The 56,549-nt window shown below is 61.0% G+C and carries 57 protein-coding genes (1 of these 57 only partly in view); 29 read left to right on the plus strand and 28 right to left on the minus strand.

Annotated features, from left to right (window positions below):
- Positions 1–119, minus strand: partial view of an MGMT family protein gene (locus GM415_RS09510; protein WP_158947580.1) — the 5' portion only. It extends 232 nt beyond the left edge of the window; 119 of the gene's 351 nt are visible here — the first part of the coding sequence; it begins with the start codon at positions 117–119; its stop codon lies beyond the left edge, outside the window.
- Between the two features lie 519 nt (positions 120–638).
- On the opposite strand from GM415_RS09510, the gene hmcA reads away from it, so the two are divergent.
- From hmcA to GM415_RS09570, 12 genes are all read left to right on the plus strand, one after another.
- Positions 639–2,270 carry a sulfate respiration complex hexadecaheme cytochrome HmcA gene (gene hmcA, locus GM415_RS09515; RefSeq protein WP_158947582.1) on the plus strand — a complete coding sequence of 544 codons (1,632 nt, stop codon included), beginning with the start codon at positions 639–641 and terminating at the stop codon, positions 2,268–2,270.
- An 18-nt stretch (positions 2,271–2,288) separates the two neighbouring features.
- The gene (hmcB, locus tag GM415_RS09520; RefSeq protein ID WP_158947584.1) at positions 2,289–3,344 is read left to right on the plus strand and encodes a sulfate respiration complex iron-sulfur protein HmcB; all 1,056 of its coding nucleotides are present in this window, start codon (positions 2,289–2,291) and stop codon (positions 3,342–3,344) included.
- Positions 3,345–4,517, plus strand: a complete 1,173-nt coding sequence (hmcC, locus tag GM415_RS09525; protein WP_158947586.1) for a sulfate respiration complex protein HmcC — start codon at positions 3,345–3,347, stop codon at positions 4,515–4,517.
- Between the two features lie 10 nt (positions 4,518–4,527).
- Entirely contained in the window at positions 4,528–4,659 is a 132-nt protein-coding gene (gene hmcD, locus GM415_RS09530) for a sulfate respiration complex protein HmcD (RefSeq protein WP_158947588.1), read from the plus strand.
- A 52-nt stretch (positions 4,660–4,711) separates the two neighbouring features.
- Entirely contained in the window at positions 4,712–5,389 is a 678-nt protein-coding gene (hmcE, locus tag GM415_RS09535; RefSeq protein WP_158947590.1) for a sulfate respiration complex protein HmcE, read from the plus strand.
- A gap of 33 nt (positions 5,390–5,422) precedes the next feature.
- A complete protein-coding gene (gene hmcF / locus GM415_RS09540; protein WP_158947592.1) occupies positions 5,423–6,814 on the plus strand; it encodes a sulfate respiration complex iron-sulfur protein HmcF in 1,392 nt (463 codons plus the stop codon).
- Positions 6,815–6,865: 51 nt separating this feature from the next.
- Complete coding sequence (locus GM415_RS09545; RefSeq protein WP_158947594.1) at positions 6,866–7,753, plus strand: universal stress protein; 888 nt, start codon at positions 6,866–6,868, stop codon at positions 7,751–7,753.
- Between the two features lie 131 nt (positions 7,754–7,884).
- Complete coding sequence (divK, locus tag GM415_RS09550; protein WP_158947596.1) at positions 7,885–8,238, plus strand: DVU0259 family response regulator domain-containing protein; 354 nt, start codon at positions 7,885–7,887, stop codon at positions 8,236–8,238.
- Between the two features lie 147 nt (positions 8,239–8,385).
- A complete protein-coding gene (gene divK / locus GM415_RS09555; RefSeq protein ID WP_158947598.1) occupies positions 8,386–8,742 on the plus strand; it encodes a DVU0259 family response regulator domain-containing protein in 357 nt (118 codons plus the stop codon).
- 89 nt (positions 8,743–8,831) lie between these two features.
- On the plus strand, positions 8,832–10,748 hold the full coding sequence (locus GM415_RS09560; RefSeq protein ID WP_158947600.1) for a response regulator: 1,917 nt from the start codon (positions 8,832–8,834) through the stop codon (positions 10,746–10,748).
- A gap of 130 nt (positions 10,749–10,878) precedes the next feature.
- The gene (locus GM415_RS09565) at positions 10,879–11,319 is read left to right on the plus strand and encodes an RrF2 family transcriptional regulator (protein WP_158947602.1); all 441 of its coding nucleotides are present in this window, start codon (positions 10,879–10,881) and stop codon (positions 11,317–11,319) included.
- 49 nt (positions 11,320–11,368) lie between these two features.
- On the plus strand, positions 11,369–13,633 hold the full coding sequence (locus tag GM415_RS09570; RefSeq protein ID WP_158947604.1) for a PAS domain S-box protein: 2,265 nt from the start codon (positions 11,369–11,371) through the stop codon (positions 13,631–13,633).
- A 30-nt stretch (positions 13,634–13,663) separates the two neighbouring features.
- Here GM415_RS09570 and GM415_RS09575 read toward each other — a convergent pair whose 3' ends face one another.
- A complete protein-coding gene (locus GM415_RS09575; protein ID WP_199244279.1) occupies positions 13,664–14,083 on the minus strand; it encodes a response regulator in 420 nt (139 codons plus the stop codon).
- Positions 14,084–14,582: 499 nt separating this feature from the next.
- Between GM415_RS09575 and GM415_RS09580 the strand changes: the two genes are divergently transcribed.
- From GM415_RS09580 to GM415_RS09615, 8 genes are all read left to right on the plus strand, one after another.
- Positions 14,583–16,295, plus strand: coding sequence for a sensor histidine kinase (locus GM415_RS09580; RefSeq protein WP_158947606.1), 1,713 nt, complete (start codon positions 14,583–14,585; stop codon positions 16,293–16,295).
- Positions 16,288–16,719 (plus strand): response regulator, encoded by a 432-nt coding sequence (locus tag GM415_RS09585; protein WP_158947608.1) that lies wholly within the window; start codon positions 16,288–16,290, stop codon positions 16,717–16,719. The genes GM415_RS09580 and GM415_RS09585 overlap by 8 nt, the downstream gene beginning before the upstream one ends.
- A gap of 19 nt (positions 16,720–16,738) precedes the next feature.
- A complete protein-coding gene (locus tag GM415_RS09590) occupies positions 16,739–17,128 on the plus strand; it encodes a response regulator (RefSeq protein WP_158947610.1) in 390 nt (129 codons plus the stop codon).
- Positions 17,125–17,514: a response regulator gene (locus tag GM415_RS09595; protein ID WP_158947612.1), complete on the plus strand. Its 390-nt coding sequence runs from the start codon at positions 17,125–17,127 to the stop codon at positions 17,512–17,514. The genes GM415_RS09590 and GM415_RS09595 overlap by 4 nt, the downstream gene beginning before the upstream one ends.
- A 44-nt stretch (positions 17,515–17,558) precedes the next feature.
- Positions 17,559–18,836: a sulfite exporter TauE/SafE family protein gene (locus tag GM415_RS09600; RefSeq protein ID WP_158947614.1), complete on the plus strand. Its 1,278-nt coding sequence runs from the start codon at positions 17,559–17,561 to the stop codon at positions 18,834–18,836.
- A 2-nt stretch (positions 18,837–18,838) separates the two neighbouring features.
- Positions 18,839–19,525 (plus strand): hypothetical protein, encoded by a 687-nt coding sequence (locus tag GM415_RS09605; protein WP_158947616.1) that lies wholly within the window; start codon positions 18,839–18,841, stop codon positions 19,523–19,525.
- Between the two features lie 137 nt (positions 19,526–19,662).
- Positions 19,663–21,159: a PAS domain-containing sensor histidine kinase gene (locus GM415_RS09610; RefSeq protein WP_158947618.1), complete on the plus strand. Its 1,497-nt coding sequence runs from the start codon at positions 19,663–19,665 to the stop codon at positions 21,157–21,159.
- A complete protein-coding gene (locus GM415_RS09615; protein WP_158947620.1) occupies positions 21,156–22,502 on the plus strand; it encodes a sigma-54-dependent transcriptional regulator in 1,347 nt (448 codons plus the stop codon). Before GM415_RS09610 ends, GM415_RS09615 begins: the two co-directional genes overlap by 4 nt.
- 9 nt (positions 22,503–22,511) lie before the next feature.
- Here GM415_RS09615 and GM415_RS09620 read toward each other — a convergent pair whose 3' ends face one another.
- The 18 genes from GM415_RS09620 to GM415_RS09705 all read right to left on the minus strand — a co-directional run bounded on the left by GM415_RS09620 (position 22,512) and on the right by GM415_RS09705 (position 39,665).
- A complete protein-coding gene (locus GM415_RS09620; protein WP_158947622.1) occupies positions 22,512–22,766 on the minus strand; it encodes a glutaredoxin family protein in 255 nt (84 codons plus the stop codon).
- Between the two features lie 206 nt (positions 22,767–22,972).
- Positions 22,973–23,233 (minus strand): glutaredoxin family protein, encoded by a 261-nt coding sequence (locus GM415_RS09625; protein WP_158947624.1) that lies wholly within the window; start codon positions 23,231–23,233, stop codon positions 22,973–22,975.
- Positions 23,234–23,243: 10 nt separating this feature from the next.
- The gene (nadB, locus tag GM415_RS09630; RefSeq protein ID WP_158947626.1) at positions 23,244–24,827 is read right to left on the minus strand and encodes an L-aspartate oxidase; all 1,584 of its coding nucleotides are present in this window, start codon (positions 24,825–24,827) and stop codon (positions 23,244–23,246) included.
- A 12-nt stretch (positions 24,828–24,839) separates the two neighbouring features.
- Complete coding sequence (locus GM415_RS09635; protein WP_158947628.1) at positions 24,840–25,703, minus strand: hypothetical protein; 864 nt, start codon at positions 25,701–25,703, stop codon at positions 24,840–24,842.
- Positions 25,704–25,738: 35 nt separating this feature from the next.
- Positions 25,739–26,014 carry a hypothetical protein gene (locus GM415_RS09640; RefSeq protein ID WP_158947630.1) on the minus strand — a complete coding sequence of 92 codons (276 nt, stop codon included), beginning with the start codon at positions 26,012–26,014 and terminating at the stop codon, positions 25,739–25,741.
- A 228-nt stretch (positions 26,015–26,242) separates the two neighbouring features.
- Positions 26,243–26,719 (minus strand): ferritin-like domain-containing protein, encoded by a 477-nt coding sequence (locus tag GM415_RS09645; protein ID WP_158947632.1) that lies wholly within the window; start codon positions 26,717–26,719, stop codon positions 26,243–26,245.
- Between the two features lie 69 nt (positions 26,720–26,788).
- Entirely contained in the window at positions 26,789–27,625 is an 837-nt protein-coding gene (locus GM415_RS09650) for an FAD/NAD(P)-binding protein (protein WP_158947634.1), read from the minus strand.
- Between the two features lie 21 nt (positions 27,626–27,646).
- Positions 27,647–28,699 (minus strand): 4Fe-4S dicluster domain-containing protein, encoded by a 1,053-nt coding sequence (locus GM415_RS09655; RefSeq protein ID WP_158947636.1) that lies wholly within the window; start codon positions 28,697–28,699, stop codon positions 27,647–27,649.
- Complete coding sequence (locus tag GM415_RS09660; protein ID WP_158947638.1) at positions 28,699–29,652, minus strand: 4Fe-4S dicluster domain-containing protein; 954 nt, start codon at positions 29,650–29,652, stop codon at positions 28,699–28,701. Before GM415_RS09660 ends, GM415_RS09655 begins: the two co-directional genes overlap by 1 nt.
- A 21-nt stretch (positions 29,653–29,673) precedes the next feature.
- Positions 29,674–30,135, minus strand: a complete 462-nt coding sequence (locus tag GM415_RS09665) for a hydrogenase iron-sulfur subunit (protein WP_158947640.1) — start codon at positions 30,133–30,135, stop codon at positions 29,674–29,676.
- Positions 30,102–32,081 carry a CoB--CoM heterodisulfide reductase iron-sulfur subunit A family protein gene (locus GM415_RS09670; protein ID WP_158947642.1) on the minus strand — a complete coding sequence of 660 codons (1,980 nt, stop codon included), beginning with the start codon at positions 32,079–32,081 and terminating at the stop codon, positions 30,102–30,104. Before GM415_RS09670 ends, GM415_RS09665 begins: the two co-directional genes overlap by 34 nt.
- 32 nt (positions 32,082–32,113) lie before the next feature.
- The gene (locus GM415_RS09675) at positions 32,114–33,013 is read right to left on the minus strand and encodes a CoB--CoM heterodisulfide reductase iron-sulfur subunit B family protein (RefSeq protein ID WP_158947644.1); all 900 of its coding nucleotides are present in this window, start codon (positions 33,011–33,013) and stop codon (positions 32,114–32,116) included.
- Complete coding sequence (locus GM415_RS09680; RefSeq protein WP_158947646.1) at positions 33,010–33,570, minus strand: 4Fe-4S dicluster domain-containing protein; 561 nt, start codon at positions 33,568–33,570, stop codon at positions 33,010–33,012. Before GM415_RS09680 ends, GM415_RS09675 begins: the two co-directional genes overlap by 4 nt.
- Before the next feature lie 162 nt (positions 33,571–33,732).
- The gene (locus GM415_RS09685; RefSeq protein WP_158947648.1) at positions 33,733–34,914 is read right to left on the minus strand and encodes an iron-containing alcohol dehydrogenase; all 1,182 of its coding nucleotides are present in this window, start codon (positions 34,912–34,914) and stop codon (positions 33,733–33,735) included.
- A gap of 313 nt (positions 34,915–35,227) precedes the next feature.
- Positions 35,228–36,577, minus strand: a complete 1,350-nt coding sequence (locus tag GM415_RS09690) for a sigma-54-dependent transcriptional regulator (protein ID WP_158947650.1) — start codon at positions 36,575–36,577, stop codon at positions 35,228–35,230.
- Between the two features lie 3 nt (positions 36,578–36,580).
- Positions 36,581–37,780, minus strand: a complete 1,200-nt coding sequence (locus GM415_RS09695) for a two-component system sensor histidine kinase NtrB (RefSeq protein WP_158947652.1) — start codon at positions 37,778–37,780, stop codon at positions 36,581–36,583.
- Positions 37,780–38,922, minus strand: a complete 1,143-nt coding sequence (locus tag GM415_RS09700) for an iron-containing alcohol dehydrogenase (RefSeq protein WP_158947654.1) — start codon at positions 38,920–38,922, stop codon at positions 37,780–37,782. The genes GM415_RS09695 and GM415_RS09700 overlap by 1 nt, the downstream gene beginning before the upstream one ends.
- Positions 38,923–39,080: 158 nt before the next feature.
- Positions 39,081–39,665 carry a TetR/AcrR family transcriptional regulator gene (locus GM415_RS09705; protein WP_158947656.1) on the minus strand — a complete coding sequence of 195 codons (585 nt, stop codon included), beginning with the start codon at positions 39,663–39,665 and terminating at the stop codon, positions 39,081–39,083.
- 360 nt (positions 39,666–40,025) lie between these two features.
- Between GM415_RS09705 and GM415_RS09710 the strand changes: the two genes are divergently transcribed.
- From GM415_RS09710 to GM415_RS09740, 7 genes are read left to right on the plus strand one after another with little or no spacing between them, the layout of a single operon-like run.
- On the plus strand, positions 40,026–40,610 hold the full coding sequence (locus GM415_RS09710) for a TetR/AcrR family transcriptional regulator (protein WP_158947658.1): 585 nt from the start codon (positions 40,026–40,028) through the stop codon (positions 40,608–40,610).
- A 14-nt stretch (positions 40,611–40,624) separates the two neighbouring features.
- Positions 40,625–42,751: a SulP family inorganic anion transporter gene (locus GM415_RS09715; protein WP_158947660.1), complete on the plus strand. Its 2,127-nt coding sequence runs from the start codon at positions 40,625–40,627 to the stop codon at positions 42,749–42,751.
- A gap of 20 nt (positions 42,752–42,771) precedes the next feature.
- Positions 42,772–43,989 carry a response regulator gene (locus tag GM415_RS09720; protein ID WP_158947662.1) on the plus strand — a complete coding sequence of 406 codons (1,218 nt, stop codon included), beginning with the start codon at positions 42,772–42,774 and terminating at the stop codon, positions 43,987–43,989.
- Positions 43,990–44,022: 33 nt separating this feature from the next.
- Positions 44,023–45,735 (plus strand): sensor histidine kinase, encoded by a 1,713-nt coding sequence (locus tag GM415_RS09725; protein ID WP_422393753.1) that lies wholly within the window; start codon positions 44,023–44,025, stop codon positions 45,733–45,735.
- 5 nt (positions 45,736–45,740) lie between these two features.
- Positions 45,741–46,091: a response regulator gene (locus GM415_RS09730; RefSeq protein ID WP_158947666.1), complete on the plus strand. Its 351-nt coding sequence runs from the start codon at positions 45,741–45,743 to the stop codon at positions 46,089–46,091.
- A 13-nt stretch (positions 46,092–46,104) separates the two neighbouring features.
- A complete protein-coding gene (locus GM415_RS09735; protein WP_158947668.1) occupies positions 46,105–46,743 on the plus strand; it encodes a sensor histidine kinase in 639 nt (212 codons plus the stop codon).
- 43 nt (positions 46,744–46,786) lie between these two features.
- Positions 46,787–47,215, plus strand: coding sequence for a response regulator (locus GM415_RS09740; protein WP_158947670.1), 429 nt, complete (start codon positions 46,787–46,789; stop codon positions 47,213–47,215).
- Between the two features lie 182 nt (positions 47,216–47,397).
- Here GM415_RS09740 and GM415_RS09745 read toward each other — a convergent pair whose 3' ends face one another.
- From GM415_RS09745 to GM415_RS09775, 7 genes are all read right to left on the minus strand, one after another.
- The gene (locus tag GM415_RS09745) at positions 47,398–48,123 is read right to left on the minus strand and encodes a Rossmann-like domain-containing protein (RefSeq protein WP_158947672.1); all 726 of its coding nucleotides are present in this window, start codon (positions 48,121–48,123) and stop codon (positions 47,398–47,400) included.
- Between the two features lie 23 nt (positions 48,124–48,146).
- A complete protein-coding gene (locus GM415_RS09750; RefSeq protein ID WP_158947674.1) occupies positions 48,147–48,815 on the minus strand; it encodes a molybdate ABC transporter permease subunit in 669 nt (222 codons plus the stop codon).
- A gap of 3 nt (positions 48,816–48,818) precedes the next feature.
- A complete protein-coding gene (gene modA, locus GM415_RS09755) occupies positions 48,819–49,547 on the minus strand; it encodes a molybdate ABC transporter substrate-binding protein (RefSeq protein WP_158947676.1) in 729 nt (242 codons plus the stop codon).
- Between the two features lie 11 nt (positions 49,548–49,558).
- Positions 49,559–50,251: an ATP-binding cassette domain-containing protein gene (locus tag GM415_RS09760; RefSeq protein ID WP_158947678.1), complete on the minus strand. Its 693-nt coding sequence runs from the start codon at positions 50,249–50,251 to the stop codon at positions 49,559–49,561.
- Positions 50,252–50,498: 247 nt separating this feature from the next.
- Entirely contained in the window at positions 50,499–51,236 is a 738-nt protein-coding gene (locus GM415_RS09765; protein WP_158947680.1) for a LutC/YkgG family protein, read from the minus strand.
- Positions 51,229–52,680 (minus strand): LutB/LldF family L-lactate oxidation iron-sulfur protein, encoded by a 1,452-nt coding sequence (locus GM415_RS09770; RefSeq protein ID WP_158947682.1) that lies wholly within the window; start codon positions 52,678–52,680, stop codon positions 51,229–51,231. The genes GM415_RS09765 and GM415_RS09770 overlap by 8 nt, the downstream gene beginning before the upstream one ends.
- 2 nt (positions 52,681–52,682) lie before the next feature.
- A complete protein-coding gene (locus GM415_RS09775) occupies positions 52,683–53,429 on the minus strand; it encodes a (Fe-S)-binding protein (RefSeq protein WP_158947684.1) in 747 nt (248 codons plus the stop codon).
- A gap of 165 nt (positions 53,430–53,594) precedes the next feature.
- Here GM415_RS09775 and GM415_RS09780 point away from each other — a divergent pair, with 165 nt between their 5' ends.
- Both GM415_RS09780 and GM415_RS09785 read left to right on the plus strand, forming a co-directional pair.
- Positions 53,595–54,560 carry an ABC transporter substrate-binding protein gene (locus GM415_RS09780; protein WP_158947686.1) on the plus strand — a complete coding sequence of 322 codons (966 nt, stop codon included), beginning with the start codon at positions 53,595–53,597 and terminating at the stop codon, positions 54,558–54,560.
- 209 nt (positions 54,561–54,769) lie between these two features.
- Entirely contained in the window at positions 54,770–55,819 is a 1,050-nt protein-coding gene (locus GM415_RS09785; RefSeq protein ID WP_158947688.1) for an FUSC family protein, read from the plus strand.
- Positions 55,820–55,856: 37 nt separating this feature from the next.
- Here the strand turns inward: GM415_RS09785 and GM415_RS09790 are convergent, their stop codons facing one another.
- Positions 55,857–56,243, minus strand: coding sequence for an OsmC family protein (locus GM415_RS09790; protein ID WP_158947690.1), 387 nt, complete (start codon positions 56,241–56,243; stop codon positions 55,857–55,859).
- Positions 56,244–56,549: the final 306 nt, after the last annotated feature.

The raw sequence follows: 56,549 nt of genomic DNA on the forward strand, positions 1-56,549 counted from the left end.
ACCTGCCGGGCTGCTCTGGGAGATCCGGCCATGGCCGCCACCGCACCGTAGGTGGTTACCTTGCCCCGGGGGATGGCGTGGATGCGTTCGATGACGCGCCGGGTGAACGGGAGAGTCATGCTCGCATGGTAGCGATATGAGGGAGTGCAGTCCAGTCCCGGGCGCATTCGGGTTGTGTCGTTTCCGTTTCGAAATGAGGCGAGATTTCCCACCGGTTGGGTGGGAATCAGCCTTTTTTTGTTTTTTTTACCCCTCCCCGAGAGTCCTTGCCAACAGTGCGCTCTGCGAGTTTTTGAAAATAGAGATCATTCCTGAAATCGATATTTATACATTAATATCGGCAAATTAAAAAACCTACCAACTTAGTTACAAAAATCACGAAAAGGGTTGACGAAGGGCTTGCTGGTAACATACCGAGCCGGTAGGGTTTAAAACCTACACAACCAGTAGGAATTTAAACCCACCGGTTGCGTAGGATTTTGGAACCGGATTTGTGCGGCGGTTTTCGCGGATGCCTGAGCGACAAGGCAAGGACGCGACGGGGGGTCCCGAGGGAGCCCGTAAACCGGGCCCGGAGGGCAGCGCCGGACAGAACCAGGTTCACAGCCAACAACGCTTTTGAGGAAAGGGATCGACACATGGCAAACGGTAAAAGGGTATTGCGATTCAGTGCCATCCTGATTGCGCTGGCGGGCGTGCTGGTCTTCCATCTGGAAGCCATGGGCATGCTGGACTCCACGGCGGAAGCCGAGGGGCGGCCTGATGTGATCATGATCGACACCATCGCGCGGTTTGGGGAGCTGGAGCAGCCAGCGGCCGTGTTCAAACACGACGTGCACACCAAGGCCCTGAAGGCACAGGGCAAGAGCTGCGAAGCCTGTCACAGCAAGGACGCCAAGGGGAACATGACCCTGACGTTCAAGGGTGTGGAAGGCGACGGAACGTCCGAACTCGGCGCTTCCGACATCAAGAAAATTTATCACGACGGCTGTATCACCTGCCACAATGACACGGCAGAGAAGAATCTCGAGTCCGGTCCCGCAGTGGGCGAGTGCCGCAGCTGTCACCAGGAAAAGCCCGAAACCGGCGTGATGCGCGCCGATGCGGGCATGGACAACGTCCTGCACTACGCCCACTGGAGCTCCAAGGAGATCCCGGCTGACAAGGGCAAGGACACCAATTGCGGCGCCTGCCACAAGAAGTCCGGTGAAGAGGACAGCTGGCGCGTCGCGGCCGAGAAGTCCGGCGAGCCCCTGGACGAGGTCTTCCACTCCAAGTGTGTGACCTGTCACCAGAGCCTGGCCGACAAGAAGGCCGAGAAGACCGGCCCGGTCAAGTGCGCCGGTTGTCACGGCACCGCCGAGATCGCGGACCGCAAGGCCGAAGAGGCCAAGAAGCTGGCTGCCATGGGAGGCGTGCTGCCGCGCCTGCCGAGAAAGCAGCCCGACCTGTTGATGGTTATGCCCAAACTCGAAGAGGGCGCTAAAATAGACGATAAGCCGTCCGGCATGGCTCCGGTTGCCTTCAACCACAAGTTCCACGAGGAAAACGTGGACTCATGCCGTACGTGCCATCACAAATCCGTGCAGGCCTGTTCCAGTTGCCATACCCAGCTGGGTGTTGAGAAGGACGGGGTTGTCAGTCTTGACCAGGCCATGCACGTTGTGATGAGTGACCGCTCCTGTATCGGCTGCCATGCCAAGGAGCAGGAAAAGCCCGAATGCGCCGGGTGTCACTCCCTGCGCACCGCGGACAAGCCCGCTTCCGATGCCTCCTGCAAGACCTGCCACGTCACCCCGCGTGACGCCGAAGGCAACGCTCTGGCCCTGGCCGGTGCGCCCAAGGAGATGAAGGAAGCCGTGGCCGGACAGATCATTGCCGAACGTCCGCAGACCCACGCGGTTCCCGCAGTGGACGCCATCCCCGAGTTCGTGACCATCGGCGCCATCGCCGACAAGTTCCAGGCGAGCAAGATGCCGCACCGGAAGATCGTGCTCAAGATGCTGGACAACATCAAGGACAGCAAGCTGGCCTCCACCTTCCACGCCACTCCCGAGGCCGTGTGCGGTGCCTGCCACCACAACAGCCCGGCGACCCTGACGCCGCCCAAGTGCTCCAGCTGCCACGCCGTGGCCACGGACCTCGTTTCCGGTAAGCCCGGTCTCAAGGCCGCCTACCATGGGCAGTGCATGCGTTGCCATACTGAAATGAAGCTCGAAAAGCCCGCCGCCACCAACTGCGTCGCGTGCCACGAGAAAAAAACCAACTAGCCCAAGGAGATCGACATAATGTTACGCAGAACATTCCTCGGACTGTTGGGCGCCGCAGGCGCGAGTGCCGCGCTTCCCAAGTCGGCCAAGGCCGGAGGACACGAGTTCCAGCCTCACCCGGACACGCATGGGGTGTTGTTTGACGCCACCCGCTGCATCGGCTGCCGCCGTTGCGAGAAGGCGTGCAACGAAGTCAACGACCTGCCCGCTCCCGACAAACCGTTCGACGACCTCTCCGTCCTGGAGCAGGAACGCCGGACCACCGAGAAGGCCTATACGGTCGTCAACAAATACGCGGGCAAAGGCGGCCCGGTCTTTCGCAAGACCCAGTGCAACCACTGCCTGGAACCCGCCTGCGCCTCGGCCTGCTTCGTGCGGGCCTTCAAGAAGCTGCCCAACGGCGCAGTGGTCTACGACGCCTCCGTGTGCGTCGGCTGCCGCTACTGCATGGTCGCCTGTCCCTTCGGGATCCCGGCCTACGAATACGACGAGCCGATCACTCCCCGGGTCATGAAGTGCACCATGTGCGCCCCGCGCCTGGCCGAGGGCAAGCTCCCCGGCTGCGTGGAGATCTGCCCCAAGGAAGCCCTGGTGTACGGTCCGCGCGAAGAGCTGATCAAGGTTGCCCGCGAGCGCATTCGCCGCTTCCCGGAACGCTACCTGGATCACGTCTACGGTGAAAAGGAAATGGGCGGCACCAGCTGGCTGTATATCTCCGGCGAGCCCTTCTCCAACATCGGCCTGCGCGAGGACCTTGGCACCAAGTCGGCTCCCGAGCTGACCGCCGGCGCCCTGGCCGCCGTGCCCATGGTCGTTGGCCTGTGGCCCGTGGTCCTTGGCGGCATCTGGGCAGTGACCCAGCGCAACGCCAAGATCGCCAATCAGGAAAGGGTGATGGCCGTCAAGGATGCCCTGACCAAGGCCGGTTCCGAGGCCGAGAAGAAACTCGCCGACGAGCTCTCCAAGGCCGAGGTGGCCAACAAGCGCCGCATCGAGGTCGAGGTCAAGAAGGCCGTTGAGGAGGCGCTCTCCGCCAAGGACGACGATGCCGAAAACAATGAGGAGGAGTCCTAGATGTCTGTCGACAACGCCGCTCCCAAAAAGTCGTTTTTTACGCCATTCAACCTCATCGCCACGATGATCCTCATAGCGGGTGTCGTCGTCTCGGTGATGCGGTTCACCGGCGGCCTCGGCGCCGTCACCAACCTTGACCAGAACAATCCGTGGGGCATCTGGATCGGTTTCGACCTGCTCTGCGGTGTGGCACTGGCCGCCGGTGGTTACACCACCTCCGCCGCCTGCTACATCTTCGGTCTCAAGAAGTTCCACGCCGGCGTCCGTCCGGCGATCCTGACCGCCTTCCTGGGCTACGCCCTGGTGGTCTTCGCACTCGGCTACGACGTCGGTCGCCCCTGGCGACTGCCGTACCCCATCTTCGTCCAGCAGGGCACCACGTCCCTGCTGTTTGAAGTAGGCCTGTGCGTCATGCTCTACCTGACCGTGCTGTTCATCGAGTTCTCGCCCGCCGCCCTCGAGTGGCTGGGCATGAGAAAGATCCGCAACATCGTGGTCAAGATGACCCTCGCCCTGACCATCTTCGGCGTGGTTCTGTCCACCCTGCACCAGTCCTCCCTGGGCGCGCTGTTCACCATCGCCCCCTCGAAGCTGCATCCGCTCTGGTACTCCCAGTACCTGCCGCTGTTCTTCTTCGTGTCGAGTATCTGCGCGGGCATGTCCATGGTCATCTTTGAGGGTACCCTCTCCCACAAGCCCATGCACCACTTGATGGATGCGGAGTACCTGGACAATCACGACGGCCTTATTCTTGGATTCGGTAAGGCCACTTCCATCGTGTTGTTCGGGTACTTCGCCATCAAGGTCATCGGCCTGGCCTACGACAACAACTGGCACTACCTGACCACCGGCTACGGCGCGTGGTTCATGGTCGAGATGCTCGGTTTCGTGGCCCTGCCGTCCTTCCTGTACGCCATCGGCGTCCGGGACAGGAACATAACGTTGATCAAGTGGGCCGCCGGACTCACCGTCCTCGGCATCGTCGTCAACCGGTTCAACATCTCCATGGTGGCCTTCAACTACCACCTGCCTGCTGCACTGCGGTACTTCCCGAGCTGGGGCGAGATCACCATCTCCCTGTTCGTGGTTACCATCGGCGTTGTCGTGTTCCGGTTCATCACCACCCGGATGCCCATCTTCTTCGAGCATCCCGATTACAAGGACGAACACTAGGAGGTACGTCATGGAATTCTACAGTCTTCAGGAATACTACACCTTCACCAAGGGCGTCGTGTACCTGCTCATGGGCGGAATTCTCGTAGGGGCGACCCTCTACTGGCAGTTCCTCCTCGGCGGCAACAAGAAGGACGACTAGGCTCACGCCGTCGTTTCGCAATCAACGATATGACATTCAAGGAGAAGCGGAAATGTACGATTTCCTGACAGGGCCGATGCTCTGGGCGACGTTTCTCGTCAGCTTCGGCGGCCTGATAGTGCGAGCCATCATGTATGTGAAGGGTCTCAGCTGGCAGCTCGACCGAGTGGCCTACCGCCCCCACATGAGCTATGGCATGCGCGGAGCCGTTCGCTCCATCCTGGCCTTCATCATCCCGTTTAAAGCCCGGCTGTGGCGCACGCGCCCCGGCTTCACCATCATCTTCTTCGCCTTCCACATCGGGCTGCTGGTCACCCCGATCTTCCTGGAGGCGCACAACGTGATGCTGCAAAAGGCATTCGGCGTGTCCCTGCCGACGCTGCCCACCGGCGTGGCCGACGGCCTGGCCTGGGTCTGCCTGGTCGGCGGGCTGTTCATGGTCCTTCGTCGCATCGCCTTCCCGGAGGTGCGCATCATCACCACGGCCTATGACTACCTGCTGCTGGTCATCACCGTGCTGCCGTTCATCACCGGATTGATCGCCCGCTACGAGATGGGCGACTACAACTTCTGGCTGACGGCGCACATCCTGACCGGTGAAATCTGGCTGCTCAGCCTGCCCTTCACCAAGCTCAGCCACGCCATCCTGTTCTTCATGTCCCGCATGCAGCTGGGCATGGACTACGGCATCAAGCGCGGCGGCATGAAGGGCTCCGACATGGCCTGGTAACCGGGCGATACTGCCAAAGAATGGAGAAGCACAATGCCTGAAGGAAAATTCTGCAACAAGACGCCCATCACCACCGAAGAGCAGCTCAAGGCCACTCTCGGGGATAAGGGCGGCAAGCAATACTACGAAGAAATGAACCACCTGGACGTGGATTCTGAGAAGCTCTGGGGAGCCATTCAGAAGACCATGAAGTCCAGGACCAAAACCTGGTTGGAAATCTGCGCTCACTGCGGCCTCTGCGCCGAGTCCTGCTTCCTCTACCAGGTCAACGGACGGGTGCCCGAACAGGTGCCTTCCTACAAGATCCAGTCCACGCTCGGCCAGATGGTCAAGAAGAAGGGCAAGGTCGACAACGAGTTCATGCAGATGTGCATGGAGACCGCCTGGTCCAAGTGCACCTGCTGCAATCGTTGCGGCATGTACTGCCCCCACGGCATCGACATGGGCGTCATGTTCAGCTACCTGCGCGGCCTGCTCTACTCCCAGGGCTTCGTGCCGTGGGAGCTGAAGATCGGCGCGGGCATGCACCGCGTCTACCGCGCCCAGATGGACGTCACCATGGAAGACTGGGTCGAGACCTGCGAGTGGATGGCCGAGGAGACCGAGGAAGAATGGCCCGGTCTGGAAATCCCCGTGGACAAGGAAGACGCTGACATCATGTACACCTGCAACGCCCGTGAGCCCAAGCACTACCCGGAAGATATCGCCGAAGCGGCCATTCTCTTCCACGTGGCGGGCGAGAACTGGACCGTGCCTTCCGAGGGCTGGGAGCAGACCTCCCTGTCCATGTTCGCCGGTGACTGGGAATGCTGCAAGGACAACGTCGTCAACGTCTACAGCGCCATCGAGCGGCTGCGTCCCAAGCGGGCCATCGGCACCGAGTGCGGTCACGCGCACCGCGCCACCGTCATCGAGGGCCCGTACTGGGCCGGACGTGAGGATGGACAGCCCCCGGCACCGTATATCCACTACGTCGAATGGCTGGCCGAGGCCCTGCGCACCGGCAAGCTCAAGATTGACCCGGCCAAGCGGATCAAAGAGCCCGTCACGCTGCAGGACTCCTGCAACTACGTGCGTAACCAGGGCCTCAAGGACGTGACGCGCGAGATCATCAGCTACATCGTCGAGCCCGGCTACTTCGTGGAGATGGCCCCCAACAAGGAGCACAACTACTGCTGCGGCGGTGGTGGCGGCTTCAACGGCATCGGCCTGTACCGCGAGCAGCGCAACGTGGCCCTGCGCAAGAAGAAGCAGCAGATCCTCGATACCGGCTGCAAGCTGGTCATCGCGCCCTGCCACAACTGCTGGGACGCCATCCGGGACCTGGAAGAAGAGTACGAGATCGGTATCCGCTGGTCCTTCCTCAAGCCGCTGGTCATCGGCATGCTCGACGTGCCGGAGCACCTGCTGCCCAAAGACGAGTAACCATGGCCGGCCGCCTTCGGGCGGCTGAGAGTCAAACCTTCGAGGTGAGATATGTTCAAGAAGATTCTTTTGGCAACCAGCGGTGCTCCGTCCACCTTCGGTGCCGCCCGCGTCGCCTTTGACATGGCCAAACGCTACGGGGCCGAAGTCGTGGTTCTCAACGTCATGGGCGTGCCCACCAAGGCCTTTTCCCAGGTCGTCAACGACGTCCGTACCGGAGAAGAGGTCGAGGTCGACGACGAGTACCGGTCCTGGGTCGAGGAGGAGCTCAAGACCACGTTCGAGAAGCAGTTCGAGACCGTGGAATTCTCCAAGCTCGTGCTGACCACCGGCGTTCCGCACCGTGAAATCCTGCGCTGCGCCCGCGACGAGGACGTGGATATGATCGTCATGGGCGCCAGCTCCGGCGATTCCAATGTCTACCGCAAGGGGTATCCCGGCTCCACACTGCAGCGCGTGGCCAAGGCCGCCCGCTGCCCGGTGATGACCGTGCACCGCGAGACCGCGTCCTACTGGGGCGGTTTCAGCAACATCGTCTTCGCCACCGACTTCTCCAAGCAGGCGGCAAGCGCATTCAAGTTCTCGCTGAACGCCGCCAAGGAGCTCGATAGCGACCTGACCATCCTGCACGCCCTGGACATCAGCGGCAAGGTGCTGGATCAGAACGAGATCGAGGACCGGCTTATCGCTGCCCGCGAGCGCATCCGGGGTACCTACGACCTGGGCGACTTCAAGAATTGCGACATCGAGGTTTGGGAAGGTGTTCCCTACGTTGAAATAGTCAAGATGGCACGCGAACGGTCCGCCGACCTCATCGTCATGGCGCACCACATCCGCGAGCTGGACCCGGAAAAGGCGCGGATCGGCTCCACCATGGAGCAGGTCATCCTGCGCGCCGGCTGTCCGGTGATCAGCGTGTCCAAGCCTGACAAGGTATAGAGAGCGATAACGCGTCAACGTGCCCGGTGAGGGCCGGGCACATAATATTAATGCCGCGACCGGCCTTGGCGGGAGCGGTCGCGGCATAGTCAAGAATCACCGTGTGATTCATGTCTACCAGGAGGGTTATTATGTCCAAGAAGATTCTTATCATCGACGACGACAAGGAAATCCGCTCGTATTTGTCCGAACTGCTCGGCGACAACGGGTATGAGACCGTGACCGCCAACGACGGTTCCGAGGCCGTGGAGATCGCCAAGCGGGAAAAGCCGGATCTCGTTACGCTGGACCTGGAGATGCCCAACGAATGGGGCCCCCGGTTCTACCGCAAAATGACCCAGGACGAAGAGCTGAAGCGTACGCCCGTGGTGGTCATCAGCGGCCTCAACGCGATCAAATACGCTATTCCCAAGGCGGTAGCAAGCCTTACGAAGCCTTTCGAACCGGCTCAATTGCTGAAAATTGTCAAGGACACCATTGGATAGCCAATCGGTTTGGGGTTGATTCATACCGGTCCGCGCGCCGCGAGGCGTGCGGGCCAACTTTTCAGACTTGGACAAGCGCGCGGCTTGAGTATACGTTGCACGGGTTGAGGGGGTTCGCCCCCGGCACCGAGAACACAGGTAGGGCAGATGCCGAAGAAAATCATGGTGGTGGATGACGATCCGGATATCGTCGACTACCTCGTCAACGTATTCGAAGATCACGGTTATGAGACCTGCCGCGCGTCGGACGGGATTTCGGCGTACGATGTGGCCCTGGCAGAGAAGCCGGACCTCATCACGCTGGATATCGAGATGCCCCACGAGTGGGGGCCCCGGTTTTACCGCCGGTTGACGAGTGAGGAGGAGTTCTCCGACATCCCGGTGATAGTCATCAGCGGGCTGTCCGGGATTCATCTGGCCATCCGCAGGGCAGTGGCGACCATCAAGAAGCCGTTTGACCCCGCCGATGTGATCCAGATAGTGCGAGAGGCCCTGGGCGAATAGCCCGGGCCGGTGAACCTTGCGATTTGCGGAAGCCGTGCCGCCTACGGGGGCGAGGCCGGCAATCCGCTGAAGGTGCCTTTGGGGGTAAGATGGGGTTCAGCAAGTTGATGCTCGTGGATGACGAGGAGGGTGTCCGGCGTTTTCTGGGGCTCTCTCTCATGGACATGGGATACCAGGTGGAGACTGCCGGTGACGGCGAGTCCGCCCTGGCCCTGTTCGAGACATTTCGTCCGCAGGTCGTATTCACAGACATCAAGATGCCTGTCATGGACGGCATCGAGCTGCTTCGGCGGATCAAGGCCGATTCTCCTGACACCGAAGTGATCATGATCACCGGCCACGGTGACATGGACATGGCCATCGAGTCCCTCAAGCATGGGGCCTCGGACTTCATCACCAAGCCCATCAATAACGACGTGCTGGAAATCTCCCTGGATCGCGCCAGGGAGCGGTTTTCCATGCGCATGCAGCTCCGCGAGTATACCGAAAATCTCGAACGGCTCGTGGAGGAGAAAACCAGCCGCATCATCGAGCTGGAACGCCAGAACGCCGCATGCCAGGTCGTCCAGGGGCTCTCCTCGGCCCTGTCCAGCGCCGCCCAGGAGGTCGAGACCGGTTCCGGCCTGTTCAACGAGCTTCCCTGTCTGGTCTCCATTCACAACCGCTATCTGGAGATCGTGGCCCACAACAAGCTCTTCGAGGAGCGACTGGGCAACCACGTGGGCTCCAACAGCTTTGATATCTATTCCGACCGCAACTCTCCGGGCAACGCCTGCCCGGTGCAGAAGACCTTCGAGACGGGCAAGGGCCAGCGCTCCAAGGAAAATTTCCTCTCCAGGGACGGGGACGAGATCCCGGTCACGGTCTACACCGCTCCCATCCCGGACAAGGATGGCAACATCGAGCTGGTGCTCGACATCTCCGTGGACATGACCGAGCTCAAGCGTCTCGAAGACGAATTGCTCACGGCCCAGTACAAGTACCAGCGTCTCTTCGATGACGCTCCCTGCTACATTACCGTACAGAATCCGGACCTGACCATTGCCGAGGCGAACCGGAAGTTCGTCAGGGACTTTGGCGATGTGGCCGGAAAATTCTGCTTCGACACCTACAAGCACCGCGAGAACCCCTGTCCGGATTGCCTGGTGGCCAAGACCCTCAAGGACGGCGAGCCCCGGCAGCGGGAGACCGTGGTCACCACCCTGACCGGCGAGCAGAAGAACATGCTGGTCCAGTCCGCGCCCATTTACGACGCCTCGGGCCGGGTTATCCAGGCCATGGAGCTGTCGACGGACATCACCGAAATCCGCAAGTTGCAGGATCACCTGACTTCCCTGGGTATCATGCTCGGTTCCATGTCCCACGGCGTCAAGGGCATGCTTACCTCGCTTGATGGAGGCATCTACCGGTTGGAGTCCGGGCTGCGCAAGGGAGACGAGCAGCGCGTGCAGGACGCCACCAAGACGCTGAAGTCCATGATCGGTCGCGTCAAGAAGATGGTCCTGGACATTTTGTACTACGCCAAGTCCCGCGAGCTGGAGACCGAAAGCGTGGACGCCAGCGTCTTCCTGCGGGATACGGCGGAGATCGGTGGGGCCAAGGCGGAGGTGTCGGGCGTGGAGTTCGTCTGCGACGTGCCCGACGGGCTTGGTGACATCCAGGCCGACACCGCGGCCCTCTCCGCGGCGCTGGTCAATTTCCTGGAAAACGGAGTGGATGCCTGCGACGGTCGCGGTGTTGACGGCGGTGGCCGCCTGGAGTTCTCGGCCCGGCGGGAGAACGGCAACCTGGTCATCACGGTCGCGGATAATGGCATGGGCATGGACCAGGAGACGAAGGATAAGATCTTCACCCTGTTCTTCTCCTCCAAGGGCAAGCGAGGCACCGGCATCGGATTGTTCATCTCCAACCAGACCATCGAACGGCACGGCGGGACCATTCGAGTGGATTCGTCGCCGGACACGGGGTCGATTTTCACCATAATTCTGCCTGACCGGCTCAGTTGAGCCTTGGGCCGCGCATCGGCCTCCGGCACCTCCGCTCCCGGCTGATTGTCAGGAGCCGCCCGCTGTGGTATGCCGGTTCCTCACGGGGCGCGGCTTCCGCTCTCCTTTTTCGCTTTTCGAGTACGCCGCAATGAAACTGACCACACGAAGCCGTTACGGAACCCGCCTCCTCCTCGACATCGCCCTGCACAGCCAGGACGGCAGCCCCGTGCCCAGCAAAGACACGGCACGGAGGGAAGGGCTGTCGCTCAAGTACCTGGAGCGGCTCATTCAGATGCTCAAGCAGGCGGGCTACGTCAAGGGTAAGCGCGGCCCCAACGGGGGCAACGTGCTGATCCGCGAGCCTGCGGACATCTCCATCGGTGAAGTGGCCCGGATTCTTGACGGCGAGGAACAGGTTCTGGGGTGTGAGGGGGATGTCACCACCTGCCCGCGTGCCGCCGTCTGTCTCAAACGGTCCATCTGGGACGACGCCAGCATGGCCATGTACAAGATGCTCGACTCCTATTCCCTGGCAGACCTGATGAAGGACGCGTATCTGTGTCCGCATAATCCGCCGCAAGAGGAATAGACGCCCGACCGCGATCGGAAACAACCAAGGCCATGAGGGAGGCTGCACGTTGTTCAAGAGATTTCGAGAAAGCCTGATTGCCAAGATGATCCTGTCCGGGGGAGTGACGCTGCTGCTCTGCGTATTCCTGTGGACGGGATTCAACGTTTTCTACTTCAAGCGTAATGTGGAAGACAACGTCATGTCCGACATCGCCATGTTGTCGGACACGATCATGCTCGGCCTGCACTACGCCATGATGCTCGACTCCGAGAAGGACATCGAGGAGAACATCAACAATATCAGCAAGCAGGAAGACATCCGCAATATCCGCGTCTACAACAAGGAAGGGCGCATCGTTTTTTCCAATATCCCGGAGGAGGTGGGGACCACCATCGACCGGACGGCCCCTTCCTGCCGGAGCTGCCACCAGTACGATCCGCCGCCCGCGACCATGCCCCTGTCCGAACGCAGCCGGATGTTCAAGTCGGGGGGTGAGCGGCTGATGGGCATCATGACGCCCATTCCCAATTCCGAGGGGTGTTCGCCCGGGCCGTGTCACGTGCACAGCAACGACGAGAAGGTCCTGGGCCTGCTGGACGTGAGCCTGAACATGGACAAGAAGAACGCCATGATCGCCACCTTCGAGCAGGTCAACGTGGGCATCTCCGTGGTGGTTTTCGTGGCCACGTTCATCGCCCTGTTCGTCTTCACCTACAAATTTATCTTCCGGCCCATCACGCGCTACATCAAGGCTACGCGGGGCATCAGCGAGGGGTATGCCTTTTCGCCCATCGACGTGGAGCAGGCCGACGAGATCGGGACCCTGGGACAGGCCTTCAACATCATGGGCCAGCGTGTTTCGGAAAAGCACCGCGAGCTGATGGAGCAGCGGGAGGAATTCCGCAACCTGTTCGACAACGTGCCTTGTCTGGTCAGCGTGGTGGACAGGGATTTCCGGGTGGTGCAGCACAACAACGCCTACGAGCGCCACTTCGGCCTGCCCATGGGCAACCGCTGCTGGCAGATCAACAAGGGGCGGCTCGAAAAATGCGAGGCGTGCCCTGTGGAGCGGACTTTCGAGGACGGCCTTTCGCACATGAGCGAGGAGTCCGGCCTGTCCAAGGACGGCAAGCCCATCCACTGGATCGTCTACACCTCGCCCGTGCACGACAAGCACGGCAAGGTGGTGGCGGCCATGGAGATGATGATCGACATCACCTGGCGCAAGGAGCTGGAGAGCCGCCTTGCCCAGTCCGAGCGGCGTTATCACGCCATCTTCGACTCCATTCCCAACGCCATCTTCATCCTGGATCGGGAGTCCCTGGAGATTCTCAACTGCAACGACTCCTCGGAGGGCATCTACGGATGGGCTCCCCAGGAGCTGCGCGGCCGCTCCTTCCTGGAGTTCTTCCGAGAGGAGGAACTCTCCGACTGGAACCATCTTGTCCGCTCCAAGGGCGAGATCGAGCTGTGTACGCACATCACCCGGACCGGCAAGCCGATCTTCGTGTTCATGCGCATCTCGCCAGCCAGCTTCGACGACAGGGAAACCCTGATAGTCACCTGCACGGACGTGACCAAGCGCATGGAGGCCGAGCAGCAGCTCATCCAGGCGAGCAAGATGACCACTCTGGGCGAGATGTCCACGGGCGTGGCTCATGAGCTCAACCAGCCGCTGACCATCCTCAAGGCCATCTCCAATTTGCTCTCTCGCAAGGTTTCCAGGAAAGCCCCGGTGGAGCCGGGGATCATGGAGGAGATGGCCGAGGGCATCTCCACCCATGTGGACCGGGCGAGCAAGATTATCGAGCACATGCGGGAATTCGGGCGCAAGGCGGACCTCAAGACCATGCCGGTGCAGCTGAACGAGGTGCTGGAGCGTGGTTTCGAGTTCTTCAGCCAGCAGCTCAAGGTCCACAACATTGAGGTGGTCTGGGACCTGGATAAGAACCTCCCCATGATCATGGCCGACTCCAACCGGCTGGAGCAGGTGGTGGTCAACCTGTTGCTCAACGCCAGGGACGCCATCGAGGAGAAGTGGAAGGGGCGCGGACTGGACGCGGACAAGCGCATTCATATCCGTTCCTTCCGCAAGGACTCTAGCGTCTTCTTCCGGGTCTGCGACACGGGCGCGGGTATCCCCGACCCCATCCGCGACAGGTTGTTCGAGCCCTTCTTCACCACCAAGAGCGTGGGCAAGGGCACAGGACTGGGCCTGTCCATCTCCTACGGTATCGTGGGCGACTACGGCGGAGACATCAAGGTCGTGGAGTGGGAGGGCGAGGGCGCCTGCTTCGAGATTTCCTTCCCGGTTGCCGAGTGCGGGATGTAACCGGTTTCTCGGTACGTCTGCCGGACTGATTCAGGCGTTGCGGGCAAGGGAGGTGAGTACCGCCTCCCGGATTCGTGCCGCCAGTTCCTCGGCCTCCGTGGGCTTGAACAGGAAGTCGAACGCTCCGGCGCGAATTGCCTTGATGCCGTCCAGAACGCTGCCCTGGCCGGTGAGCATGATCACCGGTACGCCGGGGAAGCGCCTGCGTAGGGCCTTGAGCGTTTGCACGCCGTCCAGTCCGGGCATCAGCACGTCCAGCACCACCACGTCCACCGGAGCCCTCTCCAGAATGCAATAGGCCTCGTAGCCGTCCGTAGCCGTTTCCACAGCCATACCCAGCCTGCCCAGCCGTTTTGCCATGACGGCGGTGAACTCGCTTTCGTCGTCCACCAGCAGGACACGGATGGGGATGGGGCAAAGAGTCATGCCTTCCTGTGTTTCAAGGGGCATGCCAGCAGCACTTCCTGCGTCCGTTATTCTTTGCGAAATTTTATTTCAAAAAAATATTCAGTAATTTCATTTTGATATCTTTTGGTACGCCTGTTGGCTTAAATAAATTGGATACGTGAACTTTCTTTTTCCATTTGATATCGACTGGCGAACCTGCGGCAAGCGGTACGAAACGTACCGCTTGCCGCTCTGTTTTGATTTTATCCGGTACGATCAGGGCTTTTGTGACCTTTTCACCGGGAGTGGGGCGAATGGTGCCATTGATACAAAAAGTACCGGTTTAGTCTGTTTCAGCTACCAAATCGGCCACCGATTCCTTGATGGAGAGCGTGAATGGCCGGGATCTGCATTACGGTTGCTTGAGCTAAATAAGCTTTTATTTCAATAGGTAGAAGTGCTTTTTGCTGCGTCTGACCTGATGTGACGTGGTCGGAGGCTGGCATGTGCCTTGCTCATTGGGAAATGACAGGGCGCAGGACCGCGCCCGAAGGAAAGCACCATGCCCCCGGAAAAGAAAGCATACGACAAACTTACGCGGAACATCGCGCTGTCCGTGATCACGGTGTCCATCGCACCGCTGATCATGGTCGGGGGGCTCATCTTCGACCAGTTCCGGTCCATCTATCATGAAAAGGTCTACGCCCATCTGGCCGAGGTGGTGGACAAGCACGCGGTCAACATTGACGATTTTTTGCGGGAAAAGTTGTATGAAACACAGTATCTGGCCGGAGTTCATACCTACGGGGAACTGGTCGAGCCCGGGGTCATGGAGCGGGTGCTCAGAAGTATGCAGTCGCAGTTCGGCCGCATCTTCGTTGACTTGGGCGTCGTCGACAGTACCGGCCACCAGGTCGCCTATGCAGGGCCTTACGCCCTGTTGGGCGCCGATTATTCCCAAGCCACCTGGTACCTGGACTCCCGCTCCGGGACCGCGTCCATCAGCGACGTGTTCGAGGGGCTCCGGCAGTCGCCCCATTTCATCATCGCCGCGAACAGCGGGGAAGCGGACCACCCGTGGACCCTGCGCGCCACCATCGACTTCCTGGCCTTCAGCAACATGGTCGAGAATATCCGCATGGGTGAGACCGGCTATGCCTACATTCTCAATGAGGACGGCGTGTTCCAGACCCGTCCTCCCCAGAACCGGGTCAAGGACATGGCCCTGGAGCCGGGCAGGATCGTTCGCTTCAAGGGCGCGCCTTCCGGCGTGACCATCAGGGAGTCCAAAGGCGATGACGGGGAGACCTATCTGACCGTCTCCTCACTGCTCAAGAACGGCCAGTGGAAGCTGATCTACCGTCAGGCCGAGTCCGACGCCTTCTCCGATATGGTCCACGCCGAATACGTTACCCTGGCAATCTTTCTGTTGGGCGGCCTGGCCATCGTGGTCATGGCGGTGCTCATCTCCCGCAAGCTGGTGGCCCGCTGGCGCTCCCTGGATCGCGAGTCCGAGCTCATCAACAAGCAGATGGTCGAGACCGGCAAGCTGGCCGCCATCGGCGAGCTGGCGGCAGGCATTGCCCACGAGATCAACAACCCGGTGGCGATCATGATCGAGGAAGCCGGGTGGGCAGGCGATCTGCTGGCGGACGAGGGGCGCGAGCTGCGTTCCGCCGAAGAGATAGACCGCGCCCTGCGCCAGGTGCGCACTCAGGGCAAGCGGTGCAAGGACATCACCCACAAGCTGCTCAGTTTCGCCCGCCAGACCGACTCCCGCGCCAATCCGGTCCACCTCCCGGACCTCATACGCGAGATCGTGGGGCTCTCCGAGCAGCAGGCTCGTTTCGCCCACGTGGATTTTACGCTGGACCTGCCGGAATCCATGCCTCTGGTCAACGGCTCGGCCACCGAGCTGCAACAGGTTTTTCTCAATCTCATCAACAACGCCATGCAGGCCATGGAGCTCTCGGGCGGCGAACTTTCTGTCGCCTGCCGAGAAGAGCACGGCCAGGCCGTGATTGAAGTCCGGGACACCGGTCCCGGAATCCCGGCCGCCAACCTCAGCCGTATTTTCGAGCCTTTCTTCACCACCAAACCGGTGGGCAAGGGCAGCGGCCTGGGGTTGTCCATCTGCTACGGGATCATCCACCGCATGGGTGGTGACATAGACGTCGATAGCGTGGTGGGCTCGGGCACCCGGTTCACAGTCCGGCTGCCTTTCCCGCCCCCCGGACATTTTCAGGAAAGCAAAAAGGAGATTCGTCATGACTGATGCCATCGTGTTGCTCGTGGACGATGAGGAAGGTTTCGTCGAGGCCATGTCCAAGCGGCTGAGCAAGCGGAACATGACCGTCTACAAGGCGTTCGACGGAGACCAGGCCCTGGCCCGGCTCGCCGAACACCGGGACATTCAGGTGGTGATTCTCGACATGAAGATGCCGGGCAAGGACGGCCTGGTGGTGCTTCAGGAGATCAAGGAGGCGGCCCCCATGGTGGAGGTGATCATGCTCACCGGCCACGCCACGGTGCCCACGGCCGTGGAGGGCATCCAGTACGGAGCCTACGACTATCTGATGAAGCCCTGCGATTTCAACACCCTCAACGAGAAGATCCTTGAGGCCGTGGAGCTGTTCAAGCGGCACGATGAAGAGGCTGTAGAAGCCCGTGTCGGCGACATTGCCCAGCGCATGATCTGACCCCGGAGGAAGAGGAATCATGATCGGGAACGGAAAGGACGTCAGGCTGCTGCTGGTGGACGACGAGACCGGTTTTGCCGACGTGGTCTGCAAGCGCATGTCCCATCGGGGCGTGCTTGCCACGTCCGCATCCAGCGGCGAAGAGGCGGTTCGCCTCCTGCGGGAGTGCGAATTCGACGTGGCCGTGGTGGACCTCAAGCTCGAAGGCATGAGCGGGATCGAGATCCTTAAGGTCTTCAAGCTGATGGTCCCGGCCATGCCGGTGGTCATGCTTACCGGCCACGGCAGCGGCGATGCCCGACAGGCGTGCCTTGAGCTAGGAGCGGCCTGCTATCTTTCCAAGCCCGTGGATTTCGAACGGCTCCTGGTCAAGATTCTCTGGCTCGGGAAGGGAGGGAAGGCCGCATGAGCGAAGTACGAGTTCTGCTGGTGGACGACGAACCCCGGTTTTCCGCGCCCCTGGGAAAGCGGTTGGCCAAGCGCGGATTCGCGGTCGGCACCGTGGACAGCGGACAGAAGGCCCTGGACCTGCTGGAGACAGAGGGCTTCGACGTGGTCCTGCTCGACATCAAGATGGCGGGCATGGACGGCATCAACACTCTGGGAAAGCTCAAGCGGCGACATCCCAGAGTGGAGGTGATCATGCTCACGGCCCATGCCAACACGGAGATGGTCATTTCCTGCCTGGCCATGGGGGCGTGCGACTATTTGTTGAAACCCGCGGACATGGAAGAGCTGGTCAGGAAGATCGGTGAGGCCGTGCGCCGCGACAACCGGAAACCGGCAGACCGGTAGCCGGACAGAGACTGGAAACAACCTTAAGAGGAAGAGAGGAAGCCATGAGATTTTTCAAGGATTGGGGCCGATTCATGATGGCCGGGGCAGGCGCTCTGGCCAGATGGGAAATAGAGAACGCCAAGTCCATCACCGGAAGCCGGAAAAAGCTGCTGCTCATCGCGCTGCTGACCATCCCGGCCGTCCTGGGCAGCATCGCCTTCGCCGACCAGATCGGACCGGCGCTGCCCGACCTGCTCGGCGGCAAGAAGGCCTACAGCCCGGCCTTCTACAGCCTGGGGATCTACATGGTGTCCATCGCCATCGGCATGGGTGCCGGGTTGATCACCGGCTGTATCGGCGCGGGCGGCGGCTTCATCATCGCCCCGGCGCTCATGAGCGCGGGCATCAAGGGCATCCTGGCCGTGGGCACCGACCTGTTCCACATCTTTGCCAAGGCGATCATGGGCAGCGTCATCCACCGCAAGCTCGGCAACGTGTCCGTGGCACTGGCCGCGGTCTTCCTGATCGGCGCCGTGCTCGGGGCCACCACGGGCGGCGTGATCAACCGGATGCTCTATGAGATCAACCCCGTGCTCAGCGACGCGTTCATCACCACGGTCTATTCGCTCATGCTCGGCTTCCTGGGCTTCTATGCCCTCACCGACTTCCTGCGCTCGCGCAAGGCCGGGAAGGGCGGCGACGCCCACGGCGGCGGCGAAGGCGCTGAGCTGGGCGGCCTCTCCCGTTCCCTGCAGGACGTCAAGTTCCCGCCCATGATCAAGTTCGACGAGGACCTTATTCCCGGCGGACGGCGCATCTCCTGGGTGTTCCTGGTCCTGTCCGGCATGCTCGTCGGCCTGGCTGCGGGCATCATGGGCGTCGGCGGCGGGTTCCTGACCTTCCCCATCTTCGTCTACATCCTGGGCGTCTCGTCCATGACCACGGTCGGCACCGACATCTTCCAGATCGTGTTCACCGCAGGCTTCGCGTCCATCACCCAGTACGCCATCTACGGCTTCATCTTCTTCACCCTGGCCATGGGCATGCTCATCGGCTCCCTGCTCGGCATCCAGATCGGGGCTCTTGTGACCAAGGTCGTGCCCGGCATCACCATCCGGGGATTCTACGCCATGGCCGTCCTGGCCGGGTTCATGAACCGGATCTTCGCCCTGCCCAGCAAGCTCGGTGAAATGGGGGTCATCTCCATCTCGCCCGGCCTGGGATCGCTACTCAATAACATCGGCATCTGGCTGTTCTTCATCGTTATCGGCGGGTTCTCGGTCTGGGTCATCGGCACCTTCCTGAAGAACATCCCGGTACTCAAGCGAGAGGAGGCATAGTCATGATTTACAACAAGAAAGAGTTCTACGGAGGGGCCGGTCTTCTGGTCGTCTTCTTCATCGTCCTGGTCATCATGTTCCAGCCCATCTTCAGCGGCCACAACGCCATGCAGTACCTGGACAACCTCTACAACTCCATCTCCAAGGGGTCCGTGGAATACGCCCCGGCCATGAAGCCGGAAGTGGCGGCAGTCATGGGCAAGACCGTGGACCTGACCCTGGCCTATCCCAGCGAGGCCGAAGCCGCCCAGTCAGCGAAGATGTTCGCCATGACCGGCGTGGTGGCCGCGGCCTCCGGAACCGAGGTCAAGGTCTCGGGCTCCCTGGGGAGCATCCTGAACGGCACCCTTGAGGATTCCTCGGCCCTGTACGGCAACGACGGCAAGTACCTGGAGGACAAGTACGGCCTGGACGCGCGGCGGCCGGTCTACAACTGGTGGACGAGTCTGAAGCTCATGGACAAGGCGCTCAAGAAGCAGAAGGAGTTCGCCTCGGCCAAGCTGGCTAACACCGTGCAGAAGAAGGTGGTGGAGGCGGCCTACAACTATTACGGCGTGGAGCCCGTCCACATCATGGACAAGCTCGGGCTGGTCATCTTCTCCCTGGCCTTCTACGTCTTCTACACCCTTTGGTACGGCTTCGCCATCCTCTTCGTCTTCGAAGGATGGGGCCTGCGACTGAGTCATTGATTTGCAAACGGACCACACACCATACCCTCAGCACGTCCCGGCGGTAATCCTGCCCGCCGGGGCGTGCGCCCCTCTTTTCGGGAAAGGGTTTACTTGCCGGTACGGACATTATATTTCTTCATGATGAGGAAAGCGCGATGAACCTCCAGAATTATTATGAAACGGTGATGGAGCTGTCCCACGGCATCGTGGTCGCTCTCGATCTGAACGGAGGCATCATCCACGGCAACTCCGAGCTGGTGGCCATGTCCGGCTACACCATCGAGGAGCTGGCCGGACGGGACTGGTTCGAGACGTTCATCCCGAAGGGAGAGCGGCGCATGGCCCGGCGGGCCATCCTCAAGAAGGCGAGGGGCAAGGACGTCTCCGCCTTCGCCGGGGTCATCCGTGCCAAGGACGGGGACACGGTCTACGTCAACTGGAACCTCAAACCCCTGACCGATTCCAACGGCGACCCGGTCTCCCTGCTCTGCGTGGGCCAGGATGTCACCGACCTGATCCTGCGAGAGAAGGCTCTGCTCAGGGAGCGGGCCAACCTCGTGGAGCGAAACAAGCAGCTCCACTGCCTGTACGCGGTCAGCCTGCTCATGGGCGACGTGGACATGAGCCCGGATTCCGTATTGGACCGGATCGTGGACCTGCTTCCCTCGGCCTTCCGCAACCCCGCCTCCACCCACGCGCGCCTGGCCCTGGATCGGAAGACCCGCGAAACGCCGGGGTACGAGCCTTCGGAAACCGTGCTCAGCGAACGGATCATGGTCAACCGGGAGAAGCGGGGACGCCTTTCCGTGGCCGTCAAGCACGACGCGCCCGGTCTGGCCGGGGAGCCTTTTACCGAAGGCGAGCGGGGGCTTTTCGCCACCGTGGCCCGGCAGGTGGCCATCGTGGTCTCCAAGAAGGAGATGCGCGAGGCCAAGCAGGAACTCGAGCGCCAGCTTCGGCAGGCGGACCGGCTTGCCAAGATCGGACAATTTTCCGCCGGTGTGGCCCACGAGATCAACGAACCCCTGGCCAACATCCTCGGGTTTGCAGAGCTGGCCCGCCAGGCCGATGGGTTGCCGGATCAGGTCAAGGCCGATCTGGGCGCGATCATCGACTCCTCGCTGCACGCGCGGGAGATCGTCCGCAAGCTGATGTTCTTCAGCCGCAAGCTGCCCCCGCAGCTCATGCCCCTCGACCTCAACGAGACCGTGGAGCAGGCCCTGCGCATCACCGAATCGCAGGCCAAGCGCGGCAACATAGAGATCGTGCGCGACTACGCCAGCCCCGCTCCTCGGGTCACGGCCGACCCGCAGCACCTCAAGCAGGTGGTGGTCAACCTGGTAGCCAACGCCATCCAGGCCATGGAGCGGGACGGCACGGTGCGGGTGACCACATCCAGCGTTCAGGACGACGCGTACCTCATCGTGGAGGACACCGGTCCCGGCATGGCCCCCGAGGTGGTCAAGCACATCTTCACCCCGTTTTTCACCACCAAGGACGTGGATCAGGGCACCGGGCTCGGTTTGTCCGTGGTTCACGGCATCGTCAAGGCCCACGGCGGCTTCATCCAGGTCGACTCCACTCCCGGCGAGGGCGTGCGGGTTGAGGTCGTTTTCCCCAGCCCCGGAACCCGCAAGGAGGGCGCGGCATGAGTGATGATATCCGGATACTGGCGGTGGACGACTCCAAGTCCACCCTGGAAGTGCTCAAGCGGAACCTGCTCCCCGAAGGGTACGAGGTCTACACCTGCGAGCGGGTGGACGAGGCGCTGCCACTGCTCGAAGAGCTGGACATCGACCTTGTCATCACCGACTACCGCATGCCCCAGGCCACCGGGCTGGACCTGATCAAGCACGTGCGCGGGAATCATCCGGACATGGAGATCATGATGATCACCGGGTATCCGTCCATCCCGGGCGCGGTGGAGGCCATCAAGGACGGCGCGGGTGAGTACCTGGCCAAGCCCTTCACCACCGAGGAGCTGCTCTCGGCAGTGGAGCGCATCGTGTCCCGCCTTCAGCAGCGTCGTGTATTCTCCACGCCGGACACCCCGCCGGACAACTTCGGAATTATCGGCAACTCGCCGGAGATGGCGCGGGTATTCCGGCGCATCGGCAAGGCCGCTGCCAGCGACGCCAACGTGCTCATCTCCGGGCAGTCGGGCACGGGTAAGGAATTGGTGGCGCGCGCGGTGCATTACAACAGCGATCGCCGGTCGGCCTCGTTCGTGCCGGTCAACTGCACGGCCATCCCGGACAGTCTGGTGGAGAGCGAGTTGTTCGGCCACGTAAAGGGGGCGTTCACCGGGGCCAAGGAGGCCCGCGCCGGATTCTTCGAGATCGCCCACGGCGGCTCCATCTTTCTGGACGAGATCGGCGACGCCAGCCCGAACATGCAGGCCAAGCTGCTGCGCGTCATCCAGGCCAAGGAGTTCACCAAGGTCGGTTCCAGCCGGGTGCACCGGGTGGACACCCGCATCCTGGCTGCCACCCACAAGGATCTGAAGCAGATGGTGGCCGAGGGCACCTTCCGTGAGGATCTTTTTTACCGGATCAACGTGGTGGACATCACGGTCCCGGCCCTGTGCGAGCGGGGGGACGACATCCTGTTGCTGATCAACTATTTCCTGACCAAGTTCTCCAAGGGCATGCACCGGACGCCGCCAGGCCTGAGCGATGAGGTCCTTCATGCCCTCCAACGCCACCCCTGGCCGGGCAACGTGCGCGAGCTGGAGAACCTCATCCAGAAGCTGGTGGTCATCGTGGATCACGACCCCATCGAGATCACGGACCTGCCCGACGCCATGCGCTTCAGCCTGCCCAGGGAGGGCAACGTCAGCCGTACCCTGGCCGAGGTGGAGTACGAGCACATCCGCAACGTGCTGTCCATGACCCGCGACAACAAGACGAGGGCGGCCGAGGTGCTGGGCATCAACCGCAAGACGCTCCGTGAAAAGCTCAAGCGGATGGAGGAGTTCGGGGGCGGAGAGGAGTAGCCGCCAGCCTTAGGCAAGCAACTCCCTGATGTGGTCTTCCTTGTATCCGACCACGCTCTCGTCACCGATGAACGTGACGGGAAAGGCGATATCCGGATTGATGGCGCGCAACCTGCGCATGGCCTCGTTGCGCTCATCGCCGAAGAGACGGTCCGTGAATACCCACTTGAAGCCGTTCGCCCCGACGAGTTCAGTAAGGAGCTCGCGGGTCTTGTTGCAGTGGGGGCAGTTGCTGATGGTATAGAGGGTGATTTCCTTGGACATGCCGTCTCCTTGTCGTTGAAATTCCTGCCTTCAGGATACACCGAATTCGGGAAGATTCAAGACGAACGGCCGAGGTCGACACATGGCTGCGACGGTAAACTTGTGGGTCTTTCTCAATGTGTCAAACGCCGTCACCCATGGGACAACCTGGTTGCCGTAGGCCGATGGGCCGTACAAAAAAGCCCAGCGGAGTCCGGAAAAGGAAATTACTTACCCTCGACCAGCAGGCGGATTTCATCAGCCTTGAAGCCAATAACGCATTTGTTGCCAACCACGGTAGTGGGAAAGGAAACATCGGGATTCACTGCCCTGAGTTCACGCATGGCGATGTTGCGCTCATCGCCGGAAAGCCTGTCGGTGTAAAGCAGCTTGAAGCCGCTTTGGCCAAGTATCTCAGTAAGCAGCTCCATTGCGTTGTGGCAATGAGGGCACGTGCTGAGGGCATAAAGGGTGACTTTTTTGCTCATGGTGTTCTCTCTAGTTGTCCTGAAGGTGGTGGCAGCCGAGCGAGTGCTTGTTACTGAGGGCCGACATGGCCACGATATAGGCCGCATAGCTGCCATGGAAAAGATCGATAAGCGGTTTGGATAACGGCGTGGTCTTGTAGAACTTGGTCAGGTCCTTGATCAGGACGCGCAGGTCTTCGCAGGCCCGGGTCAGCCGCTGGTCGGTGCGGTTGATGCCCGCGTAGTTCCACATGGTGGTGCGGATATTCATCCAGTCCTGGGCGATGAGGGCCGGGTCCTCGTTGCTGGTTCTGCCCGGATGCTTCCAGTCCGGGATGGAGTCCTGCAGTCGTTTGTTGGCTCCGGGCTTTCGGGTCAGCTTGTTGGCAATGGATTTGCCAGCATTGCATCCCCAGAGCACGCCTTCGAGCAGGGAGGTGCTCGCCAGCCGGTTGGCCCCGTGCACGCCCGTGCAGCTGCATTCGCCGATGGCGTGCAAACGGTCCAGGCTGGTCAGGCCGTTGAGGTCCGAATACACGCCGCCGCAGTGGTAGTGCGCCGCCGGGACCACCGGGATGGGGTCCTTGTCGATATCGATGCCGAGATCGCGGCACCGCTTGTAGATGGTCGGGAAACGGGTGGCCAGCTCATGCTTCACGGGACGGCAATCGAGGAAGACGCAGTCCTCGCCGCTGCGATGGAGGGTGTCCACGATGGCGCGCGAGACCACGTCGCGCGGGGCCAGCTCCAGGCGCGGGTCATAGCGGGACATGAACCGTTCACCCCGGCTGTTGACAAGGTGTGCGCCTTCGCCGCGCATGGCCTCGGTGATCAGGAAAAGACGTTTGGAGCGGTGGAAAAGCGCCGTGGGATGGAACTGGACATACTCCGCGTTCATCAGTCGCACACCGGCCCTGTGTGCCATGGACAGGGCGGACCCCAGGGAGCACTTGGCGTTGGTGGAATGCAGGAAAAGTCGTCCGGCACCGCCTGTTGCCAGTACCGTGTAGTCGGCAAGGATGGTCTCCACCGAGTTGCTGGCCTGGTTGTATACATATGCGCCCAGGCACTGGTTGGTCCGGCTGTAGCGGAAGGAAAGCTTGGAGGTGTGGTGGAGGCTGGTGATCAGATCGACCGCAGTCCGGCCCTTGAGCTGGTGGATAAGCGGTTCGTCATCGATAGCCTGTGCAAGGCCTTCCATGATGGCCTTGCCGGTGTAGTCGCCGCAGTAGAGCACCCGGTAGGCGGAGTGCGCTCCCTCCCGGGTCATGTCCAGGCTGCCGTCTTCCTTGCGGGCGAAGGGCACGCCGATGCGGTCAATGAGCATCTCCTTGACCGCGTCCGGCCCGTATTTGGAGAGGTGGTTGACGGCTGGGGTGTTGTTGTGTCGGCAGCCTGCCTTGAGGATGTCTTTGCTGAGCAGGGCGGCGGTGTCGTCGTCTCCACGGGAGACAATGCCTCCCTGGGCATAGGCCGTGTTGCCGTCGCCCAACTCGTCCCCGGCAGTGAGCAGGGTGACCTCATGTCCCTTGGCCGCGATATTCAGGGCGCAACACGCCCCGGCCACGCCGGAACCGATGACCAAAGCCTGCGTGATGATGCGTGACTGGAGCATGGACGCTCCGGGTTAAAACAGGCTGGGGGAGATGTAGCCGCAGGCAGTGCCGTCACGGCGGGTGCAACTGGGCACCACTTTGACCTTGTCCCCATCAATCTGCCAGTCCCGGATGGCGTCGCATTCGGACATGACGTCCAAAGCCTTGGTCAGCCGTGCAGGGAAGGCGTGGCGGGAGCGGTCGGGCGCGCCGCACAAGGCGCGCAGGCATTCCATCTCGGCGACGAAGCCGCCCTTGAAGGACATGATCGCACCATGCAGCCATTTGGCCAGGCCGTTGCGCTTGAAGCAGCGGCGGTTCTCCATGTCCAGGGACAGGTTGCGCTCGTGGCGGATTGAGGTGACCACGTCCTGGTTTACTTCCACCAGGCAGCTTCCCAGACGTTGGTCCAGGAGGACCCGGTCGATGAGCCGGGTCATGTAGCGATAGCCCTTTCCCTCGATCATCATGGAGCCCATGTGCAGCCGCCACAGGCTGGAAAAGACCCGCTCTCGGTTCATGTCGTAATTGCGCAGGTTGACGGCACGGAGCAATTCGCCGGGATCTATGCGCACCTTTTCGGAGCCTCCGCCGGAGGTCGGGGTCCGCATCACGCAGTGGATGAGCACGTCAAGATCCCACTGGTCGAAGGTCTCGCCGGTAAAAGTCATGGTCTTATCCCTAGCCAGGGTGACGAGTTCCTTGTCTTTGACGTAGTCTGTTTTGCCCATGTACCCGGCAGAGAAAAGATCGGAGAGGAAATATACGCCCAGACGCTGTTGCCGGAATCGGCTCTCCTCCTGTGCGTTGCCGAAAAAGCCGTCGAACGCGGCAACGTAGGGGCCGTGCGGCGCGTGCATTCCAATGGAATCGTTCACGTATGTGGAATCAAACATGCTTTCCTCCCTGTAAACCGGTGTGAGCCGGTTCGTCAGTTTTCGATCTCCGTCACAAAGCAGTGCGACGGGTTCGGTGAGCCGGAAGATGGAGACGGGACGTTCCAGCCTCTTGTTGCGGAAATCGCACCGTTTTCCGGTTTCACGTCGAGAAATACGCGTTTCGTGATCTGGGTCGAAATCGGTTCGGGACCGATGGTTCGCGGGGCCTTCGGGGAGAGGCGCGGGAAACGAGGTGTGGGCGGGAGCAGCACACGGTCCAGCGAGGGCGTCGTTTCGACTTGGCGGAGTGTGTCCTCGGTGGTGTACATGTGCAAACCTCTGTTCCCTGGAGGTGGGAAGGGGGGCCGGAGAAGCCCCCCTTCCAGGACGGGGTTATAGTGTGAGGTTAGAAGGCTATTTATGTATCAAGATTCTCGTTGAGGACCTCGGATACCGTTCTTTGCGGCAAGTATCATATGTTAAGTGGACCTGCTTTCCGCCGCCCCGCCAGCCTTGCCGAACGCCGGCGAGGCAACGGAAAGCTCCATCATCAGGGCTTAGGATTTGAGCATTTCCTTGAGCTGCCGCAGATGGGTGCGCTCTTCGTCGGCGCACTGCATCACGAACTGCTTTTCGGACTCGGGCACAAGCTCCTTCATCTCGATGAAGAAGAGCAGGGTGTCCTTCTCGAAGCTCATGGCCATTCGCAGGGCAGTATCCTCATCCTCGGCGTCGGCCATATACTTTTCGGCCAGACCGCCGCTGAACAGGGCGTGAGACTCGATCAGGGCGTTGAGGTAGGTGGAATACTCTTCCTCGTTGGACCATGCAGGCATCTCGACTTTGCCCAGCCTGTCGAGCAGGGCGGCGAAGATGGCCTCGTGCTTGGTTTCCTCTTCTGCCAGGTACCTGAACAGATCCTTGATCTCGTCGGTCTTGGCGGCATCGGCAGCACGGGTATAAAACGCTCTGCCTTTCTTTTCTATTTCAACAGCGACTTTAGCTATCTCGTTGGCATGGAAGAAATTAGCCATGTCTTCTCCTGACGATTCTCGTTGTTACAGGTCGTACTTTCCGGCTCGCAGTCCGCATAGGCGGTCCCGCTACAGCTCGTTCGGTATTTCCTTGAGTTGCTTGTAGGTGAACACCGGGCCGTCCATGCAGACGTACTTGTTGCCGATGTTGCAGCGTCCGCAGATACCCACGCCGCACTTCATGCGCTTTTCCAGCGTGGTGATGATCTGGTCGTCCTGGAAGCCGAGCTTTTGCAGGGCCTGGAGGGTGAACTTGATCATGATCGGGGGACCGCAGGTGACGGCCACACAGTTGTCCGGAGACGGGTTCATTTCCAGCAGCACGTTGGGGATAAGGCCAACGGAGTGCTCCCAGCCCTCGGATTCCACGTCAATGGTCAGGCGGGTGGTCATGTCGTCCCGTTCGAGCCACTCGGGCAGCTCGTACTGGAAGGCCATGTCCTGCGGGGAACGAGCGCCGTAGAGCACGGAGATCTTGCCGTAGTCTTCGCGTTTGTCCAGCATGTAGAGCAGGAGCGTGCGAAGGGGAGCCATGCCGATGCCGCCGCCAACGAAGACGATGTCCTTGCCCTTGAGTTCCTCGTACGGGAACCAATTGCCCAGAGGAGCGCGAACGCCGATCTGGTCGCCAGCGGACAGGGAGTGCAACTTGGTGGTCACTTCACCCGCGCGCATGACGCTGAACTGGAGGTAGTCCATACGGGTGGGCGGCGAATTGATGACGAAGGTGGATTCGCCGGTGCCGAACACCGAAAGCTGGCCTACCTGGCCCGGGTGGAACTTGAAGTTCTTCATGTCTTCCTCTTTGTTGAGGACGACGCGGAACGTCTTGATGTTCGGTGTTTCCTGAATGGTCTCGATAATGGTCCCAATTGCAGGAAGGTACGGATTGGACGCATTAGTCATGGTGGATTCCTGTAGCATGGGTTAGCCCTCTTGCTCGGGAGCAGGGGCGGCAATGGCATTCTGAACGATGGCTCTGATGTCCACGGACACCGGACAGCTCTTTATGCAGCGCCCGCATCCGACGCAGGCGATGTTTCCGTCATGAAGAGAGGGGTAGTAGCTGAACTTGTGGCCCACGCGGTTCTTCAGCCTGTGCGCCTTGGTCGGCCTGGGGTTGTGACCGCTGGCCTCCATGGTGAACAGTGCGGACATGCAGTTGTCCCAGGTGCGCATTCGCACGCCTTCCATGCCGAACTTCTCATCGGTGATGTTGAAGCAGTAGCAGGTGGGGCAGAGATAGGTGCAGGTGCCGCAGCTGATGCACTTGGAGGACTGGGCTTCCCAGAAGGCCGCATCGTCGAACAGGGCCAGAAGCTTGTCCTGGGCTGCGGACACGTCCACGGCGTCGCCGATGGCGGCGTTGGCCTTGTCCTTGACTGCCTGGGCTTCCGCTTCCTTGGCCTTGCCGTCTTCCAGCGAGGCCACCAGTTCGCCGCCCTTGTCCGTGACGGGCTCCATGAGCCAGCCACCGGAGACCGGGACCATCAGGACGTCTGCGCCCTTGGTGTCGGCGGGGCCGCCGCCCACCCAGTTGCAAAAGCAGGTGGTGGCGGGCTGTTCACAGGCCAGGCTCACGAAGAAGGTGTTCTCGCGGCGGGCCAGATAGTTCAGGTCCTTGATCTTCTCGGTGTTGTACACACGGTCGAAGGTGAAGAAGCCGGCCACGTCGCAGGGGCGGCCACCGACCACGACTGCAGGGGCGTCGTCCCGGCGTTCGGTCACGTCAACCATGACCTTGCCCGGGTCTTCTTCGTCTTTTTCATATTTGAAGGTCATCAGCGGTTCGCACTTGGGGAATACCGATGCCTTGGTGGACATGGTCGGACGAACACCGAGCTCGGGAGCAAAGGCTTCTTCGAACGGACGAAAGACAACTGCGTCGCCTTCGCGCCTGGGAACCAGGGTGCGGTACTGTCCGGACAGTTCTGCCAGCCAGGATGCAAGTTGGTTGGTGGGAAGGAATTTGGCAGCCATTACCAGCCTCTCTCATTGATGTTGTCTTCTTCGACCTTGAAAGCCATCAGCGGCGGCTTGGCATCGATCTTGGTGCCGGCCTTGTAATCGAAGAGTTCGTTGATTTGCTTGTTCATCTTCCGGCGGAGCAGGAGGATGGGGATGCCCACCGGGCAGGAGCGTTCGCACTCACCGCACTCGGTGCAGCGACCGGCCAGGTGCATGGCGTGGATCATCTGGAAGAACCACTTGCTCTGGACCGTGTCGTCCTGGCTCATCCAGTGAGGATCGCGGCTCTGGGCGACGCAGTGGTCGCGGCAGACGCACAGGGGACAGGCGTTGCGGCAGGCATAGCAGCGCAGGCAGCGGTCCATCTGTGCCAGCCAGTAGTTCAAGCGCTCTTCGCGGGGCTTTGCCTCAAACTCGGTCACATCGCTGTAATCGTCTTCGGCAGAGTCATCGATGGTGTCGCCGATGAAGACGTCGGAGAGCAGGGCATTGTGGTACTGGCAGCGTCCACACTTGTCCGCACCCACTTCGGTCAGGGGCAGGTCGTAGTCCTTGCCCTCGGCGGAGACGGTGATGCCCTTGGTCGTGACGTCGACTTTTTCAATGTAGTCGAGGGTACCGACGGCGCGGGCGACCTTCTTCATGGAGATGACGCCTTCGCAGGGCAGGCCGAATACGGTGATGTCCTCGCGGTTGATAAGCTTCTCCTGGAGCAGCTCGATGATGGAGCGGCTGTCGCAACCCTTGACCACGACGCCGACCTTCTTGCCTTTGAGGCCGGTCAGGTAGGTGGCGAGGTTGTGCACGCACAACGGACCCCAGGTCAGCTTGTCCACGTCCTCCTCGGTCCGCATGAACAAGGGGGTGGCGCGCAGGGGGTCGAAACCCTGCTCCCAGCCGATGACCACGTCCAGGTCGGGCAGCTTCTCTTTTATTTTGCTTTTCAATTCGTCCAAATATTGCATTTGATTACTCCATGGGGACGGTTACACCGTGGCGAACATGGCCTTGGCTTCGGCCAGCATTTCGGCGTTGATCTTGCGGGCGGGGCCGAGTTCGTGGATGCGCTCGGTGAATTTCTCCACCACGGTCTTCCACTTCTGTCCCTCGGATGCCGAGACCCAAGTGTATTCGAAACGCCGTTCGTCGATGCCCAGGATGGGAAGGAAGCTTTTCAGGGCTTCCAGTCGCCTGCGGGCGTAGAAGTTGCCTTCCGAATAGTGGCAGTCACGGGGGTGACAACCCGAAACCAGCACTCCGTCGGCGCCGTTGACCAGGCTCTTCACTACGAAGAGGGGGTCGATGCGGCCGGAGCAGGGGACCCTGATGATGCGAAGATCAGTGGGTTGCTGGAACCGGCCCACACCGGCGGTGTCGGCACCGCCGTAAGAGCACCAGTTGCAGAGAAATCCGACTATTCGAAGCTCTGTTGCAGCGTCTGCTGACATAAGACATTGACCTCCGCGAGAATTTGATTATCGGTGAAGTGTTGCAGTTGTATGGCCCCCTGCGGGCAGGTAGAGGTGCAGATGCCACACCCCTGGCAAATAGTCTCGATGACTTTGGCCTTCTTCTCGCCACGGAAGTCCATCTCTTCGATAGCACCGAAGGGACAGGTCTCGATGCATTTGCCGCAGCCCACGCACCGCTTGATGTTCACTTCCGAGATCTGGGGATCGCTCTCGAGCTGATCCTTGGAGAAGAGCGTCAGCACCTTGGATGCCGCCGCGCTGCCCTGGCCGACCGACTGGGGGATGTCCTTGGGGCCCTGGCAGGAGCCGGCAAGGTACACGCCCGCGGTGTTGGTCTCCACCGGACGGAGCTTGGGATGGCTCTCCATGTAGAAACCGTAGGAGTCGTAGGAGATGCGGAGCTTTTCAGCCAACTGGGGCGCGCCCTTGGCTGCTTCGGCGCCCACGGCCAGAACGACCAGGTCCGCTTCCACTTCCACTTGGGTGCCCATCAGCGTATCGGCGCCGCGGACGATCAGCTTGTCGCCCATGGGGTAGATCATGGAGACGCGACCCCGGACATAACGGGTGCCGTACTCTTCCATGGCACGACGGGTGAACTCGTCGTACATCTTTCCCGGAGCGCGGATGTCCATGTAGAAAACGTAGGACTGTGACTCGGGCAGGTGATCCTTGGTCAGGATGGCCTGCTTGGCGGTGTACATGCAGCAGAAGCCCGAACAGTAGGGGCGTCCGACGCTCTTGTCGCGTGAGCCGACGCACTGGATAAAGACAACGTTTTTCGGTTCCTTGCCATCGGAGGGACGCTTGATGTGTCCGCCCGTGGGACCGGAAGCCGAGAGCAGCCGCTCATACTGTAATGAGGTGATAACATCGGCGTAGCGGCCGCCCCCGTACTCACCGTAGCGGGTGTAGTCGAAGAGGTCGTATCCGGTGGCGACGATAATAGCACCGACGGATTCTGCTACTTTCTCATCCTGCTGTTCGAATTGAATTGCCTTGGTCGGGCAAATCTTCTCGCACACACCGCACTTGCCGCTGGTTAATTTGCGGCAAAAATCGGGATCAATGGTTGCTTTTTTCGGAATGGCCTGGGGGAACGGGATGTTGATGGCCGTGGTAAACCCGATCTCCTCGTTGAAGACATCCTTGGATTTCTTGCTGGGGCACTTCTCGGTGCAGACACCGCAACCGGTGCAGGCTTCCCAATCAACGTAGGTGGCCTTCTTGTTGACGGTGATCTCGTAGTTTCCGACGTAGCCCTGAATGTCGTCCACTTCGGCGTGGGCGTACAGGGTGATGTTCGGATGCTGCGCGATATCGACCATCTTGGGGCCGAGAATACAGCTAGAACAGTCGACAGTCGGGAAGGTCTTGTCCAGCTTGGACATCTTGCCGCCGATGGACGAGGTCTTCTCGACAAGAATCACCTCGAGGCCGCCGTCTGCACAATCCAAGGCAGCCTGGATGCCGGCGACGCCGCCGCCGATGACCATGACGCGCTTGTTGATCTCGAAAGACTTGGCGGTCAGGCCCCGGTCGTTGGTCAGCTTGGCCGCAGCCATGGCGACCAGGTCGATGGCCTTTCTGGTGTTGGCTTCCTTGTCCTTGCCGATCCAGGAGACGTGCTCGCGGATGTTGGCCATTTCGAACATGTATTTGTTCAACCCGGCCCGCTCGACAGTGCGGCGGAAGGTGGGTTCATGCATGCGGGGCGTGCAGGAGGCTACCACGACACCGTCGAGGTTGTGCTCCTTGATGGCTTCTATGATGCCGTCCTGTCCCGGTTCCGAGCAGGCGTACATGGTGTCGCTGGCAAACGCCACATCGGGCAGCTTGCGGGCCTCTTCGGCCACTTTGGCGACGTCCACGGTACCCGCAATATTGCTACCGCAATGACAGACAAAAACTCCTATTTTCATTCTACTCGACGCTCCTTAAGCAGTTCAGCTCGTTATGACGCGTTAGCCCGTCGCGCTTCTTCCATCTTGCGAAACGCCTTGGCAGGCGGGACGCACAGCTTGTCCATCTGCAAGCTCTTGGCGTCCAGACCCAGGGCCTTGCCGATGAGCTGCGTGTAGTAGAACACCGGCATGTCGTGTGTGCTGCCGTTGGCCGAGTTGATCTGGTCCTGCCGCAGGTCCAGATTCATCTGGCACAGGGGGCAGGCGGTGACCATGGCGTGGGCTTCCACGTCCTCGGCGGCGTCCAGCAGCTTGCCGGACAGCTTGGCGACGATATCCTTGCGGGCCACGCCAAAGGAGGCGCCGCAACATTCCACTTTCAGGGGGAAGGGAGCCACGTCGGCGCCCAGGGCGGCCATGAGTTCATCCATGGCGACCGGATTTTCGCAGTCGTCGAAATCCATGACGTCCGGCGGCCGATTCATGATGCAGCCGTAGTAGGGAGCGACACGGAGGCCTTCCAGGCTGGAGACAACCTTCTTGGCCACGCCCTCGGGGCCGACCTTCTCGGAGATGACCTGAAGGACGGACATGATGGGCAGCCTGTTTTCGGCGGGCTTGTCCAGCAGCTTGTTGACCTTTTCCTTGAACTCGGGGTCTTCCATGCGGTGGCTGGCGGTCTTGAGGTTGGTCAGGCAACTGGGGCAGGGGGTAATGATGCCCTGCACGTCGAGTTCCTCGGCCTGGGCTATGTTACGGGCCGAAAGCGCGGCGGACAGCGTGTGGTCCACGGTGTGGGCCGGTGTCGAGCCGCAACAGCTCCAATCCGGGATGTCCACAAGCTCGATGCCCAGTGCCGCGCAGATGGCGCGGGTGGACTGGTCGTACTCGATGGACGTACCCAGCCCGGAGCAGCCAGGGTAGTAAGCGTAGGTAAGGGAAGAACTCACGAGTTGCGCTCCTCATTGTAGCGTTTGAATATATTGGCCACCTGCTCCTTGCCGACGATGGGGTGCGGCTTGAAGCTAAGCTTTCCTTTGGGCAAAATTTTGGGGCCGAGGTCCGCATCGGTCAGGAACCGACCGGTTTTGCTCATGTAGGTCGCCATCAGGCCCATCTCGAAAACTCGGCCGTGCTTTTCCACGGAAGAGAGGAAGCTGTCGGTGAAGGTCTTGACCTTGGGTTCGGGCGCGTAGCCGGCGCGCCGGGCCATGTGGCGAAGGACGTCCATCACCCGCGCGACGTCGATCTCGTTGGGGCACCGGGTCGTGCAGGATTCGCACGTGGCGCACAGCCAGATCGACTTGCAGGAGAGGGCGGTTTCCCGCTGCCCGGCCTGGACGAGACGCATGACCTGGCTGACGGGAATATCATAGAAATGTGTATACGGGCACCCCGCTGTACAGTTACCGCACTGGTAGCAAAGACTGACGTTCTGTTTGCTTTCCTTCTCCACGGCGCTGACGAAGTCGGCGTCGTAGGAGTTGCTCAGAGATACTATGTTCATAAGGCGTGTCCGCATGGGTTGTGAAGGAGCGGTGTCCTTCGGTTGTCGATTGAGGCCTTTCCGCAACACGGTACCGTATGTCTGCGGACTGGCATGGGCAGCAGTAATATCAGTAAATAAAAGCCCGGGGAAGGCGAACCTTCCCCGGGAATTTTATTTTGCTTACAGAGCGGCCTCGTAGATGGCGGCAACGTCAGCGTCGGTGGGGCAGCGCGGGTTGGTCAGACCACAAGCGTCCTTCTGGGCGTTGGCGGTCATGGTAGCGATGTCCTCGGCCTTGACGTCCTTGCCGTACTTCTTGCCGAGAGCAACCAGGCCAGCCGGGATACCGACGTCGGCGGACAGCTGCTTGATGGCGTCGAGGCACTTTTCGGCAGCGGCGCGCGGGGACATACCGGTGACGTTCTCGCCCATGATCTCGGCCATCTTGACGAAGCGGTCGACCTTGGCGATGAGGTTGAACTTCTCAACGTGGGGCAGCAGGATCGCGTTGCACTCGCCGTGGGGCAGGTCGTAGAAGCCGCCGAGCTGGTGAGCCATGGCGTGGACGTGACCCAGGGAAGCGTTGTTGAAGGCCATACCGGCGAGGTACTGGGCGAAGCACATGGCTTCACGGGCTTCGATGTCCTGACCGTTGGCAACGGCGGGACGCAGGTACTTGGCGATGAGCTCGATGGCCTTTTCGGCACAAGCGTCGGTCATCGGGGTGGCGATGGTGGAAACGTAGGCTTCCACGGCGTGGGTCAGGGCGTCCATACCGGTAGCGGCGGTCAGCGCCGGGGGCATGCCAACCATCAGCAGCGGATCGTCAAGGGCGATGCCCGGGGTGACGCGCCAGTCGACGATGGCCATCTTAACCTTACGGGAAAGGTCGGTGATGATGCAGAAACGGGTCATTTCGGAAGCAGTACCAGCGGTGGTGTTCACGGCAACGTACGGGGGCATGGGCTTGGTGGACTTGTCCACGCCTTCGTAGTCGTGGATGGTGCCGCCGTTGGAGACGACGAGGCCGACGCCCTTACCGCAGTCGTGAGAGGAACCGCCGCCCAGAGTGATCAGAGCGTCGCACTTACCCTTCTTGTAGACTTCCACGCCTTCGGCGACGTTGGCGTCGGTCGGGTTCGGGATGGTCTTGTCGTACACTTCGTACTTGACTTTGGCGTCATCGAGGATGTCGGTGACCTGCTTCAGGATACCGGTGGCGACGATGCCGGGGTCAGTGACGATCAGAGGTTTTTTGGCGCCGAGGGCTTTGATCTTGCCGGGGATCTCTTTGGAAGCGCCGATGCCGATCAGAGTGACGCTGGGAATGAAGAAACCGTTAACCTGTTCGCGTACTGCCATGATACAACTCCTTGTATAAAAGGGATTAGTGTGTGTAACGGAAAATTTCCGTCTTAAAATAACCTTCGCAGCAGTCCCCAATGAGCAAAGGTTGTGCCACACGTTATAGAGGCAGTAAATTCAAGGAGTTATGAAATATTAACGCATTATAAATCCAAGGGCTGGGACAAAATGGCACACACATGTGCAGGGTTTTGTGGGCTCGGCGGGTGGAGTGTAGAGAATTTTTTCACCAGTGTTCAATGGGTTGCAACGCTCTGTGTCGTTTTGACCCTTGATTTCCGGGCGAATGTGTCAAAATGGCGAAGAGCGATTAAACGTCCTCAATCCCGTACTTTTCGATTTTCCGGTAGAGAGTTTTACGCCCGATGCCCAGGACCTGTGCGGCCTTGAGTCGGTTGCCCTCATAGATGGAAAGGACACGGGCGATGTGCTCTTTCTCCATATTCTGCAAGGACATGGGAGGTGCGTCATCCTTGGGCTCGTCTCCGCTGCGGACCACTTCGCGGGGCAGGGTCTTGTCGGTGATGACCCCGTTTTCCGAGAGGATGAGCGCCCGCTCAAGGACGTTGCGCAGTTCGCGGACGTTGCCCGGCCAGTCGTAGCTCAGGAGGCGCTGGAGCGTCCTTTCCGACATGGCCGGTTTCTGCTGGCCCTGGCTCAGAAGGGTCAGGAAATGCTCCACCAGCAGGGGGATGTCCTCCTTGCGTTTGCACAGGCGGGGAATGTGGATGTTGAAGACATTGATGCGGTGGTAGAGCGCTTCGTTGAACGTCCCTTCCTCCACGGCCTTGCCCAGGTCACGGTTGGTGGCGAAGAGAAAGCGGACATCGGCCCGCCGCTCCTCGGTCTCGCCCATGCGGCGATAGGTCTTGGTCTCGAGCAGGCGGAGCAGGGAGGCCTGGACGTCGTCAGGCAGATCGCCGATCTCGTCCAGGAAGAGAGTGCCCTTGTGGGCCACGGAGACCAGGCCTTCGTGGGCTTCGGCAGCGCCGGTGAACGCGCCTTTGCGGTGGCCGAAGAGCTCTGAGCGCACCATCTCCCGGTGAAGCATGGCGCAGTTCTTGATGATCAGCGGCTGGTCGGAGCGTTTGCTCCGGCTGTGGATGGCATGGGCGACCACGTCCTTGCCCGCGCCGCTCTCGCCGGTGATCAGCACCGGGACCTCCGAGGGGGTCAGCTTTTCGATAAGGTAGTTGATCTCCTTGATCGGGGTGGACCGGCCGATGAGGTTGGTCTTGCGGGTGGCGCTTTCGTGGGTGTGGCGCAAGCCGCGGTTCTCCCGGTGCAGGCTCACCCGCTGGTAGGCGCGGTCCAGGACCAGCTCCATGCGGTCGAGCTTGAAGGGCTTGGTGATGTAATCATAAACGCCCAGGCGCATGGCCTCGACGGCGCTGTCGATGTCGCCGTGACCGGTGATGAGGATGAACTCCACGTCCTGCTGGGTGGCCTTGAACTCGGTGTAAAGCTCCATGCCGTCCGCGTCGGGCAGGCGGATGTCGAGGATGATGATGTCGTACCGCGTTTTGGCCAGCAGTTGGCGGGCGCGGTGGGCGTTCTCCGCAGTGTGGAGGATGCGCTCCGCTGAATCGAGCTCCCGTTTCAGGAGCCGGAGTATGGACTCCTCGTCATCGACGACGAGTACATTGTAAGGAGATTTCATCTATCAGTCCTGTTGGATCGGCAAGGTGACGACGAAGCGGGAGCCTACGCCCTCTTCACTGAGGACGCTGATCTCGCCGTGGTGATCCTTGACGATGTTGTAGCATGTTGACAGGCCGATGCCGATGCCCTTGCCCACGGGTTTCGTGGTGAAGAAGGGGTCGAAGAGTCTGTCCTTGATTTCCGGGGAAATGCCGCAGCCGTTGTCAGCCACCTCCAGAACCACGGCGCCCTTTCCGTTCATCCGTGTGTGCAGGGAGATGACTCCCTCCTTTCCCTGGAGGGCGTCGGCGGCGTTGGTCATCAGGTTGAGCATGACCTGCTTGAGCCGGGGTTCGTCGGCGTAGATCAGGGGCAGTTCGTCGGCCAGGTCCAGTTCCAGGGAGAGCTCCTTGGAGCGCTTGAGATGGTAGCCGAGGATGTTGAGGGTATCCTTGATCACGTCGTTGAGGTTGACGATGCCGAATACCGAGGTTTCGGGATGGCCGAAGTTGAGCAGGCTCTTTACGATCTGCTGACAGCGGTGGCACTCCTTGAGAATCGTGTTGGTGTAGTCCTCGAAGTCGGTTTTGACCTCGGCGGGGATGCACTCGGCGGTGAGCTTGGTGAGCTTGCGCTGGATGCCCTCGGCATAGCCGGAGATCGCCATGAGCGGGTTGTTCACTTCATGGGCCACGCCCGTGGCCAGGGTACCGACGGTGGCCATCTTTTCCGCCTGGTAGTACTTGGCCTGATATTCCTTTTCCAGGGTCACGTCGCGCTTGAAGATGAGCACGCGGTTCCCCGAGCCGTAGGGGCCCTTCAGGGGCGAGGCGATCATCTCGAACTGTCTCTTTCTGCCGTTGATGCGGAAGAACGCCAGCTCCTTGCAGACCTTGTTGGTGGACAGGGAGCGAAAGGCCGGACACTCGGGGCAGGGTTCCACGGAGTTGCGGAACAGCTCGTAGCAGTACTTGCCTTCGGGCTCAACGCTGTCGAAGATTTCGCGGAAGGCGTGGTTGACGGAGATGATGCGCAGGTTCTCGGAGAGGACCATCATCACGTCGGTGATGCCGTCCAGGATGGCCGCGATCTCTCGGCGCTGGCTCTCGGACTCCTCGTTGGCCGCCTGGAGCTCCTCAATGGTGTGTTGCAGCTCCTGGAAGAAGCCGAGCTTGGAGTGCTCGATGCCGATCAGGTCGCTTAGGGTGGTGGACGGTGCCATTACCAGGCCTCCTCGCAGATGGACATGAGCTCTTCCCAGGTGGCGGATCTCGGGTTGGTAAGGTGACAGGCGTCGTGGGTGGCCGTGACGCAGATTTTTTCCAGGGTGTCCTTGGACGGCACCAGGTTTCTCATCTTGGTGTCGATGCCGAAGTCGGCGAACATCCGCTCCAGGCTGTCGATACCCAGTACCGCGGCCTCCTTGGTCGAACACATCCGCGACCCAGAGATGATCCTGCCGATGTCGCCCATCTTCTCGACGCAGGCCGGAAGATTGTAGCGCATGACCGAGGGCAGGAGCACGGGGTGGACCCAGCCGTGGAGTACGTCGCAGATGCCGCCCAGTGAGTGTGCCAGGGCGTGCAGGGAGCCGAGCCCCGCGTTGCTGAAGGACATGCCCGCCGCCGTGGAGGCGATGGACATCTGTTCCAGGGCCTTGAGGTCCCGCTCCTCCGCGGCCGGGCGGAGGTTGTGGACGATCAGTTCGATGGCGCGGAGAGCCTGGACCTCGGTGAAGGGTGAGGCCAGCTTGGAGAGATAGGATTCGATGGCGTGTGCCAGGGCGTCGATGCCCGCGGCCAGGATCAGGCTCCGGCTCTGGGTAACCAGCAACTGCGGGTCGATGATCGACATGTTGGGGACCAGAGAGCGGCTGATGATGGACATCTTCACCTCACGTTCCATGTCGGTGATGATGCAGAACTGGGAGATATCGGAGCTGCTGCCTGCCGTACTGGGGATGAGGATCATGGGCGGCAGGGGACGCATGATTCGGTTGGCGCCCTCGTAGTCCCGGATTTCGCCGCCGTTGCCGGCGATAATGCCGATGCCCTTGGCAGTGTCCATGGGACTGCCGCCGCCCAGGGCGATGATCACGTCGCATCCTTCTTCAAGGTAGTACTTGGCCCCGCGGTGGACCTGCTCGTCGCGGGGATTGGAGTTGACGTCGTTGAAATAGACGCAGTCCAGGTTGTTGACCTGAAGGATGCCCCTGACCAGGTCCACCCAGCCGGATTCCTCCACGCCCCTGTCGCTGACGAAGAAGACGCGTTTGGCTCCCACCCGTTTGGCGCACTCGGCCAGATGGCTGATGGAGCCGCTTCCGAATATGATGTCCGGTATGGCAAATTTCGTACTGATCATGGAGGGAGATCCCCTTTGCGACGGCTCGCGCCGTGACGCGGTTCCTGCTGTTTGCTCAAGCCGGGACAGTGAACGCCATTTCAAGGCAATTTGCAATAGCTTTCGGCTGTAGTCCCGTGTGATTCCATTGTTTTCGGGTGCCGGAATCCCTTTGATTCTCAGGCATGTATCCCCTGGAGCGTCTGGCGGACCAGGGAACTTGCGAAGTCCGCGTCGCCCAGGGCGCGGCCGACCATCATTCGGTACCAGAGGGGGCCGAACAGCGCGTCCACGGCCACGTCGGTATCCGTTGAGGGATGGATTTCACCCCGCCGTATGCCGCGTTCCAGGATTTCCCTGACCCGCTCCCGGCGGCCCCGGATGAAACCGGAATAAAATTGTTCAGCGATGGCATTGTCGGTCTGGGCCTCTGCCATGAGGCCGATCATGGCGCAGGGCGACGGCGCTTCGCTGATGGCGGAAAAGACCTTTGTCAGAAGGACTTCGAGGTCGTTGCGTACCGAACCCGTATCCGGGGCGGGGGTCCGTTGATTCAGCCTTTCACCGTAGGCCTCGATGACCAGCGCCGCCTTGGAGGGCCACCAGCGGTAGATGGTCTGCTTGCCCACGCCGGCGCGTGCGGCGATGCCTTCGATGGTCAGGCTCACGTATCCTTTCTGCTCGAGAAGCTCGATGGTGGCGGTCAGAATGGCCTCGTGGGACCGGGGGCTGCGCCGCCTCCCTGGCTGTTCGGTGTTGCTCATGGGTTCGGGTAATAGATGAAACGAGACGTTCCGTCAAAGACTTTGACAATACGTCTCGTCTCGTTTGCTGGAGACTGCTTTGGGGACGGCCTTTCTGAGAGGTGGATAGTCGATTCCCGTATCTTGTCAGACTGTATGTGAGCTGAAATTTTTTTCTGATAAAAACGATAAATTGAAGAAAATATCATTTCGGAGAAAACGGTGACGGACTTTTTTTCAACAATTCAGGAACTGTCCACAGCAAAACTGAGCGAGCGCTCAGTTTTGCTGTTTTTTTTGACATTAGAGTCGGCTGCGAGGTAGTTTTCGAAAAACTGAGTGAGCACTCGGTTTTTGGAAGGAAACTGGAAAGGACAGGTAATGAAAAAGAAGGAAGCCATACTCAGGGTCGCAACGGTGATGTTCGCGAATAAGGGGTTTGCGGACACATCCGGGCAGGAACTCGCCCGGTTGACCGGCGTGGCCGAGGGGACGATCTTCTATCATTACAAGAGCAAGGAAGGTTTGCTGCTGGCCATTCTGGAGAAGACCAGGGACGAGATAGTGGACCAGATCGAACGGTTCTTCGAGAACAGGCCGTTCAGCAATGGTCTGGAGATGACGGAGGAGGTCGTCGCCTTCTATCTCTACCTGGCCGGATTGATGGAAGATCATTTCCAGCTGTTGCACAGGCACTTCGTCTACAAGTTCTCCGAGTCCAATCCGGAGATCAGGCGGAGCCTGGAATCCATCTATAACTGGCTGGTCGACGTTTTCGAACGAGCGATTACGGTCGGCCAGGAGGACGGGTCCATCAATCCGGATATCCACCCAAGAAAATCGGCGCTCATTCTGTTTACCATGGTAGATGGACTGGTTCGTTTCAAAAACCATAACCTGTATGACGCGGGCGCGCTGTTCAACGAGCTGATCGAGACGTGCCGGAGGATGTTGCGGGTTATCTAGTAAGGAAGAGGCAAGTGTTACTTAAAATTTTCCCATTTATTGACTGGTTTAAAGGGTACAACATGGCGTCGCTCCGTGCCGACGCCATCGCGGGGCTTACGGTCGCCCTGGTGCTCATTCCGCAATCCATGGCGTACGCCCAGCTGGCGGGCATGCCCGCCTATTACGGCCTGTACGCTTCCTTTCTCCCTCCGCTCATCGCCGCGCTGTTCGGCTCCAGCCGTCAGCTGGCCACCGGCCCGGTGGCCGTTGTCTCGCTGATGACTGCGGCCTCGCTGGAACCGCTGGCCACCGCAGGCAGCGAAGGCTACATCGCCTACGCCATCCTGCTCGCGCTCATGGTCGGCCTGTTCCAGTTCCTGCTCGGTGTGCTCAAGCTCGGCCTGGTGGTCAACTTCCTGTCCCACCCGGTTGTCAACGGCTTCACCAACGCCGCCGCCATCATCATCGCGTCCTCCCAGCTCTCCAAGATGTTCGGGGTCTACGTGGACAAGGCGGAGCATCACTATGAAACCATCATCCGCGTGGTGGAGGGAGCCTTTCATTACACCCATCTGCCCACTCTGGGCATGGGCGTGCTCGCCTTCGTGATCATGATAGTGCTCAAGCGCGTCAACCCGAAGATCCCCAACGTCCTGGTGGCGGTGGTCGTGACCACGGCCGTTTCCTGGGGTGTGGGCTTCAACCACGACTCCTCGGCTTCCGTGGACGCAATCAAGTCTCCCGAGGCCATTGAGGCCATCGCCGGGTTCAACGCCGCCGTGGCCGGCATCGACAACCTCGCCCTGGAGCGCACCGCGCTCAACTCGCGCCTGGAAGAGGCCAAGTCCTCCAAGGACGCCATCGGCGTCCTCGATGCAGAGCACGACCTGAGCGTCCTGAATCTGAAGATCGCCCGCCTTAAGCATGAGGCGCACACCCAGCGCACCTTCCTGCGCGAGATGCTTTTCGACGGCGTCGAGGCGCCCGGCGGCGCTCTCGCCTTTTATGCCAGGGGCTCCGTGCCCTCCGGCATGCAGGCCGACGGCCGCACCTGGCGCGTCAAGGTCGGCAACACCAAGCTGGACACCACCAAGCTGAAGATGATGGGCGGCGGTGCCGTGGTCGGCACCGTGCCTTCGGGCATCCCGGCCATCTCCGCACCGTCCCTGGACATGAAGATCATGCTCCATCTGATCCCGTTCGCTGCCATCATCTCGTTGCTCGGCTTCATGGAGGCCATCTCCATCGCCAAGGCAATGGCCGCCAAGACCGGCCAGCGGCTTGACCCCAACCAGGAACTCATCGGCCAGGGCCTGGCCAACATGCTCGGCGCGTGCGGCAAGTCCTATCCTGCCTCGGGCTCCTTCTCCCGTTCGGCGGTCAATCTACAGGCCGGAGCCGTCTCCGGCATGTCCAGCGTGTTTACCTCGCTGATGGTCGTCATCGCTCTCCTGTTCTTCACGCCGCTGCTCTATCACCTGCCCCAGGCGGTGCTGGCCGCGGTCATCATGATGGCCGTCATCGGCCTGATCAACGCGTCCGGCTTCATCCACGCGTGGAAAGCGCAGTGGTATGACGGCGCCATCTCCATCATCTCCTTTGTCTGCACCCTGGCCTTCGCGCCGCACCTGGACAAGGGCATCATGGTCGGCGTGGCTCTCTCCCTGGGCGTCTTTCTGTACAAGTCCATGCGTCCCCGCGTCGCATCCCTGTCCAGGAGTGAGGACCGGTCCCTGCGTGACGCCACCCACTTCGGCCTCAAGGAGTGCAAGCACATCTCGCTGGTCCGCTTCGACGGCCCGCTCTTCTTCGCCAACGCGAGCTTCCTGGAGGACAAGATCACCGACCGGATGATGAACAGCAAGACGCTGCGTCATATCATCATCGTCGCCAACGGCATCAACGACATGGACGCCTCGGGCGAGGAAGCCCTGTCGCTGATCGTGGACAAGGTCCGCGCCGCCGGTCTGGACATCTCCCTGTGCGGGGTCAACGAGGCGGTCATGGCCGTGCTCGAGCGCACCCACCTGCTGGAGAAGATCGGCAAGGATCACGTCTATCCGACCATGGAGACCGCCATTGTGGAAACGCAGAAGAGCACCCACACCGGTTGCGACGAAAGCGAATGTCCGCTGACCAGCTATTGCACGTTGGCCTAATAGCATAAAAGGAGAATGTCATGTCTGTCATAACCGTATTCAACGGCCTGTTCTCCGAAGCCGGTGTGGTGGTAAAGCGCGTGGTTGACGCCACGGGCTACCGCCTGGTCACCGACCAGGAGATCGTGTCCAAGGCCGCATCGCTGTCCGGTATGTCCGAGGGCAAGATCGCCCGGGCTTTCCAGGCCAAGACCTCCGTCTTCAACGCCTTCAGCCACGAAAAGGAGCGGGCCGTTGCCTGGCTCCGGCTGGCCATGGCCGACAAGCTCATGGAACAGGACAACATCCTGTTCTCAGGCTTCGCCTCCCAGCTTCCGCCCGTGGATATAGACCATATCCTCAAGGTCTGTCTGATCTCGGATATGAAGCACCGCCTGGCCATCGCCGAGAGCACCGAAGGGTATGCGGAGAAGCACGCCCTCAAGCTCATCCACAAGGACGACGAGGACCGCGCCGCATGGGTCGAGCTGGTCAGGGGCGTGAGTGACCCCTGGTCCAAGGAACTCTATGACGTGGTGGTGCCTGTCAGCGCCTCCGGCGTCGATGGGAGCGCCGACCTGATCGTCGAGCAGCTCGGCAATGCCGCCGTGCAGGTCACTGATGTGTCCCGGGCCAAGGTTGAGAACTTCGTGCTCGCTGCCAAGGTGGGGACCGCACTGGCCGCTACCGGGCATAGCGCGGAAGTCCGTGCCGACAACGGCACCGTGACCCTGACCATCAACAAGCACGTCCTCATGCTTGAACGGCTTGAGCGGGAGCTCTCCGAGATCGCCGGAAGCGTGGATGGCGTGAAAAAGGTCGAGGCAACCGTAGGCAAAGGCTTTCACCAGAACGACATCTATCGTAGAATGGACTTCGACCTTCCTTCCAAGGTCCTGCTGGTTGACGATGAGCGGGAGTTTGTCCAGACCCTGTCCGAGCGTCTGATGATGCGCGACATGGGGGCCGCCGTGGTTTATGATGGCGAGTCCGCCCTGAACCTGGTCAAGGACGACGAGCCCGAGGTCATGATCCTCGACCTCAAGATGCCCGGCATCGACGGCATCGAGGTCCTGCGCCGGGTCAAGCGCGAGCACCCGGACGTGGAGGTCATCATCCTCACCGGCCACGGTTCCGAGAAGGACCGCGACGTGTGCATGGGGCTGGGCGCGTTTGCCTACCTGCACAAGCCCGTGGACATCGACCTCCTGAGCAAGACGCTCAAGGCGGCCAATGAGAAGGTCAAGAATAACGGATAATTGAAGCCGGGTGGCGTTATGGCGATAATGGACATGATCAAACCAACGTTCTGGGATACCGATTCCAGTCTTGGACCGGGCAAGAGCCTGTTCAACTATCGGCGCATCTGGCGTTTCGCCATCGCGTTGCTGACGGTTGTCGCGCTCATCCCGCTGCTGGTCATGGCAACCATCGACTATAACGTCACCCGGAGTTCCCTGGAATCCGAAAACCTCCTGCGCACCGCACGGACTACCTCCAATACGCGGCGCACCGTGGCGTCCTTTCTGAAGGAGCGAACCAAGGCATTGGACTTCCTGGCTGAGCACGAAGGAATCGCCAACCTGCGGGACTGCGACAACCTGGCTTCCATCCTGGCTTCGCTCAAGTCCAGCTTTGGCGGCTTCGTGGACATCGGCATCATCAACAACCAGGGCAGCCAGATCGCCTACATCGGGCCATACGACCTGTTGGGCAGGGACTACCGGGACCAGGCGTGGTTCGAGAACACCATGACCCAGGGGACCTACGTCAGCAACGTTTTCCTCGGCTTTCGCGATGAGCCCCACCTGGTGGTGGCGCGCAAGGTCTACGACGCCAAGGCGGACGAGGCCTACATCCTGCGGGCCACCCTGGACACGGCCCAGTTCAACGCCATGCTGGCCTCTCTGGACCTGCCGGGCGGTGGCGACGCCTTCCTGGTTGACGTGGACGGCCTGATTCAGACGCCCTCCAAATTTCATGGCAAGCTGTTGCAGAAGGTGGACGTGGATATCCCGGGCTATTCGGAGAAGACCAGCGTTCAGCAGACCAGGGGAGGGGACGGCACCGAGTATACCGTGGGCTACGCCTACGTGCGCGGCACCCCGTTCGTGGTCTTGGTGGTTAAGCATACAGAGGAGCTGATGAAGCCGCTCCGGACCATCCGCATGGAGCTGCTCTGGATATTGGCCACGAGCGTCGCCCTCATTCTGCTGGTTATCGTCGGCGTTGCCACCTACATGGTCAACAAAATCTATATTGCGGACCAGACCCGGGCGCGGACCCTGCACCGCATGGAGCACACCAACCGCATGGCCTCCATCGGCAGGCTGGCCGCGGGTGTGGCCCATGAGATCAACAACCCGCTGGCCATCATCAACGAGAAGGCCGGGCTGATCAGCGATTTGTTCCATTTCAAGCAGGAATACGCTCAAGACGAGCGGTTGCAGAAGAACATCCAGTCGATTATCGACTCCGTGGCGCGTTGCGGCAGGATCACCAAGCGGTTGCTCAGTTTCGCCCGGCACATCGACGTGGAGATGGACTCCATCAAGTTCAAGGAACTGGCCGACGAGGTCATCGATTTCCTTCGCAAGGAGGCTGAGTACCGGTCCATCACCCTGGATATGAACATCCCGGAGGACCTTCCGGAATTCATCTCGGACCGAGGCAAGCTCCAGCAGATTTTTCTCAACCTGGTGAACAACGCCTTTCAGGCGATGAGCGATGGTGGTACGTTGTCCATCTCGGCGGCCAAGGCCGCCAAGGACTCGCTGGTTTTCACCGTGGCTGACGACGGCTGCGGCATCCCCGAAACGGATCTCAAGCGGATTTTCGACCCATTCTTTTCCACCAAGAAGAAGACCGGCGGGACCGGGCTCGGGCTTTCCATCACCTACGGCCTTGTGCAGGAGCTCGGCGGAACCATGTCCGTCGAGAGCGAGGTGGGCCGGGGGACGAAATTCACCATAACAATGCCCCTGGCGGGGCCGGACAAAGCGTGAGCGCAATGAAAGTACTTTTGGTTGACGACGAAGTGGAGCTGGTTTCCGCCATGGCGGAGCGGCTCGGATTCCGGGGCGTTGAGGCGGACTGGACCGACAATGGCGCTTCCGCCCTTGAGATGGCGGAGAAGACGGACTATGACGTGGCCGTTCTGGATATGAAGATGCCCAAGATCAGCGGCCTGGAGCTTCAGGAGAAGTTGGCTGAAAAACATCCGGGCATGCGGTTCATCTTCCTTTCCGGACATGGCTCGGAAAAGGACTTCAAGGCGGGTTGCGCCGCCGGATGCGAATATTTGATCAAGCCCATCCAACTGGAAGACCTGTTGGAAAAACTCAATCAGGCCGTCTGCTAGGCCGGGAGCGCCCATGACCACATCCGCCTCCGAAGCCCACCAGGGGCTGCAATTTTTCGGACGTATAAGCGCGTCCGTGTCCCATGAGATCAAGAACGTCTTCGCCGTAATCAACGAGTCGGCGGGCCTGATCGAGGACTTCACGCTCATGGCCGAGCGCGGCATGCCCATCCAGCCGGAAAAGCTGAAGAGTGTCGCGGCCTCCATCCAGGGCCAAGTTCGGCGCGGTGATTCCATCGTCCGTAACATGAACGCGTTCGCGCATTCCGCCGACGAACCGGTGCGGGAAGTGAACCTGGCTGAAACCCTGGGCCTCATCGTGGCCCTGACCACCCGACTGGCCGACATGAAACAGGTCAGGCTGACCCTGGGGGATTGCGAATCGATCTCCAGGAAGGCCAACCCCTTTGACCTGATGCGGCTGCTGCATGGAGCCATGGAGGCCTGTCTCGACGGGCTGGCTCCCGGTGACAGTCTGGTGGCGTGTGTGAAGTCCGCAGACGGCGGCGCATCGTTCTCCCTTTCCGCCCCCGGAAAGGATGTGCCGTTCGCGAGTGATGCATCGCTTTCCTCCCTGGCGCAGGCAATGGGCCTGCGCATTATCTCGGAGGAAGGCACCGGGACTCTTGAGCTGCTGTTCCCGGCGGCTTGAGAACCCGCGTAACATTACATTCAACTTAAGCAGGAGAAATACAATGCCAGAAAAAGTGTTGCTCATCGACGACGAAGAGGAATTCCTGAGCGCGCTGTCCGAACGGATGGAGATTCGCGGCATGAATGTCACCACGGCGTCCAACGCCGATGCCGCAGTCACCGCCCTGGACAACAACGAGTTCGACGCCATCATCCTTGACCTGCAGATGCCCGACATGAACGGCATCGAGATGCTCAAGGTCATCAAGAAGAGCCACCCCGAGATGCAGGTCATCCTGCTCACCGGCAAGGCCACGTTGGAGGCGGGTATAGAGGCCATGAAGCTCGGTGCCATGGACTTCATGGAAAAGCCCGCGGACATCCAGTCCCTCACCGAGAAGATCAAGAAGGCTCAGGCCAAGAAGATGCTTCTGGTGGAAAAGCAAACGGCCGACAAGGTCGACGAGATCCTCAAGTCAAAGGGTTGGTAGGCCTTCCCCAGGGGGATGGCTTCGGCGAAAGCGGCTTCTGCAGGGCCGCCCGCCGGAAGATGCGGCAGAGCCGGTACGCGGACGCGCGGCCGGTAAGGCCCTGTCTCGACCCGTAGGCCGAAACCAAGGAAAGCCCCGCAGCCGTTGGCTGCGGGGCTTGGTTTTTTATAGACGCACCAGGATCAGTTGCTCATGGGACAGAAGCGGTCCCAGCCCATGAGCCCGGCCCCGCCCGCAATGGTGGTGCCGTAGAAGAGCACGGGTTTGTCGGTCAGGAACAGGTCGATGGTGGCGTTGCCCAAAGTAGTGCCCGTGACGAGCAGCAGGTCGCACCACTCCATGGCGTCATGGGTGGCTTCGCCGCCCTCGATGAGCACACCGCGTTTCTTCTGGCCGATGTTGTCCGGGTCCAGGTCGATGAGCCGTACTTCCACCTCGCTGCTCAGGGCTTCGGCCAAGGTGGGCTGGAAGCCGATGATGGTGATGCGCTTTGCACCGTAGTTGTCCCGGATATGTTCGAACACCTTGCGGGAGCATTCCTTGGGGCCCTGGTCCTTGCAGTGAATGGTGTGATCCGCCATGCCCAGATAGCGCGAGACCGCGTTCAAAGTGGAGACGAACACGGCGCGGTTGAAGTTGTTGTCCAACGGCAGGTCCGTGACCTCGCGCAGGGTTCCTGCGTAGTTGCCGTAGTGGTCAGTGAAGGCCTGCCCTCGCTGGTTGCGGAACACGGCCTCCATGAGTTTCTCCTTGCCCTTCTGGATGGGGAAGTCGGTCTCGTCCGGCGTGCCGATGGCCTCTTTCACGCTGAGCGGTCCGGCGGAAACGGTAATATTTTCACCCAGGATGTCCGCTTTCTCCCAGAGGACGAGGGCCTTGTCCCGGACGGTTTCCAGTATGGTTTTCATGTATGATCTCCTTGTCTATGCGCCTATACGGCGGAGAGCCGTTTGAGCGCGGCGAAAATTATCAGTGAAAAGAAGCCGATTACTACGGACAGGACGATGGCCCTGTCGAACTCCCCGGAAAACACTGCGTTGTAAATTTCCAGTGAGAGCGTGTTGGTCCTGCCGATGATGTTGCCCCCGAGCATGAGCGTGATGCCCACCTCGCCCAGGGAGCGCCCAAGGGCGAGAAACCAACCCGCAGCCACGTTGCGTTTTACCACGGGCAACAGCACCAGCCAATAGGTCTGCCACTGACTCTTGCCGAGGACCCTGGCCGTCTCGGACAATTGTTTCACGTCCCCCTGCAGGGCCGCCACCAGCGGCTTCACCATGAGCGGCATCCCGGCCACGAAGGAGGCCAGGACCACCCCGGTGAAGCTGAAGACCACGTCGATGGGCAGGTGCTCCCCGACGATCCCGGCCCGCCCGAGGATCATCAGCAGGATGAACCCCGTGGCGATGGGCGGGAAGACGAGCGGGAGCGTGACCAGGAAGTCCACCGCCGAGCGCAGCGCGCCCCGGCCCGTGGTCAGGTAGTAGCCGAGCAGGACTCCGCCGACCAGGTGCAACACGCCCGCCGCCGCCAGAGTCTTGATGGTCAGCCAGAGCGGACCGGTTGTCTTGGGCTCGGCGAGAATTGCTAGAAAGTCCACCTGCTACAGTCCGTTACGCGTAATGATCTCCCGGGCTTCGGGGGTCTTGAGGAATTCGAGGAACGCTTTTGCCTCATCCGGGTTGGGGCTGTTGCTCAGCAGGGCCGCGAGGATGTTGATCTTCGTGTACTTGCCGTCGTCCACGATGACGTAGCCGCCGATCTTGTCCTTCACGTTCAGGGCATGGGTCAGGTTGAGGAAGCCCATGTCCACTTCCTTGGTGGCCAGGTAGGAGAAGACCTGCGGTACGGTGGATACCTCCACCAGCTTGGGCTTGATGCCGGGCAGGCGGTCGGTGTTGGTCAGGAACTGCCTGGCGGCCTTGCCGTAGATGGCTTTGCTGCTGTCAGGCATGGCAATGCGGCCCACCTTGTCATTGTCCAGGTCGGCGACACAGTTGAACGGGCTTCCCTTGGCAAAGGCAAGAACCAGGCGGCCCTGGCCGAGAACCTGCTGCACGGCCATGGGCAGGCGGGCCCTTTCCAGGAAGCTCTGGTCGCCCAGGACGATGTCCACGTTGCCGCTTTCCTTGGCCAGGGTGGTGACCCGGCCCATGTTGCCGTAAAGTCGTTCGATTTGCTTGCCGGTGGCCTTTTCATAGGCCGTGTTCAGGGCGTTGACCATTTTCTTGTATCCGGCTCCGGCGGCGACCACCGCATTGCCCGCGTGCGCGGGGATGGTGAAGGCGGCGAGGAGCAGGGCGCAAAGGATGAGGGTGGCGATTCTTTTCATGAGGGTCTCCTTTAGGAGTACGCGGGTGCGGTTCGGGTTGTTTCCGGGTGAACGAGGTGGTTGTGGCGGCTGAGCCAGTCCGGGGCGATACGCCCGCCTTCCACGGCGATGATGGCGTCGCCGAGGTGCTCGGCCTCCTGAAGGTCATGGGTCACGTGAACGATGGGGATGCCGAGTTCGGTCTTGAGCTCGGCCAGCAGGTCTCGCAAAAACGAGCGGGTCCCGACGTCCAGGGCCGAGAAGGGTTCATCGAGGAGGAGCAGATCGGGTTTGCTTGCCAGTGCCTGGCAAAACGCCGCGCGCTGCCTTTCTCCGCCGGAGATGGAGTCGGGCCGCTCGTTCTTGAGGTGCAAGATGCCGAAAGTCTTCATCAGCGCGTCCACATCGGCTCCTTCGGGTGCACCGAAGGTGATGTTTTTGTGCACTGTCATGTGCGGGAACAGGGTGTACTCCTGGAAGACCAGCCCCAACCGGCGCTTGTGGGTGGGGACGTACTCTCCGGTTTGGGAGTCGGCCCAGGTCCTGCCGTTCAGCGAGATCGCGCCGGAGTCCGGGGCCTCAAGCCCGGCGATGAGCCTGACCAGTGTGGTCTTGCCCGCGCCGGAAGGGCCGACGATGGCGGTCAACTCCCCGTTGCGGCAGGTGAAGTTCGTCCTCAGCTGGAAGTGGGGCAGTTGCTTGCATATATTTACTGTCAGGGTCATGGCGTCGCCTTTTCAGGATGATTCATCACGTCTAGGGAGAACGTGAGGATATCCATTTTCCTATGCTCTGCGGGATATGCGGGCAAGGTTGTCACGCGAACGCCTAAAACCGTGACGGTTGGTCATATGTGATAGTCGTTGAAACACGGAAAGCAGGCTAGGGGGAAAGGATAAGCGCACCGCCGGGCGTGGATTTACGCCCGGCGGGAGCCTGCTGAAAGAGAGAAAAGAATGCGGGCGGGCCGGATCAGCCCGTGACGACGATGAGGTGCATCTCGCGGGGGCCGTGCGCGCCGTGGACCAGTTGGGCCTCGATGTCGGCGGTTTTGGACGGGCCGGAGATGAAGTTGAACGAGGTGGGCAGTTCGGTGTCTTCCAGTTGCGCGTAGAGTTCGGGCAGGTCTGCCAGAAGCCGCTCAAGGGGCAGCACCGCGATGTGGATGGAGGGCACCAGCGAGGTGGCCCTGCCGCGTCCCGGACCGGCCAGCAGGGCGATGGCCCCGCAGTCTGCCACGCCCCAGTTCGCGCCGGTCACGCCGATGAAGGCCGCCTCGGCCTGGGCGCGCAGGCGCTGCTTGCCCTGCATCTCGTCCTCGTCGGGCAGGAGGGCGGCCACGTCCACGGCGATTCCGTCACCGGCCAGCCTGTCCTTCAGGCCAAGGGCTTCGATCTCGGGGTTGTCGTGCAGGGTGAGGCGTTTTTCACCGCCCCATTCCGTGTCTGCGTTGCGGGCGATGTCCGCGATGGCCTCGCCTGCCTCGTCCGGGGTGGCGGCCTCGTGCACGTTCAGGTTCAGGGGCACGGCGGCTTCCTTGAGCAGGGCCAGCAAAGCTGCGCGCTCTTCGGGCGTCCGTTGTGCCTGTGTGAGCCGGGCCTCCCGTTCGCCTTCGGGGCGGGGATTGAACAGCGCCGGGTCCACCGGGGAGGATGTGGTTCGGCCCAGGGCCTCGCGCACGCGGTTGAGGAAATCCCGTTCGTTATGCATCGCCGTCCTCCTTGAGCCGTTTGGCGTGAATGGTGTTCCAGCGTTCAGCGAAGGTCTGCTTGGCGATGGGCGGGAAGTCCCGGTCCGCCGTCCATTTGCCCAGCGGGCCCACGCCGTGCTTCAGCACGCCCTTGCGAACGAAGGGAGCCTGGAGCAGGCGCCCCGACTTGACCAGCAGGTCGTAGGCCTTGCGGCTCGACATGGCCGCCGCCCACGCCTTGAAGGCCACGGCTTCGGTCTTGTCCACCGGGGTCACGTCCCAGGTCTCGTCGCCGTATGCGAGCATGTGGCGCAGCTCCGAGAGCATGCGCGGCAGGTCGTTGTTGACCGGGCACATGTCCTTGCACGCGCCGCAGAGGGTCTCGCCCCGACACAGGTCGGCGTGGTCGTTGACGCCCCCCAGCAGCGGCATGACCACCGAGCCGATGGGGCCGGTGTAGGTGGCGTTGTAGGCGTGTCCGCCGATGCGCCCGTAGACCGGGCAGATGTTCAGGCAGCCGCCGCAGCGGATGCAGGCCAGCACCTCGCGAAAGCGCGGGTCGGCCAGGATGTCGGTGCGGCCGTTGTCGATGATCACGAGGTGGAACTCCTCGGGACCGTCGGGCTCGCCCGGCTGGCGCGGCCCGCCCACGAAGCTGACGTATGTGGAAATCTTCTGTACCGCCGCGCCGCGCGTGAGCAGGCGCAGCAGGGTCTCGTGCTCGGCCAGGGTCGAGGTGACGCGCTCCATGCCCATGAGCGCCACGTGGACCTTGGGCATGGTCGTGGCCATGCGGATATTGCCCTCGTTGGAGACCAGGGCCACCTGGCCGGTCTCGGCGCAGGCCAGGTTGCAGCCGGTCAGGCCCATGTCGGCGGTGAGCAGCTTCTCCCGGAGTGCCTTGCGTGCGGCCTTGGTCAGGGTCGGCGGGTCTTCGGAGTAGGGGATGCCGAGCTTTTCCTGAAAGAGCCTGCCGATCTGCCGCCGGTTCATGTGGATGCACGGGGCGATGATGTGCGAGGGGGCTTCGCCGGCCAACTGGAGGATGTATTCGCCGAGGTCGGTCTCGACCACCTCGATGCCGTCTTTCTCCAGCAGCGGGTCCACGCCGATCTCGGCGGAGGTCATGGACTTGCCTTTGACCACGCGCTTGACTTCGTTCTTGCGTGCCACTTCCAGGCAGTATCTGCTGGCGTCCTCGGCGGTCCTGGCGAAGTAGACGTGCCCGCCCTGTTTGCGGATGTTTTCCGCCAGGGTAGCCAGGACCACGTCCAGGTGTTCCAGGGTCCGCATGCGCATGGCCTTGGCCCTGGCGCGCAGCTCCGGTGAAATTTCGGTCTTCCATAACTGCCGGGTACCGCGTCCGATGCGGTCCTGGATCATGCGGATGGCGGCGTGCAGTTCTTCGTTGCCCACGGCCTCGCGGGCCAGTTCCGAGTAGGTCTTTTCGTTCGTCTCGTGCATGGCTACACTCCGGTTCCGGCCAACAGCTCGGCGATGTGCAGGGCGCGGACCGGGGAGCCGATCCGGCTCAGGCGTCCGGCGATATTCATCAGGCAGCTTACGTCGCAGCCCGACACGACGTCCGCGCCGGTCTCCAGGATGGTCTTGACCTTGTCGTCCACCATGGCCGTGGAGATTTCCGGGTACTTGACGCTGAAGGTGCCGCCGAAGCCGCAGCAGCGGTCGCTCTCGTCCATCTCGACCAGGGTCAGGCCGGGGATATTTCCCAGTAGTTGGCGGGGCTGCCTGCGGATGCCGAGGCCCCGGGCCAGGTGGCAGGAGTCGTGGTAGGTCACCGTGCCGTTGAAGCGGCTGCCCAGCTCCTCGCCGGGATCGGTGACGCCGAGCACATCCACCAGGTATTCGGTGAACTCGTACGTCCTGGCCGCGACCCGGCGGGCGCGCACCAGCATGCCCGGTTCGTCCTTGAACAGCTCAGGGTAGTGGTGGCGGACCATATGCACGCAGGAACCGGATGGGCAGACGATGATCTCGCTGTCCTCGAAAATGTCGATGAAACGGCGGGCGGCCTTGGTCGCCTCGGCCCGGTACCCCGAGTTGAAGGCGGGCTGGCCGCAGCAGGTCTGCTCGGGCGGGTAGTGCATGGGCACGCCGAGTCTCTCCAGAATGTGGACCATGGCGTCGCCGATTTCGGGACGCAGGGAATCCACAAGGCATTGTATGAAAAGCGTGGCTGTCTGTTTGCTCATTATTTTACTGAATTAGGTCTAGTGGGGTGGGAACGGGCGCAGATGTTGCCCCCATCCCTTAAAACTTGCAAGGAATTTTCCATTACTATAGTAATGGGCGACGCGTTGTCCGCCTCCGTCGGGGGTTATTTTTCAATTATGTAATTCGAGAGCAGAGAGGTTTCCATGAAGCGTTGTTTTCTTTGTCTGGCCATGCTGGCCGTTTTGTGCATGGCGTCCGTCGCCCATGCCGGGAAGGTCGTCATCGCCGTCAGCCAGTTTGTCGAGCATCCGGCCCTGGACGCCGTGCTCAAGGGCTTCCAGGATGAACTCAGGGAAGGCGGCGTGGAAGTGGATTACCGGATCTACAACGCTCACGGCAACATGAGCGTGACCTACCAGATCGCCAACAAGATAGTGAGCGACGAGCCGGACATGATCGTGGCCATTGCCACCCCGCCCGCCCAGGCCTGCCTCAAGGAATATGACAAGGCTCCGCAGCTCAAGGGAACCCCCATGCTCTTCACCGCCATCACCGATCCCCTGGGGGCCGGTTTGGTTTCCAACTACGAGAAGCCGGGCGGCGATGTTACCGGCATGTCCAACCAGATGCCCATGGGCGAACACGTGGACATGATCCGCAAGTTCATCCCCGAGCTCAAGTCCGTGGGTGTCGTCTACAACGTGGGCGAGTCCAACTCCGTTTCCGCCGTGACCCGCTTCAAGGCCGCTGCCAAGGAACGCGGCGTTGCCGTGGAGGAAGTCACGGTCGCCAACTCCGCCGAGGTGCAGCAGGCAGCTACCTCCCTGCTGGGCAAGGTGGACGCCATCTTCGTGCCCACGGACAACACCGTGGTCTCGGCCATGGAAGTGGTGGTCAAGGTCTGCCGCCGTTCGCAGACTCCGCTCTTCGTGGCTGACACCGATTCCGTCGCACGTGGCGCCGTGGCCGCCGTGGGCTTCGACTACTACCTGCATGGCCGCCAGACCGGCGCCATGGCCATCCGCATCCTGAATGGCGCCAAGCCCGGCGACACTCCGGTGGAATTTCAGAAGAAGCTGACCTTCCAGGTCTTCCCCGCCGCCGCAAAGAAGATGGGGCTGGAAGTGCCGCAGAGCGTGATCGATCAGGCGGACAAGGTCATAGAATAAGCGCATTCGCCAGAAGCCGACCGATTCAGACCGCTCTTCCGGCCGGAAGGGCGGTCTTTTTTGGGAGTGAGTCATAGGTTTATTGATCCTTCGGCAAATGAAAGGGGGCATATTCGCCTCGCCGCAACGAGAATCCTTGACCTTGCGGCCCGGTTGTGAAAAGACCGGCTCGCCCCCTGAGGGGCGGAATATAACGGCAGGCATCCTTCATGAGTATGGTAAAACGAATGATCCGCAGCGAGCATGTCCGGCACGGCGTCAAGGTCGGCCTGGCCAGCGTGCTTGCCTATCTCCTGGCTGACTGGGTGGGATTACCCTACGGCTACTGGGCGGTGATCACCACGGTCATCGTCATGCAGATGCACGTGGCCGATTCCATTCGCATGTGCCTGTACCGCTTCTCCGGCACGGCCATCGGCGCGGTCATGGGCATTGCCATGATCCTCATTTTTCCGCCCACGCACTGGTTCACGGTCCTGGGCATCTTTGTCGGGACCGCGATTTGCGCCTACCTGACACGTTATGACGCCCGGTTCCGCATGGCGGCCATCACCGTGTCCATCGTCTACCTGACCAGCCTGGGCACCGACTCCCGGATACCCTTCGGCCTGTTCCGAGTGGCGGAGATCGGCGTCGGGGTGTTGTGCGCCTTCGTCGTTTCGGTGCTGGTCTGGCCCAACCGGGCCGGTTCCACGCTCCGGGCCCGGCTCAAGGGGCAGTTCGAAGACGCTGCCGCCCGCTATGCGCTGCTCATGAGCAATTTTCTTTCCCTGCAGAAGAAGGCCGACCCGGATCTTTTCTTCGACCTGGATGCGGACATCCGCAAGAATACGGAAATGTTCCACAGCGTCTATGCCACGGAACGGCTTTTCTTTCGGGAGGACGTGGCCCTGCTTTCCATGCAGGTGACCGTGATCCGGTCCGTCCTGGAGCGGTTGCAGTCCATGCTTACCCTGCTCAACGAGGTGGAGGGGACCGGGTTCGACATCATCATGGCTCCGGAACTGAACGAGCTGGTGCGTACGACCTCGGAGGCCCTGTGTGCCGTGGGAGCCGGGGAGCCACACGATCCCCGCGCTCTGGCCGCCGCCGTAGTGGCCATCGAGGCGCGTTTCCATGAATTGCGCCAACAGGGCGTGACCCTGCGTTTCGGCGTGCGCCGCCTGTTTCAGGTCCTGGGCTTCATCAACGCGGCCCAGCATCTGGGCGAGTACATGCTGGAAATCCTGAACAGGAAGGAAATGACGGCCGGGGAATAGCGCGCCATCCCCGGGCCGTCTTGCATTTCTTCGCCCTTTACTCGGAAGGGGCCTTCAATTCCAATTGTATGGGCTTGCTCAGCAGGCCGTGGACGGGGCAGCCCCGCAACGCCGCGAAGAGCCGCTTTTTCTGGTCTTCTGGCAGGTCTTCTGGCAGGTCGACCCAGTATTCGAAGGTGGAGCCGTCCGAGTCCTGCTTGAGGGTGACAACGGTCTCCACCTTGTCCAGGGCGATGCCGTGGGCCTCGGCGTAGAAGCGCAGGGTGATGTTCAGACAGGTGGCCAGCGCCGCCTCCAGCAGGCCGAAGGGAGAGATGTGCTCGCCCGCGCCGCCCTTGTCCGCAGGCGCGTCCGTCAGTGCCGTGTGGGCTCCGTCCGTAAATTCCGTCAGAAAGTTCGCTTCGTGGTTCTTGGTGCGAATCATGGTTGTACCTCGTGTACGGGGTTGTTGGGGTAAGGGTATTATCGAGGAGTACCCAATATACCCGCCCGTGCGGAAAGGCAACGAGGTGCAAGGATTTGTTATGCGCCAAAGCGGGCGCCCCACTCTCAGCGAGGGGGCCATGATTGCGACGTCAATAGCCCCGTTGACACTATGGACATTGCGCCGTGTCGGCTTATTCCAAACATAGCCCGGGGCTGAGAGCCTTGCGGAATGAAGCGTTACGAAACAGGCGCAACAGGGCTTACGCCCATGTGGATTCAAACACTCTTGTCGTGCGCATCAGGC

This window comes from Pseudodesulfovibrio cashew (assembly GCF_009762795.1).
Taxonomy (GTDB): Bacteria; Desulfobacterota; Desulfovibrionia; order Desulfovibrionales; family Desulfovibrionaceae; genus Pseudodesulfovibrio; species Pseudodesulfovibrio cashew.

Bases quoted from the DNA above. Each gene is read 5' to 3' on its own strand.
- hmcA (WP_158947582.1), top strand. From the start codon at position 639: ATGGCAAACGGTAAAAGGGTATTGCGATTCAGTGCCATCCTGATTGCG.
- hmcB (WP_158947584.1), top strand. From the start codon at position 2,289: ATGTTACGCAGAACATTCCTCGGACTGTTGGGCGCCGCAGGCGCGAGT.
- hmcC (WP_158947586.1), top strand. From the start codon at position 3,345: ATGTCTGTCGACAACGCCGCTCCCAAAAAGTCGTTTTTTACGCCATTC.
- hmcD (WP_158947588.1), top strand. From the start codon at position 4,528: ATGGAATTCTACAGTCTTCAGGAATACTACACCTTCACCAAGGGCGTC.
- hmcE (WP_158947590.1), top strand. From the start codon at position 4,712: ATGTACGATTTCCTGACAGGGCCGATGCTCTGGGCGACGTTTCTCGTC.
- hmcF (WP_158947592.1), top strand. From the start codon at position 5,423: ATGCCTGAAGGAAAATTCTGCAACAAGACGCCCATCACCACCGAAGAG.
- GM415_RS09545 (WP_158947594.1), top strand. From the start codon at position 6,866: ATGTTCAAGAAGATTCTTTTGGCAACCAGCGGTGCTCCGTCCACCTTC.
- divK (WP_158947596.1), top strand. From the start codon at position 7,885: ATGTCCAAGAAGATTCTTATCATCGACGACGACAAGGAAATCCGCTCG.
- divK (WP_158947598.1), top strand. From the start codon at position 8,386: ATGCCGAAGAAAATCATGGTGGTGGATGACGATCCGGATATCGTCGAC.
- GM415_RS09560 (WP_158947600.1), top strand. From the start codon at position 8,832: ATGGGGTTCAGCAAGTTGATGCTCGTGGATGACGAGGAGGGTGTCCGG.
- GM415_RS09565 (WP_158947602.1), top strand. From the start codon at position 10,879: ATGAAACTGACCACACGAAGCCGTTACGGAACCCGCCTCCTCCTCGAC.
- GM415_RS09575 (WP_199244279.1), bottom strand. From the start codon at position 14,083: ATGCCCCTTGAAACACAGGAAGGCATGACTCTTTGCCCCATCCCCATC.
- GM415_RS09580 (WP_158947606.1), top strand. From the start codon at position 14,583: ATGCCCCCGGAAAAGAAAGCATACGACAAACTTACGCGGAACATCGCG.
- GM415_RS09585 (WP_158947608.1), top strand. From the start codon at position 16,288: ATGACTGATGCCATCGTGTTGCTCGTGGACGATGAGGAAGGTTTCGTC.
- GM415_RS09590 (WP_158947610.1), top strand. From the start codon at position 16,739: ATGATCGGGAACGGAAAGGACGTCAGGCTGCTGCTGGTGGACGACGAG.
- GM415_RS09595 (WP_158947612.1), top strand. From the start codon at position 17,125: ATGAGCGAAGTACGAGTTCTGCTGGTGGACGACGAACCCCGGTTTTCC.
- GM415_RS09600 (WP_158947614.1), top strand. From the start codon at position 17,559: ATGAGATTTTTCAAGGATTGGGGCCGATTCATGATGGCCGGGGCAGGC.
- GM415_RS09605 (WP_158947616.1), top strand. From the start codon at position 18,839: ATGATTTACAACAAGAAAGAGTTCTACGGAGGGGCCGGTCTTCTGGTC.
- GM415_RS09610 (WP_158947618.1), top strand. From the start codon at position 19,663: ATGAACCTCCAGAATTATTATGAAACGGTGATGGAGCTGTCCCACGGC.
- GM415_RS09615 (WP_158947620.1), top strand. From the start codon at position 21,156: ATGAGTGATGATATCCGGATACTGGCGGTGGACGACTCCAAGTCCACC.
- GM415_RS09620 (WP_158947622.1), bottom strand. From the start codon at position 22,766: ATGTCCAAGGAAATCACCCTCTATACCATCAGCAACTGCCCCCACTGC.
- GM415_RS09625 (WP_158947624.1), bottom strand. From the start codon at position 23,233: ATGAGCAAAAAAGTCACCCTTTATGCCCTCAGCACGTGCCCTCATTGC.
- nadB (WP_158947626.1), bottom strand. From the start codon at position 24,827: ATGCTCCAGTCACGCATCATCACGCAGGCTTTGGTCATCGGTTCCGGC.
- GM415_RS09635 (WP_158947628.1), bottom strand. From the start codon at position 25,703: ATGTTTGATTCCACATACGTGAACGATTCCATTGGAATGCACGCGCCG.
- GM415_RS09640 (WP_158947630.1), bottom strand. From the start codon at position 26,014: ATGTACACCACCGAGGACACACTCCGCCAAGTCGAAACGACGCCCTCG.
- GM415_RS09645 (WP_158947632.1), bottom strand. From the start codon at position 26,719: ATGGCTAATTTCTTCCATGCCAACGAGATAGCTAAAGTCGCTGTTGAA.
- GM415_RS09650 (WP_158947634.1), bottom strand. From the start codon at position 27,625: ATGACTAATGCGTCCAATCCGTACCTTCCTGCAATTGGGACCATTATC.
- GM415_RS09655 (WP_158947636.1), bottom strand. From the start codon at position 28,699: ATGGCTGCCAAATTCCTTCCCACCAACCAACTTGCATCCTGGCTGGCA.
- GM415_RS09660 (WP_158947638.1), bottom strand. From the start codon at position 29,652: ATGCAATATTTGGACGAATTGAAAAGCAAAATAAAAGAGAAGCTGCCC.
- GM415_RS09665 (WP_158947640.1), bottom strand. From the start codon at position 30,135: ATGTCAGCAGACGCTGCAACAGAGCTTCGAATAGTCGGATTTCTCTGC.
- GM415_RS09670 (WP_158947642.1), bottom strand. From the start codon at position 32,081: ATGAAAATAGGAGTTTTTGTCTGTCATTGCGGTAGCAATATTGCGGGT.
- GM415_RS09680 (WP_158947646.1), bottom strand. From the start codon at position 33,570: ATGAACATAGTATCTCTGAGCAACTCCTACGACGCCGACTTCGTCAGC.
- GM415_RS09685 (WP_158947648.1), bottom strand. From the start codon at position 34,914: ATGGCAGTACGCGAACAGGTTAACGGTTTCTTCATTCCCAGCGTCACT.
- GM415_RS09690 (WP_158947650.1), bottom strand. From the start codon at position 36,577: ATGAAATCTCCTTACAATGTACTCGTCGTCGATGACGAGGAGTCCATA.
- GM415_RS09695 (WP_158947652.1), bottom strand. From the start codon at position 37,780: ATGGCACCGTCCACCACCCTAAGCGACCTGATCGGCATCGAGCACTCC.
- GM415_RS09700 (WP_158947654.1), bottom strand. From the start codon at position 38,922: ATGATCAGTACGAAATTTGCCATACCGGACATCATATTCGGAAGCGGC.
- GM415_RS09705 (WP_158947656.1), bottom strand. From the start codon at position 39,665: ATGAGCAACACCGAACAGCCAGGGAGGCGGCGCAGCCCCCGGTCCCAC.
- GM415_RS09710 (WP_158947658.1), top strand. From the start codon at position 40,026: ATGAAAAAGAAGGAAGCCATACTCAGGGTCGCAACGGTGATGTTCGCG.
- GM415_RS09720 (WP_158947662.1), top strand. From the start codon at position 42,772: ATGTCTGTCATAACCGTATTCAACGGCCTGTTCTCCGAAGCCGGTGTG.
- GM415_RS09725 (WP_422393753.1), top strand. From the start codon at position 44,023: ATGATCAAACCAACGTTCTGGGATACCGATTCCAGTCTTGGACCGGGC.
- GM415_RS09730 (WP_158947666.1), top strand. From the start codon at position 45,741: ATGAAAGTACTTTTGGTTGACGACGAAGTGGAGCTGGTTTCCGCCATG.
- GM415_RS09735 (WP_158947668.1), top strand. From the start codon at position 46,105: ATGACCACATCCGCCTCCGAAGCCCACCAGGGGCTGCAATTTTTCGGA.
- GM415_RS09740 (WP_158947670.1), top strand. From the start codon at position 46,787: ATGCCAGAAAAAGTGTTGCTCATCGACGACGAAGAGGAATTCCTGAGC.
- GM415_RS09745 (WP_158947672.1), bottom strand. From the start codon at position 48,123: ATGAAAACCATACTGGAAACCGTCCGGGACAAGGCCCTCGTCCTCTGG.
- modA (WP_158947676.1), bottom strand. From the start codon at position 49,547: ATGAAAAGAATCGCCACCCTCATCCTTTGCGCCCTGCTCCTCGCCGCC.
- GM415_RS09760 (WP_158947678.1), bottom strand. From the start codon at position 50,251: ATGACCCTGACAGTAAATATATGCAAGCAACTGCCCCACTTCCAGCTG.
- GM415_RS09765 (WP_158947680.1), bottom strand. From the start codon at position 51,236: ATGCATAACGAACGGGATTTCCTCAACCGCGTGCGCGAGGCCCTGGGC.
- GM415_RS09770 (WP_158947682.1), bottom strand. From the start codon at position 52,680: ATGCACGAGACGAACGAAAAGACCTACTCGGAACTGGCCCGCGAGGCC.
- GM415_RS09775 (WP_158947684.1), bottom strand. From the start codon at position 53,429: ATGAGCAAACAGACAGCCACGCTTTTCATACAATGCCTTGTGGATTCC.
- GM415_RS09780 (WP_158947686.1), top strand. From the start codon at position 53,595: ATGAAGCGTTGTTTTCTTTGTCTGGCCATGCTGGCCGTTTTGTGCATG.
- GM415_RS09785 (WP_158947688.1), top strand. From the start codon at position 54,770: ATGAGTATGGTAAAACGAATGATCCGCAGCGAGCATGTCCGGCACGGC.
- GM415_RS09790 (WP_158947690.1), bottom strand. From the start codon at position 56,243: ATGATTCGCACCAAGAACCACGAAGCGAACTTTCTGACGGAATTTACG.